General features: G+C 70.6%; 46 protein-coding genes (1 of these 46 running past the window's edge). 28 read left to right on the forward strand and 18 right to left on the reverse strand.

Annotated elements, in window-relative coordinates; translation table 11 throughout:
- From BM041_RS17865 to BM041_RS17890, 6 genes are all read left to right on the forward strand, one after another.
- A protein-coding gene (locus BM041_RS17865) for a hydantoinase B/oxoprolinase family protein (RefSeq protein ID WP_092961252.1) crosses the window boundary here: on the forward strand, positions 1-116 show its 3' portion. The gene continues 1,444 nt to the left of window position 1, outside the view; the window shows 116 of its 1,560 coding nt (coding positions 1,445-1,560); its start codon lies off the left edge, out of view; its stop codon occupies positions 114-116.
- Positions 117-157: 41 nt separating this feature from the next.
- Positions 158-1,123 carry a Bug family tripartite tricarboxylate transporter substrate binding protein gene (locus BM041_RS17870; RefSeq protein WP_092961253.1) on the forward strand — a complete coding sequence of 322 codons (966 nt, stop codon included), beginning with the start codon at positions 158-160 and terminating at the stop codon, positions 1,121-1,123.
- Positions 1,120-1,839 (forward strand): class II aldolase/adducin family protein, encoded by a 720-nt coding sequence (locus tag BM041_RS17875; protein ID WP_175534004.1) that lies wholly within the window; start codon positions 1,120-1,122, stop codon positions 1,837-1,839. The genes BM041_RS17870 and BM041_RS17875 overlap by 4 nt, the downstream gene beginning before the upstream one ends.
- Complete coding sequence (locus BM041_RS17880; RefSeq protein WP_175534005.1) at positions 1,836-2,792, forward strand: Bug family tripartite tricarboxylate transporter substrate binding protein; 957 nt, start codon at positions 1,836-1,838, stop codon at positions 2,790-2,792. Before BM041_RS17875 ends, BM041_RS17880 begins: the two co-directional genes overlap by 4 nt.
- A gap of 127 nt (positions 2,793-2,919) precedes the next feature.
- Complete coding sequence (locus BM041_RS17885; protein ID WP_092961256.1) at positions 2,920-3,252, forward strand: cupin domain-containing protein; 333 nt, start codon at positions 2,920-2,922, stop codon at positions 3,250-3,252.
- Entirely contained in the window at positions 3,245-4,297 is a 1,053-nt protein-coding gene (locus BM041_RS17890; protein ID WP_092961257.1) for a dihydroorotate dehydrogenase, read from the forward strand. Before BM041_RS17885 ends, BM041_RS17890 begins: the two co-directional genes overlap by 8 nt.
- On the opposite strand, the gene BM041_RS17895 is transcribed toward BM041_RS17890, so the two are convergent.
- Both BM041_RS17895 and BM041_RS17900 read right to left on the reverse strand, forming a co-directional pair.
- Complete coding sequence (locus tag BM041_RS17895) at positions 4,261-5,070, reverse strand: IclR family transcriptional regulator (RefSeq protein WP_092961258.1); 810 nt, start codon at positions 5,068-5,070, stop codon at positions 4,261-4,263. The genes BM041_RS17890 and BM041_RS17895 overlap by 37 nt on opposite strands.
- Positions 5,071-5,113: 43 nt before the next feature.
- The gene (locus BM041_RS17900; protein WP_092961259.1) at positions 5,114-6,262 is read right to left on the reverse strand and encodes an aminotransferase class V-fold PLP-dependent enzyme; all 1,149 of its coding nucleotides are present in this window, start codon (positions 6,260-6,262) and stop codon (positions 5,114-5,116) included.
- Between the two features lie 62 nt (positions 6,263-6,324).
- On the opposite strand from BM041_RS17900, the gene kynA reads away from it, so the two are divergent.
- The 4 genes from kynA to BM041_RS17920 all read left to right on the forward strand — a co-directional run bounded on the left by kynA (position 6,325) and on the right by BM041_RS17920 (position 11,503).
- Positions 6,325-7,149 carry a tryptophan 2,3-dioxygenase gene (kynA, locus tag BM041_RS17905; protein WP_092961260.1) on the forward strand — a complete coding sequence of 275 codons (825 nt, stop codon included), beginning with the start codon at positions 6,325-6,327 and terminating at the stop codon, positions 7,147-7,149.
- A 302-nt stretch (positions 7,150-7,451) separates the two neighbouring features.
- Positions 7,452-8,333 carry an agmatinase gene (speB, locus tag BM041_RS17910; RefSeq protein WP_092961261.1) on the forward strand — a complete coding sequence of 294 codons (882 nt, stop codon included), beginning with the start codon at positions 7,452-7,454 and terminating at the stop codon, positions 8,331-8,333.
- Between the two features lie 510 nt (positions 8,334-8,843).
- Positions 8,844-10,058: a type III PLP-dependent enzyme gene (locus BM041_RS17915; RefSeq protein WP_092961262.1), complete on the forward strand. Its 1,215-nt coding sequence runs from the start codon at positions 8,844-8,846 to the stop codon at positions 10,056-10,058.
- A gap of 29 nt (positions 10,059-10,087) precedes the next feature.
- Positions 10,088-11,503 (forward strand): homospermidine synthase, encoded by a 1,416-nt coding sequence (locus BM041_RS17920; RefSeq protein ID WP_092961263.1) that lies wholly within the window; start codon positions 10,088-10,090, stop codon positions 11,501-11,503.
- Positions 11,504-11,525: 22 nt separating this feature from the next.
- On the opposite strand, the gene BM041_RS17925 is transcribed toward BM041_RS17920, so the two are convergent.
- On the reverse strand, positions 11,526-12,635 hold the full coding sequence (locus tag BM041_RS17925; RefSeq protein WP_245762152.1) for an SAM-dependent methyltransferase: 1,110 nt from the start codon (positions 12,633-12,635) through the stop codon (positions 11,526-11,528).
- Positions 12,636-12,779: 144 nt separating this feature from the next.
- On the opposite strand from BM041_RS17925, the gene BM041_RS17930 reads away from it, so the two are divergent.
- From BM041_RS17930 to BM041_RS17940, 3 genes are all read left to right on the forward strand, one after another.
- Entirely contained in the window at positions 12,780-14,405 is a 1,626-nt protein-coding gene (locus tag BM041_RS17930; RefSeq protein WP_245762153.1) for an ABC transporter substrate-binding protein, read from the forward strand.
- A complete protein-coding gene (locus BM041_RS17935; RefSeq protein WP_092961265.1) occupies positions 14,402-15,280 on the forward strand; it encodes an alpha/beta hydrolase in 879 nt (292 codons plus the stop codon). Before BM041_RS17930 ends, BM041_RS17935 begins: the two co-directional genes overlap by 4 nt.
- Positions 15,281-15,375: 95 nt before the next feature.
- On the forward strand, positions 15,376-16,125 hold the full coding sequence (locus BM041_RS17940; RefSeq protein WP_092961266.1) for a FadR/GntR family transcriptional regulator: 750 nt from the start codon (positions 15,376-15,378) through the stop codon (positions 16,123-16,125).
- Positions 16,126-16,157: 32 nt separating this feature from the next.
- Here BM041_RS17940 and BM041_RS17945 read toward each other — a convergent pair whose 3' ends face one another.
- Positions 16,158-16,925: a glucose 1-dehydrogenase gene (locus tag BM041_RS17945; RefSeq protein WP_092961267.1), complete on the reverse strand. Its 768-nt coding sequence runs from the start codon at positions 16,923-16,925 to the stop codon at positions 16,158-16,160.
- Positions 16,926-16,971: 46 nt separating this feature from the next.
- On the opposite strand from BM041_RS17945, the gene BM041_RS17950 reads away from it, so the two are divergent.
- Positions 16,972-17,919, forward strand: a complete 948-nt coding sequence (locus tag BM041_RS17950; RefSeq protein ID WP_092961268.1) for a 2-hydroxyacid dehydrogenase — start codon at positions 16,972-16,974, stop codon at positions 17,917-17,919.
- Positions 17,920-17,939: 20 nt separating this feature from the next.
- Here the strand turns inward: BM041_RS17950 and BM041_RS17955 are convergent, their stop codons facing one another.
- Complete coding sequence (locus BM041_RS17955; protein WP_175534006.1) at positions 17,940-18,374, reverse strand: OsmC family protein; 435 nt, start codon at positions 18,372-18,374, stop codon at positions 17,940-17,942.
- Between the two features lie 140 nt (positions 18,375-18,514).
- Here BM041_RS17955 and BM041_RS17960 point away from each other — a divergent pair, with 140 nt between their 5' ends.
- Together BM041_RS17960 and BM041_RS17965 are read left to right on the forward strand one after the other, a co-directional pair.
- A complete protein-coding gene (locus tag BM041_RS17960) occupies positions 18,515-19,189 on the forward strand; it encodes an RraA family protein (protein WP_092961269.1) in 675 nt (224 codons plus the stop codon).
- Positions 19,190-19,244: 55 nt separating this feature from the next.
- The gene (locus BM041_RS17965; RefSeq protein ID WP_092961270.1) at positions 19,245-20,468 is read left to right on the forward strand and encodes a Coenzyme F420 hydrogenase/dehydrogenase, beta subunit C-terminal domain; all 1,224 of its coding nucleotides are present in this window, start codon (positions 19,245-19,247) and stop codon (positions 20,466-20,468) included.
- A 233-nt stretch (positions 20,469-20,701) separates the two neighbouring features.
- Here the strand turns inward: BM041_RS17965 and BM041_RS17970 are convergent, their stop codons facing one another.
- The 3 genes from BM041_RS17970 to BM041_RS17980 are packed head-to-tail and all read right to left on the reverse strand — an operon-like array spanning position 20,702 to position 21,651.
- A complete protein-coding gene (locus BM041_RS17970; protein ID WP_092961271.1) occupies positions 20,702-20,983 on the reverse strand; it encodes a hypothetical protein in 282 nt (93 codons plus the stop codon).
- Positions 20,984-21,043: 60 nt separating this feature from the next.
- Positions 21,044-21,334: a hypothetical protein gene (locus BM041_RS17975; RefSeq protein ID WP_217648755.1), complete on the reverse strand. Its 291-nt coding sequence runs from the start codon at positions 21,332-21,334 to the stop codon at positions 21,044-21,046.
- A 2-nt stretch (positions 21,335-21,336) separates the two neighbouring features.
- The gene (locus BM041_RS17980) at positions 21,337-21,651 is read right to left on the reverse strand and encodes a plasmid stabilization protein (RefSeq protein WP_092961272.1); all 315 of its coding nucleotides are present in this window, start codon (positions 21,649-21,651) and stop codon (positions 21,337-21,339) included.
- Positions 21,652-21,800: 149 nt separating this feature from the next.
- On the opposite strand from BM041_RS17980, the gene BM041_RS17985 reads away from it, so the two are divergent.
- On the forward strand, positions 21,801-22,574 hold the full coding sequence (locus BM041_RS17985; RefSeq protein ID WP_092961273.1) for an SDR family oxidoreductase: 774 nt from the start codon (positions 21,801-21,803) through the stop codon (positions 22,572-22,574).
- Positions 22,575-22,770: 196 nt separating this feature from the next.
- Here the strand turns inward: BM041_RS17985 and BM041_RS17990 are convergent, their stop codons facing one another.
- The gene (locus BM041_RS17990) at positions 22,771-24,225 is read right to left on the reverse strand and encodes an aldo/keto reductase (protein WP_092961274.1); all 1,455 of its coding nucleotides are present in this window, start codon (positions 24,223-24,225) and stop codon (positions 22,771-22,773) included.
- Between the two features lie 93 nt (positions 24,226-24,318).
- A complete protein-coding gene (locus BM041_RS17995; RefSeq protein WP_092961275.1) occupies positions 24,319-25,608 on the reverse strand; it encodes an ABC transporter substrate-binding protein in 1,290 nt (429 codons plus the stop codon).
- Positions 25,609-25,740: 132 nt separating this feature from the next.
- Here BM041_RS17995 and BM041_RS18000 point away from each other — a divergent pair, with 132 nt between their 5' ends.
- Complete coding sequence (locus tag BM041_RS18000; protein ID WP_092961276.1) at positions 25,741-25,998, forward strand: hypothetical protein; 258 nt, start codon at positions 25,741-25,743, stop codon at positions 25,996-25,998.
- On the opposite strand, the gene BM041_RS18005 is transcribed toward BM041_RS18000, so the two are convergent.
- The 3 genes from BM041_RS18005 to BM041_RS18015 are packed head-to-tail and all read right to left on the reverse strand — an operon-like array spanning position 25,982 to position 27,748.
- On the reverse strand, positions 25,982-26,386 hold the full coding sequence (locus BM041_RS18005; RefSeq protein WP_092961277.1) for a DUF4440 domain-containing protein: 405 nt from the start codon (positions 26,384-26,386) through the stop codon (positions 25,982-25,984). The genes BM041_RS18000 and BM041_RS18005 overlap by 17 nt on opposite strands.
- Positions 26,367-27,404, reverse strand: coding sequence for an aldo/keto reductase (locus BM041_RS18010; RefSeq protein ID WP_092961278.1), 1,038 nt, complete (start codon positions 27,402-27,404; stop codon positions 26,367-26,369). Before BM041_RS18010 ends, BM041_RS18005 begins: the two co-directional genes overlap by 20 nt.
- Complete coding sequence (locus tag BM041_RS18015) at positions 27,401-27,748, reverse strand: TIGR04076 family protein (protein ID WP_092961279.1); 348 nt, start codon at positions 27,746-27,748, stop codon at positions 27,401-27,403. The genes BM041_RS18010 and BM041_RS18015 overlap by 4 nt, the downstream gene beginning before the upstream one ends.
- A 121-nt stretch (positions 27,749-27,869) precedes the next feature.
- On the opposite strand from BM041_RS18015, the gene BM041_RS18020 reads away from it, so the two are divergent.
- The 4 genes from BM041_RS18020 to BM041_RS18035 are packed head-to-tail and all read left to right on the forward strand — an operon-like array spanning position 27,870 to position 31,273.
- Positions 27,870-28,628, forward strand: a complete 759-nt coding sequence (locus BM041_RS18020; protein ID WP_092961280.1) for an ABC transporter ATP-binding protein — start codon at positions 27,870-27,872, stop codon at positions 28,626-28,628.
- A 28-nt stretch (positions 28,629-28,656) separates the two neighbouring features.
- Positions 28,657-29,376, forward strand: coding sequence for an ABC transporter ATP-binding protein (locus BM041_RS18025; RefSeq protein ID WP_092961454.1), 720 nt, complete (start codon positions 28,657-28,659; stop codon positions 29,374-29,376).
- A 2-nt stretch (positions 29,377-29,378) separates the two neighbouring features.
- Positions 29,379-30,302, forward strand: a complete 924-nt coding sequence (locus tag BM041_RS18030) for a branched-chain amino acid ABC transporter permease (RefSeq protein ID WP_092961281.1) — start codon at positions 29,379-29,381, stop codon at positions 30,300-30,302.
- The gene (locus BM041_RS18035) at positions 30,302-31,273 is read left to right on the forward strand and encodes a branched-chain amino acid ABC transporter permease (RefSeq protein WP_092961282.1); all 972 of its coding nucleotides are present in this window, start codon (positions 30,302-30,304) and stop codon (positions 31,271-31,273) included. Before BM041_RS18030 ends, BM041_RS18035 begins: the two co-directional genes overlap by 1 nt.
- Here BM041_RS18035 and BM041_RS18040 read toward each other — a convergent pair.
- A complete protein-coding gene (locus BM041_RS18040; protein WP_092961283.1) occupies positions 31,254-31,700 on the reverse strand; it encodes a hypothetical protein in 447 nt (148 codons plus the stop codon). The two genes, BM041_RS18035 and BM041_RS18040, sit on opposite strands and share 20 nt — an antisense overlap.
- A 2-nt stretch (positions 31,701-31,702) precedes the next feature.
- Positions 31,703-32,389, reverse strand: a complete 687-nt coding sequence (locus BM041_RS18045; protein ID WP_092961284.1) for a Sua5/YciO/YrdC/YwlC family protein — start codon at positions 32,387-32,389, stop codon at positions 31,703-31,705.
- Between the two features lie 132 nt (positions 32,390-32,521).
- On the opposite strand from BM041_RS18045, the gene BM041_RS18050 reads away from it, so the two are divergent.
- The 5 genes from BM041_RS18050 to BM041_RS18070 are packed head-to-tail and all read left to right on the forward strand — an operon-like array spanning position 32,522 to position 37,423.
- Positions 32,522-33,361, forward strand: coding sequence for a BKACE family enzyme (locus BM041_RS18050; RefSeq protein ID WP_092961285.1), 840 nt, complete (start codon positions 32,522-32,524; stop codon positions 33,359-33,361).
- Entirely contained in the window at positions 33,358-34,098 is a 741-nt protein-coding gene (gene pcaH / locus BM041_RS18055) for a protocatechuate 3,4-dioxygenase subunit beta (RefSeq protein WP_092961286.1), read from the forward strand. Before BM041_RS18050 ends, pcaH begins: the two co-directional genes overlap by 4 nt.
- A gap of 4 nt (positions 34,099-34,102) precedes the next feature.
- Entirely contained in the window at positions 34,103-34,711 is a 609-nt protein-coding gene (pcaG, locus tag BM041_RS18060; protein ID WP_092961287.1) for a protocatechuate 3,4-dioxygenase subunit alpha, read from the forward strand.
- Positions 34,712-34,768: 57 nt separating this feature from the next.
- Positions 34,769-35,833 carry a D-2-hydroxyacid dehydrogenase gene (locus BM041_RS18065; RefSeq protein WP_217648756.1) on the forward strand — a complete coding sequence of 355 codons (1,065 nt, stop codon included), beginning with the start codon at positions 34,769-34,771 and terminating at the stop codon, positions 35,831-35,833.
- 30 nt (positions 35,834-35,863) lie between these two features.
- Positions 35,864-37,423, forward strand: coding sequence for an ABC transporter substrate-binding protein (locus tag BM041_RS18070; protein WP_092961288.1), 1,560 nt, complete (start codon positions 35,864-35,866; stop codon positions 37,421-37,423).
- On the opposite strand, the gene BM041_RS18075 is transcribed toward BM041_RS18070, so the two are convergent.
- Both BM041_RS18075 and BM041_RS18080 read right to left on the reverse strand, forming a co-directional pair.
- Complete coding sequence (locus BM041_RS18075; protein WP_092961289.1) at positions 37,415-38,527, reverse strand: MFS transporter; 1,113 nt, start codon at positions 38,525-38,527, stop codon at positions 37,415-37,417. The genes BM041_RS18070 and BM041_RS18075 overlap by 9 nt on opposite strands.
- Positions 38,528-38,577: 50 nt before the next feature.
- A complete protein-coding gene (locus tag BM041_RS18080; protein WP_092961290.1) occupies positions 38,578-39,612 on the reverse strand; it encodes an alpha/beta fold hydrolase in 1,035 nt (344 codons plus the stop codon).
- A gap of 127 nt (positions 39,613-39,739) precedes the next feature.
- On the opposite strand from BM041_RS18080, the gene BM041_RS18085 reads away from it, so the two are divergent.
- The gene (locus tag BM041_RS18085; protein ID WP_175534007.1) at positions 39,740-40,708 is read left to right on the forward strand and encodes a tripartite tricarboxylate transporter substrate-binding protein; all 969 of its coding nucleotides are present in this window, start codon (positions 39,740-39,742) and stop codon (positions 40,706-40,708) included.
- A 49-nt stretch (positions 40,709-40,757) separates the two neighbouring features.
- On the opposite strand, the gene BM041_RS30055 is transcribed toward BM041_RS18085, so the two are convergent.
- Positions 40,758-41,328 (reverse strand): M10 family metallopeptidase C-terminal domain-containing protein (locus BM041_RS30055; RefSeq protein ID WP_175534008.1); only part of this gene is annotated, 571 nt, incomplete at its 5' end.

The raw sequence follows: 41,328 nt of genomic DNA on the forward strand, positions 1-41,328 counted from the left end.
CCGGACGCTTCCTGGTCAACGGCAAGCCGGTGAACGAGGCGCGCAAGATGGCGATGGCGGCCACCGACGAAGTGCTGATGGAAACGCCCGGCGGCGGCGGCTACGGTAAGGCATAACGACTCCCGGCAAACGGGCGTCCTCTGAGGAAACGACAGGAATGATCGCAAGGCGCGCGCTGCTCGGCAGCGCATCGGTGCTGGCGCTGCCCGCTGTGGTGCGGGCGCAGGCGCTGTTCACGCGGCCCGTCCGCTTCGTCCTCGGCTTCGCGGCCGGCGGCGCGGGGGACATCACGGTGCGGATGCTGGTGCCGCATATGCAGGCGGAAATCGGCCAGCCCATCGTGGTGGACAACCGCCCCGGCGCCGGCGGGATCATCAGCGCCGAAGCGGTCGCCCGCGCCGCGCCGGATGGCCACACCATGTACCTGCTGACCACCAGCAACATGGCCGCGCCCGCCTTCTATCGCACCATGCCCTTCGACGTGACACGCGACTTCGCGCCGGTCGGCCGCATGGTCTGGTACGACCACGTCATCGCCGTGAACCCGCAGCTTCCCGTGAACACGCTGGCGGAGCTGATCGCCTATGCGAAGGCGCGGCCGGGGACGCTGAACATCGGCTCCATCGCCGTCGGCAACGCACAGCACCTCGGCGTCGAGCTGTTCCGCGCCATGGCCGGCGCGCCGATGACGACGGTGACCTATCGCTCCTCCCCGGAGCTCATCACGGCGCTCTCCACCGGGGAGATCCAGGTGGCGGGCGAATTGCTGGCGCCGACCCTGCCGCAGGTTCAGGCCGGGCGCGTGAAGCTGCTGGCGGTGACGGCGCCGACGCGCTTCCCGACCCTGCCCGATGTGCTGACCAGCGCGGAAAGCGGCCTGCCCGACTACATCGTCCGGTCCTGGAACGCGATCGTCTTCCCCGCCAATACGCCGCGCCCGCAGATCGAGGCGATGAACCGTGCCATCCGCCGCGCGCTCGGCGTGCCGGAGATCCGCAACCGCCTGATCGAGCTCGGCGGATTGCCCGAGGCGAGCAGCCCGGAGGAACTCGGCGCCATGATCCCGAATGAGGTCGCGGCCTGGGGCCGCATGGCGCAACTCGCGGGGGTGGAGAAGCAGTGAGCGAGGCGGAGCGGCTGCTCAAGCAGGACCTGCTGCACGCCTACCACATCCTCGATGCCGATGGTCAGGCCAGCGGCATCGCGGGGCATCTCACCGCAAGGCTGCCGGGGGCGGATCGCTTCTGGTCGCATCAATGGGGTATCGGCTTCGACGAGGTGCGGGCGGATGGCCTGATCGAGGCCGATTTCGACCTCGACACCACGCGCGGCATCGGGCGGGTGAACCCGACCCTGCATATCCACACGCGCATCTACCGCGCGCGGCCTGACGTGACCTGCATCATCCACACCCATGGCAAGGCCGGCGTGGCGCTGGGCTGCGCGGGGATGACGCTGGAGACCATCACCCAGACCGGCGCCGTCTTCCATGACGACATCGCGCTGTTCGACGAGTTCCACGGCATCGTGCTGGACACCAACGAAGGCGATGCCATCGCCGCGGCGCTGGGGCCGAAGCGCGGGCTGCTGCTGAAGAACCATGGCGCGCTGGTGGTCGGTGCCTCCATCGCGGAAGCCTGCATCGGCATGACGGTGCTGGAATGGGCCGCCGATGTGCAGCTTCGCGCCGCCGCCGCAGGCCCCCTGCAGAAGCTCGACCCCGCCGCTGCCGCGCAATCGAAGAAATTCCTGCTGGATGCGGCCAACCTCGGCCTGCGCTGGGATTTTCTCAAACGAAAAATCGCCCGAAGCCGGCCATTCCTGGGAGAGACGCCATGAAGCGCCTTCTGCTTGCCGCCCTGCTGGCCTGCACCGCGCTGCCCGCCATGGCGCAGCAATTCCCCAACCGGCCCATCCGCTGGATCGTTGGCTTCGCGCCGGGCGGCGTCGGCGATACCACCGCGCGCATCGTCGGCCAGAAGCTCAGCGAGACCCTCGGCCAGCCCGTCGTGATCGAGAACCGGCCCTCCGCCGGCGGGATCGTGGCGAGCGAGACGGTGGCGCGCGCGGCGCCCGATGGCCACACGCTGCTGCTGGTGACGGCGACGGCGGCCACGGCGCCGCATCTGTTCCGGCAACTGCCCTACCACCCCATCGACGATTTCGCCTTCGTGTCGCAGATCGCCAGCTTCCCGCACGCCATCGTCGTCGCCGCCAACTCGCCCTATCGCAACCTGCAGGATCTGGTGGCGGGGGCGCGGGCGAATCCCGGGCGGGTCAATCTCGGCTCCGTCAGCGTCGGCACGGCGCTGCATCTCTCGCTCGAACTGCTGCGCTCCATGGGCAGCATCCCGGCGGAGATCGTGACCTATCGCGCCACCGGCGAATTGCTGAACGCCACCGTCTCCGGCGATGTGCAGGCGGCGATGGAGGTGGCGGCGACGACGCTCGGCCAGATCAGCGGCGGGCGGATGCGGGCGCTGGCGGTGACATCACCGCGGCGCATGTCGATCCTGCCGGATGTGCCGACCGTCGCCGAGTCCGGACTGCCCGACTACAATGTCATCACCTGGAACGGCATGGCCGCGCCGCGCGGCACGCCGCGCCCGATCATCGACCGGCTGAATGCCGAGGTCGCGCGCGCCATGGCGATGCCCGATGTGCGCGACCGCCTGCTGCCGATCGGCGTGGAGCCCGCGCCAGGCACGCCGGAGGCGCTGCATGCGCTGCTCACCGCCGAAACCGCCCTCTGGGGCCGGGTCATCGAAGCCGCGAGAATCGAGAAGCAATAGTTCGATGCCCTCAAGCGCCGGGCGGCCGCATCCGCGGCCTTGGCTTCGCGGCACTGGCCGCGGCGGCCGTCCGGCCGCTCGGCCCGCAAGCGGGCCGCATGTTCCTCCTGATGAGCAAGGTAGCACCATGAACATCCCCAAGATCGACTGGAACAGCATCCCCTGGACGACCGTCCGCCCCGGCGTGGAACGCAAGGGCTTCACGGGCGAAGGCGCCACTGTCGCGCTGCATCGCCTGCATCCCGGGCACGAGCCGAAGCCGCACAACCATCCTAACGAGCAGATCGTCTACATCATGGCCGGCACCATCGATTTCCACATCGAGGGTGAGGTGCATCGCCTCGGCCCGGGGGGCCTGCTGGTGGTGCCGCCGAACGCCATGCATCACGGCGTGGTCGTGGGGGATGAGATGGTGCTGAACCTCGATGTCTTCACGCCGGCCAGGCCGGAATATGCCTGACCTTTCCGTCCGCGTCGGGGGCATCACGCTCAATAACCCCGTCATCATCGGCTCCGGCGACCATACGATGACGGAAGGCGCGCTGGTGGCCGCGCGCGCCACCGGCGCGGGCGCCGTCGTCGCCAAGTCGATCAATGAGAGCGTGGCCGCGAAGCGCCAGCTGGATGGCAGCGACCATGTGCTGCTGGACAGCCGGTGGAACCCCATACCCTGGGATTTCGCGCCGCCGCCGGATGCGATGCTGCTGGGGCGTTCGGGCCTGCACCAGTCGCCCAGCGAGGACTGGATCGACATCGTCGCCGCGCAGGACAGGGAAGCCGCGAAGACGGGGCAATACGTCATCGGCTCCATCATCCTCGCCAACCTCGACACCGCCTGCGACCTGGCGAAGCGCTACGAGGCCGCCGGCATCCGCGTGCTGGAACTGAACATCGGCGCGCCGCATGGCGATGAAGCCGTGCCCGGCGCCATCATCCAGGAACGCGCGGCGAACAGGGTGCGGGAGATCACGGCCAGGCTCCGCGCCGCGATCTCCATCCCGCTCTGGATCAAGCTGACGGGGCAGAGCGAGGATGTCGGCGCCCTCGCCTTGGCCGCCAAGGAAGGCGGCGCGGATGCGACCATCGTCATGGGCCGCTTCATGGCGCTGGTGCCGGATATCGAGACCCGCGCGCCGATGCTCGGCACCGCCGGCGCCATCGGCGGGCCGTGGTCGCTGGCGCTGACCTGCCGCTGGCTGGCGGAGGCGCGGAAGAAGGTAGGCGCCGATTATTCGCTGCTGGGCACGAACGGCGCGCGGGACGGGCTGGACGTGGTGCGCTTCCTGCTCGCCGGCGCACGGGCCGTGGAGATGACCAGCGCGATCATGGCCGGCGGCTTCGATGTCGCGCGCCGCGCGGTGGCGGAGATCGAGGCCTATCTGGTCCGCACGGGCGGTGATGTGGAGGACCTCATCGGCCTCGCCGCCGAACGGCGCGTGGCCTATGGCGTGCAGGCGGACCGGCCGGGCTACTGGCGGGACTTCGTGCCACCCGAAGCCAGGTAGCGGTTCGACCCCAGCCGGGCGCTGACGGCGCTTGCGGCTTCGTGCAGGGCCTCCAGCATCGACGCTGGCGGCGGGTCCTGCACGAATTGCACGGAGCCGACGATGCCGAGGGAGCCGACCAGCACCTCCCCGGCCGCGAACAAGGGCGCGGCGAGGACGTTGATGCCGGTCAGCGCCTCCCCCGGCGCGGTCTCCCACAGCCGGTCGCGGACCAGGGCGATGCGGTCGCGCAGAACAGCGGGGTCCGTGATGCTGTCGGGTGTCAGCTTCTCCAGCGGTCCGGACAGGAGGCGGTCGCGCAGCTCCGCCGCCGCGAAGGCCAGCATGATGCGCCCCTGCGCGGAGCAATGCGCGGCGGGGCGGTTACCGGGCTGCACGGTGATGGAGACCTTGTTCGGGGCCTCCAGCGCATGCACCACCAGCGGGTCGCCGCCCGTCGGCACGGCCAGCAGGACGGATTGCCCCACGGCATCGCGCAGCCGGTGCATGGCGGGCTCCGCCACGCGCTTCAGGTCGAACTGCTCCCCCGCCGCCTGGCCGATCTGGTACATGCGCCAGGTCAGGTGATAGCGCTCCGTCGTCTCCTCCTGCGCCACCAGCCCGGCCTGGCGCAGCGTGACGAGGTGGCGGTGGACGCGGCCCTTGGGCTCCGCCAGGTCGCGCGCCAGGTCGGAGACGCGCATCGGCCCACCGGCCAGGGCCATGGCTTCGAGCACCCGCACCGCCATCAGGACGGAACGGACGGCGGCTGTACCCTCGGTGTCATCGCTCATGCAACGTCATCATGGGCAGCGCCATCCGCGGCGCCAAGCCCTGTCAGGGCAGGTGGCGCAGGCGGTCCAGCAGGCGGTCGATATCGTCCGCGGCGTGATACAGGCCGAAGCCGAAGCGCAGACGCCGGCCGCGACGGTCCGTGACGATGTCGGCGGCGGCCAGGCGGGCCTGCCAGCCCCCGGCGTCATCCAGGTCGAAGGCCAGGAAATTCCCGCGCCGGCGTTCCGTGACGGGCACGGCGAGGTGCCGGGGATGGAGGCCGGTGCCCGCCAGCCCCGCGACGAAGCGTGCCTGGAGGGCATGGGCATGGGCGCTGATGGCGGCGGTGTCGATGCGCTGCGCCGCCAGCCAGTCCATCGCGGCGTTGAGGCGGTAGAGGCCGGACGGGTCGAAGGTGGCGCCCATCATGCGCCAGCCATCGGTGGCATAGGGCACGCTGCCATCGCTGGCCGCCAGCGCCCCGAAGGCGGCGTACCAGCCCGTGGCGCGCGGCCGGGGCAGCCAGCCCGGCGGGCAGTGCATGAAGCAGGCACCCTCCCCGGCCATGGCGTATTTGTAGCCGCCGGCGAGGTAGAAGGCGCGGTCGGCAACCGCCGAGATGTCCACCGGCCTCGCCATGAAGCCGTGATAGCCATCGATCACCAGCACGGCGTCGCCTGCGGCCTGCGCCAGGTCGCGAAAATCCTCCTGCGCGTAGCCGGAGTGGAAGAAGACCTCGCTGGTCCAGACCAGGTCGAAGCCGGCGCGCGCGGCCTCCGCCAGGCGGGGCAGGCAGTCCGGGCCGGGGTCGGAAGCGATGCGGGTGACGTGAACGAGACCCTCCTCCTCCAGCCGCGCAACCTGGCGGGCGAAGGAGTGGAATTCGCCATCGGTGGTCAGGATGCGGGCGGGGCGTTGGGTCGGCAGGCTGGACAGGATGCGGATGACGAATTCATGCGTGTTGGGCGCGAAGACGATGCTGGCGGGGTCGGGCGCGCCGATATGCCGGGCGACATGGCGTTGCGCGTCCTGCCAGACCTGGCCCAGCACGACGCTCCATTTGTCGTCCTGATGCTCGGCCGCCACATCCCAGGCGGCCAACTGCGCATCCCGCGTCGCGTCCGGCCAGGGATGGTGGCTATGCGCCGCCACATGCAGCCGGCCGGGCCGGGCGCCGAGGAAGCGGGAGAAATGGGCGCGCAGGTCCAGCATATTCGGGTTCCCTTCCCGGGATAGTTTAAGCTTAAACTATCGGGGTTCAAGGAGACTCTCCCATGGTCGAAGGCGTCGAGACCGATTTCGCGAAGCGGATGAGCTATGGCGACTACCTCCGGCTCGACCAGCTGCTGACCGCGCAGGCACCGCTGTCAGGCCAGCATGACGAGCTGCTCTTCATCACCATCCACCAGGTGCAGGAGCTGTGGATGAAGCTCCTGAACCATGAGATGGACCTGGCGATCGAGAACATGCGGCGCGATGAGCTGCGGCCCTGCTTCAAGGCGCTGTCCCGCGTCTCCCGCATCCAGGCGCAGTTGATCGGCGCCTGGGACGTGCTCTCCACCATGACGCCGCATGACTACCTGGCCTTCCGCGCCAGCCTCGGCAGTTCATCCGGCTTCCAGTCCTGGCAGTACCGGATGATCGAGTTCCGCATGGGCGCGAAGGACGAGTTCATGCTGCGCCCGCATCGCCACCGCCCCGACATCATCGGCCCGTTGGAGGCGGCGTTCCGCGGCCCCTCCATCTATGACGAGGCGCTTCGACTGCTGGCGCGGCGGGGGCTGCCGGTGCCGGTGTCCGTGCTGGAACGCGACCTGACGAAGCGGCACGAGGCGGATGAGGGCGTCACGGCGGCCTGGGCGGTGGTCTATGAGAATCCGGAGGCGCATTTCGACCTGTATGAACTGGCCGAGGAACTCGTGGATCTCGAGGACGCGTTCCAGACCTGGCGCTTCCGGCACATGAAGACGGTGGAGCGCATCATCGGCCACCGGATGGGCACGGGCGGCTCGGCGGGCGTCTCCTACCTCAAGGGCGTGCTGGAGAAGGGGTTCTTCCCGGAGCTGTGGTCGGTGCGGACCAGGCTGAAGGCGCGGTGAGTGTGACTTTTTAGTCGCTAACCCGTTTAAGCCGTTTATGCCGTTTAGCCGCGTTTAGCACCGTGTTCGCGCGGCGATTTGGGACAAATTCCGGGCGACGAAGGCGCGCCCGGCCCTTCCGGCGATGCGGGGCATGGCGGGGGCGATGGCGGCTTGAACATATCAGGAACAGTGGCCGCCTTCCAGTGATTTCGGGGGCCAGCGGGGCGGGCGCGGCTGGCGGGGTCCCGCTCCTTGTCGAAATCGGGCATGAGGAGGCGGCACGGCCCCTGCCCGGCCGCGCGCCAGCAGGAGCCCGCGCCATGGCCGGAACGCCCACCTTCGCCACCCCGCCCGGCTTCCTCGGCGTGCAGCGGCGCGACCCGGCAGGCGGCATCGCCGTGGCGGGCATCCCGCTGGATATCGGCACCACCAACCGCGCCGGCGCGCGGGATGCGCCGCGGGCGATCCGGGCGGCGTCCCGGATGCTGGTGGATGGCGCGCATCCCGGGTCCTGGGTGGACCCGGCGACGCTGCCGATCGCCGATATCGGGGATTTCGCCATCGCGCTGGGGGATATCCCGGCCAGCCTGGCGCTGATCGAGCAGCAGGCCAGCGTGATCGACCACCTGGTCGCGCTGGGGGGCGAGCATGGCATCACGCTGCCCCTGCTGCGCGCGCTGCGGCAGCGGGTGGGGGCGCCGCTGGCGCTGGTGCATTGCGACGCGCATGTGGACACTTGGCCGGATAATTTCGGCCAGGCCTACGCCCATGGATCGGTCTTCTGGCACGCGATCCGGGAGGGGCTGGTGGACCCCCGCCGCACCATCCAGATCGGCATCCGCAGCCCCGTGCAGCGGGAGGTCTGGGACTGGACCCTGGCGCAGGGCGTCACCATCGTCACCGCCCAGGATTTTTTCGAGCTCGGCCCGCCGGCCGTGGCCGCGAAGGTGCGGGAGGTGGTGGGTGCGGCCCCTGCCTACCTCTCCTTCGACATCGACGTGCTGGACCCCGCCTTCGCGCCCGGCACGGGCACGCCGGAAATCGGCGGGCTCGCGAGCTGGCAGGCGCAGGCGCTGCTGCGGCGCCTCGACGGCGTGGATTTCCGGGGCATGGATGTGGTGGAGGTGCTGCCCGCCCATGATGTGGCGGAGATCACGGCGCTGGCCGCGGCGACGATGGCCTGGGAATACCTGTGCCGCTGAAAAGCTTCCGGCGCCCTGCGCTGAATGCAGGGCGTCATGCGCGAGGGTCTGGGCCGGCGCCAGAATTTTCACTTGCGGTTCAGCGAAGCCGCCGCTATTTATCCGGCCACTGACCGACGCCATCGCACGTGCCGCGAGCCCGCTCCGATTTCAGGACACCGGGCACAGCAACGACGGGACGCGTCCTTTGTTCGACCCGGCCTCACCGCCGGGTAGGTTCGAGGGAACCGCCTGAGTCGCCTGATCGCCGCACGTGAGGCAGTGTCATCCCCGACATGCCATCGCGACTGCGCCTGAGCCGGACCGCGGCGCGACCGACTGCCTGAGGGCAGGACGGCGCGTCGGCGACGGCTCCTCCGCCGCGTCCCGTCCGCGCCGCAAGGCCCGGCGTGCCGGGGCGGAGCCTTGGGCAGCAGGCGGTTCCCTCCTTCCGCCGCCGCGCCTCCCCCATCCGGGATGCTGGCGCGGCGGCGGCCAAATTCACGCGTCGCGCCAAGGAGGGCCACCGCCATGACCGAGTTCCGCTTCCGCGGCGCCGTCGCGCCGCTTCGCCGCCCCGCCCAGCCCGCTTTGCCGCGCACCGTCGATGCCGTGGTCGCGGCCCTGCGGCCGGAGGAGCCGCTGCACTGCCTGCGCCCGGCGCAGGTGGCGGCGACGGCGTCCGCCTTCCTGGCCGCCTTCCCCGGCACGACGATGTATGCGGTGAAGTGCAACCCGGAACCCGGCATGCTGCGCGCGCTATGGGCGGGCGGCGTGCGGCACTTCGACTGCGCCTCGGCCGCGGAGGTGCGGCTGGTGCGCAGCATGTTCCCCGATGCCGCCATCCATTTCATGCACCCTGTGAAGGCGCGTTCCGCGATCCGCGACGCCTATGCCCAGCATGGCGTCCGCGACTTCGTCGTGGACAGCGAGGCGGAGCTGGCCAAGGTGATGCAGGAAACGGGCGGCGCCCGTGACCTCGGCCTCATCATCCGCCTGGCGCTGCCGAAGGGCGAGGCGATGATGGATCTCTCCGGCAAATTCGGGGCGGAGCCCGGCGTGGCGGTGGCGCTGCTGCGTGCGGCGCGGCCGCTCGCGGCCAGGCTCGGCGTGTCCTTCCATGTGGGCAGCCAGTGCCTGGAGCCCGATACCTATCGGCGTGCCATCGCGCTGGCGGCGCAGGTGATCCGCGACTCCGGCGTGGCGGTTGAGGTGCTGGATGTCGGCGGCGGCTTCCCCGTCGCCTATCCGGACATCGTGCCGCCGCCGCTTTCCGCCTTCATGGCGGCGATCCGCATCGGCTTCGCGGAAGCCGCCCTGCCGGGCGTGGAACTGTGGGCGGAGCCCGGCCGCGCGCTGGTGGCCGGCGGGGCTTCCGTGGTGGTGCAGGTGCAGGCGCGGCGGGATGGCGAGCTTTTCGTCAATGACGGCGTCTATGGCGCGCTGTCCGATGCGGGGGTGCCGGGGTTCCGGTTTCCCGTCCGGCTGCTGCGCCAGACCGATGCCGGGACCCTGCCCTTCGCCTTCCAGGGCCCGACCTGCGACAGCGCCGACCGGATGGCAGGGCCCTTCCTGCTGCCGGCCGATGTGCGGGAGGGGGATTGGATCGAGGTCGGGCAGCTCGGCGCCTATGGCGGCTGCCTGCGCACCGCCTTCAACGGCTTCGACCGTGCCGGCATGGTCGATGTCATCGATCCACCCTTGCTTGAAACGCCGGGTTACTCCATGGCCGCGCAAGCGGCGTGAACGAGCCGGCCCGAAGGAGCGACTGAACGATGAAGCATGTGGATTTCGCCGGCCGGCTGGTGATGCTGGGCTTCGGGTCGATCGGCCAGGGCGTCCTGCCGCTGATCCTCCGTCACATCGGCATCACCGCCGACCGCATCACCATCGTGACCGCGGAGGAGCGGGGCCATGAGGTGGCGGCGGAATACGGCGTGCGCTTCATCATCGAGGCGGCGACGCGGGACAACTACCGCGACCTGCTTTCGCCGCTGCTGGGCAAGGGCGACTTCCTGCTGAACCTCAGCGTGGACGTCGCCTCCGTCGCGCTGATGAAACTGTGCCAGGAGCTGGACTGCCTCTACCTCGATACGGTGGTGGAGCCCTGGGCTGGCGGGTACACGGATCCCTCCCTTACCCCCTCCCAGCGTTCCAACTATTCGATGCGGGAGGAGGCGGTGGCGCTGAAGCCCGCCTTCCAGGGCGGGCCGACCTCCGTCACCGCGCATGGCGCGAATCCGGGGCTGGTCAGCCATTTCGTGAAGCAGGCGCTGCTGGACATCGCGCGGGATACGGGGCGCCAGGTCAGCGTGCCGAAGCCCGCGGACCGCACGGGCTGGGCGACGCTGGCGCGCGACCTCGGCGTGAAGGTGATCCATATCGCGGAGCGCGACACGCAGGTCTCGCTGACGCCGAAGAAGCCCGGGGAGTTCGTGAACACCTGGTCGGTGGACGGCTTCGTGGGAGAGGGCAGCCAGCCCGCGGAACTCGGCTGGGGCAGCCATGAGAAGGCGCTGCCGCCGGATGGCCACCGCCACGGCTTCGGCTGCGACGCGGCCATCTACCTGATGCGGCCGGGTGCCAGCACCCGCGTTCGGTCCTGGACGCCGCTGGAGGGGCCGATGCATGGCTTCCTCATCACCCATAACGAAAGCATCTCGATCGCGGACTACTACACGCTGCGGGACCAGGCGGGGGCCGTGACCTACCGGCCGACCTCCCACTACGCCTACCACCCCTGCGACGATGCGGTGCTGTCCATCCACGAACTCGCCGGCAAGAACTGGCAGATGCAGCCGGAGAAGCGGCTGATGACGGATGAGATCGTGCACGGGATGGATGAACTCGGCGTGCTGCTGATGGGCCACGCCAAGGGCGCCTACTGGTACGGGTCGCGGCTGACGATCGAGGAGGCGCGGCGCGTGGTGCCGCACAACAACGCGACCTCGTTGCAGGTGACGGCGGCGGTGCTGGCGGGCGTGATCTGGGCCATCGAGAACCCGCGCGAAGGCGTGGTCGAATCGGATGAGATCGACCATGAGCGCGCGCTGGCGATCTGCGCGCCCTACCTCGGCGATGTGGTCGGCGCCTATTCCGACTGGACGCCGCTGCAGGACCGCGCGGTGCTGTTCCCGGAGGATGTGGACAGCAGCGATCCCTGGCAGTTCAAGAATTTCCGGGTCGTCTGAACCGCGATGCGCGGGGGGTTTCCTACCCCCCCGCGCGCACGATCAGCCCGACGGAGGTCACGGGGAAGCCATCCACCGTCAGCCGCAGATGCGGCGCGGTCGGGAAGGCCAGGGCCGGGTGGGGCTGGAGATCGTAGGGCGGCACGTCGATGAAACGGTCCAGCAGGCCCGTGCCCGCATCGGTATCGAGCGCCAGCAATTCATGGCCATCGGCGGCCAGGCGCCGGGACAGTTCCGCGAAGTGACGCGGCTGGAACAGGACGGTGGGCCAATTGTCCACCGTCTCCCCCTCCGTCTCCAGGTTCATTTCCGTGGTGTGCACGGCGATGCCGCCGGGCTTCAGGCAGCGGACGGAATTGCGGACGAATTCCAGCCCCTGCTCGATGGATCCGACATGTTCGAAGGAACACATCGACCAGCAGAAATCGAACTGGCCATGCAGTTCGGCCGGGATGGCGTTCATGTCCACCGGGCGGAAGCGGCAATTCGCCAGGAAGCGTTCGCGCCGCACCAGGTTCGGGCGCAGCAGCCCCTCCAGCGACGCCGCGTGCTGGTCGGTCTGCGCCCAGTTGTCGGCGCGGCCATCCTCCCCGGCCAGGTCGGTGGCCAGGACCTGGATGTGCCGGCCGGCGAGGTAGGAGGGCGTCAATTCGGTGCCGACGGCGAAGCCCAGCCCCTGGGCGCCGCTGCGCAGCTGCCCGCCTTCCCACAGCGCCTGCAGGACGAAGCCGTATTCCCAGATCTTGCGGCTGTAGAAGGGCACGATCTGCAACTGGCCGCACCAGAAGCGCAGCCAGTCCGATTCGATATCCGCCTGGGTGCAGAGCTTGCTGGTCAGGCCGACCCGCGTGGCGGTGCCGGGCAGCGTGGCGCCGGGGCCGGCCTTGCCCTCGGCGTAGAAACGCTCCGCCAAAGCGAGGCCCATGAGCTTGGTGTTCCAGCGCAGCGCCGCCAGTTCCTTCAGCGCCATCGAAAGCGGGTCCCGCGCCGGGGTGCCATCCGGCGCCAGGCGTGAATGGAGGCCGAGGCGCTTGATCACCTGGTCCGCCACGGCATCCACCAGCGGGGTGGTCGCCCGGTCCAGCGCGCGGGAGGCCCAGGCGGAAGCCTGCCCCTTCGAAGCGTCCTTCATCGTCCTGTTACCACGCTGCCGGTCATCCTGATGTCGCACCCCCGGCATGATCGGCCGGGTGTCGTCACCCCAGGGATAACGGCTTTGCAGCCCCGCGTCTGCGCCGGGTTGCGCCGGGGTCCAGGGGGGCCATGATCCCTTCCCATGGCAGGCGGGAGGGCGGCGATGCGGCATGTGGTGATGGCAGGGCTTTCGGCCCTGTGCCTGGCGGCGGCACCGGCCGCCGCCCAGACGCTGCGCATCGCGATGGCGGCGGAACCGACCTCCGCCGATCCGCAGCACTACGCGGCCGCGCCCAATTCCACCCTGCATGACCATGTCTTCGAAAGCCTGGTGGAACTGGATTCGCGCCTGAAGGCGGGGCCGTCGCTGGCCACCGGCTGGACGCGGCGGGATGACCGTTCCTGGGTCTTCGAGTTGCGGGAGGGGGTGCGCTTCCACAATGGCGCGGGCTTCACGGCGGCGGATGTCCATTTCTCCTTCTGCCGGATCGTGAACAATGAGAGCGAGCTGGCCTCCTCCTTCTCCTCCACCATCCGGCGGATCGCGCGGGTGGAGACGGAGACGCCGCATCGGATCGTGATCACGACGCGGGAGCCGGAGCCGCTGCTGCCGTCGGACCTGTCCAGCGTGCGGATCATCAGCGCGAGCAGCGTGGCGCCGCGGGCCGTGGCCTATGACGGCGCGCAGGGCTGCGGCGCGAAGGAGGGGCCCTGGCCGACGCTGGCGCAGTTCAACGATGGCGGCGCCGCCATCGGCACGGGGCCGTTCAGGCTGCGCAGCTTCGGGCGCGGCGGCGTCACGGAACTCACGCGGAACGAGGATTACTGGGGGCCGCGGCCGCATTGGGCGGAAGTGCGGCTCCAGCCCGTGACGGCGGCGGGGCCGCGGCTGGCGGGGCTGCTGGCCGGCGACCATGACGTGGTGGAGGCGCCGTCGACCGCCGATATCCCGCGGCTGCGCGGCAATGCGGCGATGCGGCTGGCGGTGGCGCCAACCACGCGGCTGATCTTTCTTCAGCTGGACCAGCGGGAGGCCGCGCCCTTCGTGAACGGGGGCGTGGGCCCGAATCCGCTGCGGGATGTGCGGGTTCGGCAGGCGCTGTCGCTCGCCATCGATCGGAATGCGATCGTGCAGCGGGTGATGGACGGGCTGGCGGTGCCGGCTTCGCAGTTCCTGCCGGATGGCATGACCGGCACCATCCCCGGCCTGCCCGTGCTGCCCTTCGACCCCGCCCGCGCCCGCGCGCTGCTGGCGGAGGCCGGCTACCCCAACGGCTTCACCCTGACGCTGCACGCCACCAACAACCGCTATGTGAATGACAGCCGCATCGCCCAGGCGCTCGGCCAGTATTTCACGCGCATCGGCGTGCGGGCGGAGGTGGATGCCATGCCGTCCAACGTGTTCTTCAGCCGCCGGGCCCGGCGCGACTTCTCCCTCCCCATGGGCGGCTGGTCCGCCAGCGCGGAGGAGACGCTGCTGTTCTTCCGCATCTGGGTGGCGAGCCTCGACCGCGACCGCGGCATCGGCACCAGCAACTACAGCGGCTGGTCCGACCCCGCCTTCGATGCGGACGCCATCCCGGCCCTGACCACGATGGACGACGCCGCCCGCGGGCGGCTGCTGCAATCGGCGTCGCGGCGCGCGCTGGACCAGATGCCGGTGCTGCCGATCCATTTCGAAAGCGCGGTCTGGGCCTTCCGGCGCGGTCTGCGCTTCGAGGGCCGGATGGACCAGACGACCCTGGCGCAGGAGATCATGCCGGAATGAAGACCCCCCTCGCCCAGGCGCTGTCCCAACCCGGGCGCGCCGCCATCCCCTGGACGGATGGCGCCTGCGACCTGGCCAGGCCGCTGACGCTGCACACCTACCGCGCGCCCGGCTTCACGCCGGACAGCCCGGTGGTGCTGGTCAGCCACGGGATGCTGCGCAACGGCGACGACTACCGGGATTTCTGGGTGGACGCCGCGGACCGGCACGGGCTGCTGATCATCGCCACCACCTTCGGCAACGCCGCCTGGCCCGGCGCCGGGCCCTACAATAACGGCCTGGTGCTGGATGAGGAGGGCGCCGTGCGGCCGCGCGCTTCCTGGGGCTACGGCATCCCGCTGCGGGTGTTCCAGGCCTTGCAGGCCGCCGGCATCACGCGGCGCCCCCGCGCGCATTTCTTCGGCCATTCCGCCGGCGGCCAGTTCGGGCACCGCCTGATGTCCACCCAGCCGCATGACCTGCTGGAGCAGGCGACCGTCGGCAACCCCGGCTGGTACACGCTGCCCGTGCTGGACAAGCCCTTCCCGGAAGGGATGGGCGGCATCGGGCTTTCGGACCGCGAGGTGGAGGCGCTGCTGCGCTTCCCCATGACCATCCTGGCCGGCGACCGGGATACGGAGGTCGGGCCCTCCCTTCCCGCCAACCCCGAGGCGCTGGCCCAGGGGCCGCACCGATTCGCCCGGGCGCATTTCTACCTGGAGGCCGGGCGGGCGGAGGCGAAGCGGCGCGGCTTCGACTGCGCCTGGAGGCTGGTTCCGGTGGCGGGCATCGGCCATGACGGGCGGGCCATGTCGCGGGTCTGCGCGGCGCTGTGGTTCGAGGGCCGGCTGATCTCCGCCGAGGAAGCAGGCGTGGTCGCGGAGGGGGCGGCCTGACGGCGGGGGCCGAATTGACGGGCCGGACCGGGCGACGTAGCGTTGTCAGGTCATATGATGACTGATCCTTCCTGCCCCGTCCGGGGTGTCCCCGCATGAGTGGCCGCCCCATCGGCATGGCGCCGCTACGTTCCCCCGCGAACCTCACCGGCGCGCTGGTGCACCGCCTGGCGGAGGAGATCCGCAGCGGCCGCCTGGCGCCCGGCGCCCGCCTGCCGACCGAACAGGATCTGATGCGGGAGGCCGGCGTCAGCCGCACCGTGGTGCGGGAAGCCGTGGCCGCGCTGCGGGCGGAGGGCCTGGTCTTCACCCGCCAGGGGGTGGGCGCCTTTGTCAGCGACCGCCCCGGGGAGGGAATCTTCCGCCTGACGCCGAGCGAGGCGGAGGGGTTGCAGCAGGTCATCCAGGTGCTGGAACTGCGCCTGGCGCTGGAGGTGGAGGCCGCGGGCCTGGCCGCTCTGCGGCGGGACGCGACATCCCTCGCCGCGATCCGGGAGGCCGAGGCCGCCTTCGATGCCGCCATGGCATCCGGCAGCGACGGGGCGGAGGCCGATTTCGCGCTCCACCGCGCCATCTTCGCCGCCACCGCCAACCCGCATTTCCTGCGCCTGCTGGAAGTGCTGGGACGGCACGCGATTCCCCGCCGGGCGCTTGGCCTGGTGGAGCGGAGCGATGCGGAGCGCCGGGCCTATCTGGAACAGGTGCGGCGGGAGCATCGCCTGGTGGCGGAGTCCATCGCCGCGGGCGATTCGGCCGCCGCGCGGGATGCGATGCGCGGGCATCTGGAAGCGGCGCGGGAACGCTACCGGCGGCTGGCGGACCAGGTGGGGGCGGGCGCGCCGTAGCGCGCGCCGCCCCCACCTCACGCCAACGGGCCTCACACCACCGCGGTCATGCCGCCATCGACATAGAGCAGGTGGCCGTTCACGAAATCCGAGGCGGCGGAGGAGAGGAACACGGCGGCGCCGACCAGCTCCTCCACCTTGCCCCAGCGGCCGGCGGGCACGCGCTTGCAGAGCCAGTCGGTGAAGGCCTCGTCCTCCACCAGCACCTTCGTGAGCTCGGTCGCGAAATAGCCCGGCGCGATGGCGTTCACCTGCACGCCGCCCTTGGCCCATTCGGCGCAGAGCGATCGCGTCATGGTCCGGACCGCGCCCTTGCTGGCGGCATAGGGCGTGATGGTGGCGCGGCCGAGTTCGGACTGGACGCTGGCGATGTTCACGATCTTGCCGTGGCCGCGCTTCAGCATCCGCCGCGCGCAGGCCTGGGCCATGAAGAACACGGCCTCCACATTCACGGCCTGGACTTCCCGGAAGGTCTCGGGCGTCACCTCCGTCGCGGGGAAGCGGCGGTTGATGCCGGCGTTGTTCACCAGCACCTCGATGGGGCCGACACGGGATTCCAGCTCCTCCACAGCGGCATCCAGGGCATGGGGGTCCGTCACGTCGAAGCCAGCCTCCGTCACGTCGATTCCCTCCGCCGCCAGGGCCCGCGCGGCCTCCCCCAGCGCCTTCGGGTCGCGGCCGTTGAGGATGATGGAGCCGCCGGCCTGGCCCAGGCCGCGGGCGAGCGCGAGGCCGATGCCGCGGCTGGAGCCCGTGATGAGAATCCGCCGCCCCTTGAGGTCGAACAACCCTTGCGTCATCGACGCCTCCTGCCATTGATGGCCGGGGACGTTGCGGGGAAATACGATGTCGGACAAGCCTGGGCTGCTGCTGGTTGGCGAGTTGCCGGAATGGGACGTGGCGGCGCTGGAGGCCGATTTTCACGTCTTCCATTACTGGCGGGCGGCGGACAAGGCGGCGATGCTGGCCGAGGCCCGTGACAGCACCGTCGCCATCGTCACCAAGGGCGAGATCGGCGCGGATGGCGCGCTGATGGATGCGCTCCCCAAGACGAAGATCATCGCCTGCTACGGCGTCGGCGTGGATGCCATCGACCTCGATGCAGCCCGGGCGCGCGGCATTCCCGTGACCAACACGCCCGATGTGCTGACCGAGGAGGTGGCGGATTTCGCCATCCTGCTGATGCTCGGCGCGGCGCGGCGGGTGCGGGATGGCGATGCCTGGGTGCGCAGCGGGGCCTGGGCCGCGCGCGGGCCGATGGCGCTGACCACGCGGGTGTCGGGCAAGCGGCTCGGCATCGTGGGCCTCGGGCGGATCGGCAGCGCCATCGCCAGGCGGGCGGAGGGCTTCGGGATGCCCATCGCCTACAGCGCCCGCACCCGCAAGGATGGCGTCGCCTATGACTGGTACCCGACCCCCGCGGCGATGGCGCCGCATGTCGATGTGCTCTGCGTCGCCGCCGCCGGCGGTGCCGCCACGCGCGGCCTGGTGGATCGCACGGCGATCGAGGCGCTGCCCCCCGGCGTGATCTTCGTGAATGTGTCGCGCGGCACGGTGGTGGATGAGGCCGCGCTGCTGGACGCGCTGCGCCAGGGCAGGATCGGCGCCGCGGGGCTCGACGTGTTCCTGAACGAGCCGAACATCGATCCCGAATTCCTGACCTTCCCCAATGTGCTGCTGCAACCGCACGCCGCCAGCGGCAGCATCGAGACGCGGAAGGACATGGGACGGCTGATGCGGGAGAATGTCGCGGCGGCGATGGCGGGAAGGACGCTGCCCACGCGGATCGCGTGAGCGCGCCCCTCCCCGCGCGCTCAGCCCTCGAACTGCGTCTCCAGCGTGATGTCGGCCTTCAGCAGCCTGGAGACGGGGCAGCCCGCCTTGGCTTCCTCCGCCAGCGCCTTGAAGGTCGCCTCATCCGTGCCGGGGACCCTGGCGCGGAGGCTCAGCGCGACGCGGGTGATGCGAAAGCCCTCGCCCTCCTGCTCCATCGTGACCTTGGCGGTGGTGTCGAGGCTTTCCGCCGCCAGCCCGTCCTTCGCCAGGCGGAAGGCCAGCGCCATGGTGAAGCAGCCGGCATGGGCGGCGCCGATCAGTTCCTCCGGGTTGGTGCCGCTTCCGTCGCCGAAGCGGGCGTTGAAGCCGTAGGGCGCTTCCTTCAGCACGCCGCTGGCGGAGGAGATGTGGCCGGTGCCGTCCTTGCCGCCGCCGGCCCAATGGGCGGATGCGCTGCGCATGATGCTGGCCATGGGGGATGCTCCTGTCGTGGTTCCAGGGGCCTCATCGCGCGGGGGCGGCGGAAGGCGGCATGACAAGGCCGCGCGCGGGCACCTTGCCGGGCGGGGACGGCGCCTGTAGGGCGACGGGGTCCCAAGCCTCGGAGAAGTCGATGCCCGCCGGTTTCCGCATCCTGCCCCGCGCCCGCGCCGTGGCGCCCGCCATCGTGGAACGGTTCCGCCCCCTGCCCGTCGCCAATGTCAGCGACAGCATGTCCCGCCTCTTCGCGGCCGGGCCGCGCATCCGGCCGATGCACAAGGGCGGCGTGATGGCCGGGCCGGCCTTCACGGTGAAGACCCGGCCGGGCGACAACCTCATGGTCCACAAGGCGATCGACATCGCCAATCCCGGCGATGTGGTGGTGGTGGATGCGGGCGGCGACCTGACCAATGCGATCATCGGGGAGCTGATGCTGGCGCAGATGGTGAAGCGCGGCCTGGCCGGCATCGTCATCAATGGCGCCATCCGCGATTCGTGCGCCCTCGCCCAGCAGGATTTTCCGGTGTTCGCCGCGGGCGTCACGCATCGCGGGCCCTACAAGGACGGCCCCGGGGAGATCAACGTCCCCATCGCCATCGACGGCATGGTGATCGAGCCCGGCGACATGATCCTGGGCGATGATGACGGCTTCGTCGCCATCGGCTTCGACGATGCGGCGACGGTGCTGGCCGCGACCGAGGCGAAGCAGGCCGCCGAGGAGAAGCAGATGGCGCAGATCGAGGCCGGCACCATCGACCGGTCCTGGGTGGACGCCACCCTCAAGCGCCTGGGCTGCGAGGGCGTATAGGAACCGTCCCGCGCTTCCCCTAGGCTTCGACGGAAGCACCAGGGGAAGCGCAGGGATGGGGTTGCAGACACCCGTGATCGGGCCGGCGGCGCCGCGGGGCCTCTGCACGGATTGCGGCATCTCCCGCACCAGCGACCCCAAGGCCTGCGGCCGCGCCTGCCAGTTCATCAAGCCGGACTATCCCGCCCTGGAAGCCCAGGTGCATGGCCGCGCGCGGGACCCCGCGCGGCCGGATGAGCTGCATTTCGGCCCGCACCGCCGGATGGTCCGCGCGCGGCTCGCGCAGCCGGCGCCGGGCGCGCAATGGACGGGCATCACCACCCGCATCGCGGAACGGCTGCTGGAGACCGGCGCGGTGGACGCCGTGCTGGCCATGGCGCCGGACCCCGCGGACAAGTGGAAACCCATGCCCGTGCTGGTCACGAAGGCCGAGGACATGGCCCGCTGCCGCGGCATGCGGATGGGCTATGCGCCGCTGCTGGCGCTGCTGGAACCCGCCCGCGCCGCCGGGCACAGGCGCCTTGCGATCATCGGCATCCCCTGCCAAGTCTATGCGCTGCGGGCGCTGGAACGCGAACTCGGCTTCGACCGCCTCTTCGTCATCGGTACGCCCTGTTCGGACAACACGACGACCGGGAATTTCCATCGGTTCCTGGCGCTGCTGGACGAGGCGCCGGAGACCATCACCTATCTGGAATTCCGCGCCGACTTCCATGTGGAGCTGCGCTTCGCCGATGGGCGGATTCGAGAAATCCCCTTTCTCCAGCTGCCGATCAGCCAGCTGCCCGGCGACTTCTTCCCGCTGACCTGCCGGACCTGCGTCGACTACACCAATGTCCTGGCCGACATCACCGTCGGCTACATGGGCGGCCAGGGGGAACAGTGGCTGCTGGTGCGGAACGAGCGCGGCGAGGAACTCCTCGCGCTGCTGGGGGATGAGGTCGTGACCAGCACGCCCGGCAGCGCGGGTAAGCGAGGCGGTGCGGTGAAGGGTTTCCTCGCGAATACCGAACGCGCCGCCGGCGGCCTGCCGCTGCGCCGGATGCCGGACTGGCTGCGGCCCATCGTGGGCTGGCTGATGCCGCGCATCGGGCCCCGCGGGCTGGAATTCGCCCGCGCGCGCGTGGAGATGAAGGCGGTGGAGACCATCCTGCACCTGCGGCGCGCCGAACCGCGCCGCATGAAGACGATGATCCCCGCCCATGTCTGGGCGCTGGTCGCGCGCTACGGGGTGAAGCCGCAGCCGGGGGAAGGCCCAACGACGACACCCCCGGCCTGATTTCGGCTCTCTTTCGGGCCGGTTTCGGGACCGCCCCCTGCGCTCTCCGCCATCGTAGGCCCGCCCGATCCCGGGCCCGATGACGGAGAGGAGACGACCATGCCGCGCTGGACCTGGAGCGCCGCCTCGCCTGGGCGACCAGCCAGGTGGAGGCAGCGCGCCGGGCCTTCCCGCACCGCACCGCCGCCGTGCTGGAACGGCTGCGCGTGCCGGAGTTCCGCCGGCGCTGATCGTCAGGCCACGGGGCGGATGATGCCGGGGCTCTCGGGGGAGATGTCGGGCACCTCCACCGGGCCGCCCGGCCCCGGCACTTCACGCGCCGGCGCCGGCGCCGGGACGCCGGGCGGGGGCTGTGCAGGCTGGGCCGGCGGTGCCGCGGGTTCCACCTGCGGCAGTCCGGGAAGCTGGGGGATCGGGGGCGGTGCCTCCGGCGGCGGGGGCGGCTGGGGCTCCAGCGGCGGCAGGCCCGGAAGCTCGCCCGGCCTCGGATCGGCCGGCGGGGTGGGGTCGGACATGACGGGGGCGATCCTGCTGGGGTGGGTCACGCCATCCCAACGCGGAAGTCGCCCCGGCGTTCAGCGGGGCCGGGGGGCAGGATCGCCGCCCGGTGTGCCCGGCGGCGGGATCACCGGCGTCGTGCCGGGCCGGGGCATGGGGACCGGGGCCAGGATGCCGGGGTCCACATGCCCTGGCGGTCGCAGCACGCCGCGCGGGATGCGGGGCTGGACCGGGCGCTCGATCCCGTCATGGGCGCGAGGGCCGTCGGCGCGGGGTTGCGGCTGCGCGGGGCGCTCCGTGCGCGGCGGGGGCTGCGCCGCCGCCGCCAGGGGCAGGACGACCAGCGCGGCCAGCAGGGGCGCGCGCATGGTCAGTGCCGCTTCGCCGCCGCATTGCGCCGCCGGGTTTCGGCGGCCTTGCGGGCGGAGGCGCTGCGCTGTTCCGGCGTGCGGGCGGCGGAAGCGGCGCCGCCCTTCTTCCCGCCCCGCTTCGCCGGGATATTGGTATCCGGCACGCCGCGGCCTGACCCCGAGAGATTGCCGCCGCCTGTCGCCTTGTTGACGGTCGCCCAGGCCCGCGCCTCGGCTTCCTCCTTCGGGACGCCGCGGGCCTCGTAGCCCTCCTCGATATGCGCGGCCATGCGCTTCTGCTTGCCGGTGTATGTCGACTTGTCGCCACGGGGCATGGGACGATTCCTCCTGGCTCCTCTGCCTCAACCCCGCCCCCCGGCCAGGGTTCCGGCCGCGCGCCACCCCGGCTTGCTGGACAGGGCCTGGCGGGCAACCCTGCGGCAAGGCCGCGCCCCTCGCGCGGCAGGGGGATGGGACACCAGGCATGGATCTGCGAATCAAGGACGATCTGGCGCTTGTAGTGGGGGGCAGCGACGGCATCGGCCTGGCCACCGCCAAGGCCCTGGCGGAGGACGGCGCGCGCGTCACCATCGCATCCCGTGACGCGACCGCCCTGGCGGGGGTGGCAACGGGGCTCGGCATGGATCACATCGCCTGCGACGCCACCCAGGCCGAATCGGTGGAGTCGCTGGTCTCCACCTGGGAAAGCCGGCACGACCGGCTGGACATCCTGGTGATGGCCGTGGGCGGCAGCCACCGATCGCCCTTCGAGAAGCTGACGGATGACCAGTGGCGGCAGAACTGGGAGTTCAACATCCTGGCCACGGTGCGCGTGGTGCGCGGCCTGCTGCCGGCGCTGCGCCGCGCCGGGGGCGCCCGCGTGGTGCTGTTCGGCGCCGCCGGCGCCCGCATGCCCTATGCGGAGCAGATCGTCTCCAACGTCCACAAGGCCGGGCATATCGCGCTGGTGAAGACGCTGGCCGCCGAACTCATCCCGGAAGGCATCCGCGTCAACGCCGTCTCCCCCGGCCGCACCATCACCCGGCTGTGGCGCAACCGGGCGGCCACCATGGCCAAGGCGGAAGGCACGACGGAGGAAGCGATCCTGGCCCGCTTCGCGGAAGACATCCCGCTCGGCCGCTTCGGCGCCGCCGAGGAAATCGCCGACGTCGCGGCGTTCCTCGCCTCGCCCCGCAGCAGCTACGTGGTCGGCCAATCCGTCGCGGCCGATGGGGGGATCGGGCGCGGGCTGCTGTGAGGGCGTAGGGCGGTGCCAGTGGCCCGGGGAAGAGGCTCCGCCCCTTCCCCGTACCCCAACCCCGCAAAGGGGCAGCGGCCCCTTTGATCCCCCTTCAATCGATGAAAAGCCTGGGGTCCAGGGGCCCGCTGGCCCCTGGCGGAGTGAGGTCTGGAGAGGGGCCGGAGGCCCTTCTCCAGGAGCCACCAGCGCCCCCCTACCCCACCACCGCTTCCGCCTCGATCTCCACCGCATACGGCCCGACGAGGCGGGCGACTTCGAGCAGGGTGTTCGCCGGGCGCGCGGTGGCGAAGACGCGGCCATGGACGCGGCCGACGGCTTCCCAGTCATTCGCGTCCCGCAGCCAGACCCGGGTCTGGATGACGTCGTCCATGGTGCCGCCCAGGGCCTCGATCGCGGCGGCGATCTTGTCGAGGATGTAGACGGCCTGGCCACCGGCATCGCCGGGGCAGACCACGCTGCCGTCGGTGTGGGTGGCGGTGGTGCCGCTGACGAGGATGCGCGGGCCGACGCGCACGGCGCGGCTGTAGCCGCAGGAGGCTTCCCAGATGCTGCCGCTGTCCACGCGCAGCCGCCCGGGGCGGAATTCCGTGGCGCCGTAGATCTTCGGCAGGCTGTCGAGGTGGTGGCTGAGATCGCCGGAGGCCGTGAGGTAGGGCGGCTTGCGGTATTCGTCGCCGCAATCGCCGGGGATGGGCTGGGTGTCGCCGAAGGCGTGGCGCAGGCGCGCCTGGTCGTCCTCATCCAGCGTGAAGGTGAACAGGCGGAGGTTGTCGGCCCGGTGCTCGGCTTCCGTCAGGCGCGCGCCGAGGATGACGGCGCCGACAGCGGGATGTTGCAGGGACCAGCGGGTGGCGACGTTGCTGAGGGAGACGCCGTGCTTCTTCGCGATGGCGTCCGCTTCGCGCAGCAGGCGCTGGAAGGCGGGCCAGCCGCCCATCGCGCCGATGAAGCGGCGGTACTTCATCTTGGACCAGTCGGTGATGTCGGCTTCCGCGGGTTCGTCGGCGCCGAGCCAGCGTTCGGACAGGAAGCCGCCGCCAAGCGTGCCGTAGGCCAGGATCTTCACGCCATGCGCCAGGCAGAAATCGGACAGCGCGCCGGCGGCGCGGCGGTCGAGCAGGGAGAAGCTGACCTGGTTGGTGGCAATGGGGATGCCGTTCTTCACCGCGACGCGGAGGTGGTCGGTATCGAAATTCGTCACGCCGATATGCTTCAGCGCCCCGTCCGCGCGCATCGCCGCCATTTCCTTGAGGGCGTCGAGCCAGGCGGGATGGCGGAAGGACCACCAGTGGAACTGCATGAGGTCCGGCACGCCGCCGAGGCGTTCGATGCTGCGGCCGACGCCTTCGCGCACCACGTCACGCGTCATCGGGCCGGGCGTCGGGACCCATTTCGTGAAGACGGAGGCATTGCCGCCAAGGGCGCGGAACTTCGCGAAGATCTCCTCCGCGCCGCCGTAATGGTCCGCCATGTCGAAGCTGTCGAAGCCGGCATCGGCGTAGTCGGCCATGGCGGCGGCGGCGGCGGCGTAGTCCAGCGTCCGGCCGTCACGCTCCTGGTCGGCCACCTGCCAGAGGCCGGTGACGATCCGGCTGGCGGGAAGCCCGGGGGCGAGAAGCGTGCGCGGGGGGCGCGGGCGGTGGGGCATGGCGTCGGCTCCGTCCGGGAAGGCGCGGGATGACCCCCACCCAGCCTCCCCCGCAAGCGTGGGGGAGGGTCTGGGTGGGGGTAGGGCGCCAAGTCAGCGCGGCGGGAGTTGCCGCTGCACGGCCTGCACTTCCTCCACCGTCATCTGGCCGACGGTCACGATCTCCCCGTTCTGGATGCGCCACTTGCGGAAGGGGCCGGTGATGTCGCCATTGGCATCGAACTCCACCGGGCCGATGACGCCGATGTAGCGGATGGCCTGGCCGGCGCGGATCAGTTCGAGGCCACGGGCGAAGCCTTCGGGACCGGCATGGACTTCCGTGCCGCCGGGGGCCGTCACCTGGCGGATGGCGTCGCGGATGGCGGCGGCTTCGAAGCGCCCGGCCTTGGCGATGGCCAGGCCGAGGATCGCGGCGGCGTCGAAGGCGCGGTCGGCGGCGGGGGCGCCGGCGCCGAAGCCGCCCGACATCGGCGGATAGGCGCGGGCGAAGTATTCGGTGGACGGCGTGGTGACGGTGCCGGAGGAGGTGCCGAAGGCGTTGTTCAGGAAGCGCGGCCCGACATCGCGGATGAAGTCGGCGCTGTTCATGCCGTCATTCAGCAGGAAGGTGGCGGGGCCGCCCTGCTGGATCCAGGTGCGCGCGATGGTCGTGCCGTCGCCGGGATAGCTCACCAGATAGAGGGCGGGCGGGTCGCCGCGCAGCGCATTGGTCACTTCCGGTGCGTAGCTCGCCTGGCCCTGGTTGTAGGGCGTGGTGGAGATGATGGTGCCGCCGAGCGCGACATAGGCGCGGCGGAACTCGTTCACCATGTTCACGCCGAAATCGTTGTTGACGTGGATGATGGCGAGGCGGCGGAGACCCTGGTCCATGGCGTAGCGCGCGGCCGCCGTGCCCTGCAGCGCGTCTGACGTGATGGTGCGGAAGAACCAGCCGCGGGTCTGGCCCTCCACCGCCATGCGCGTGAGCGTGGGGGAGGAGGAGGCGGGCGAGATCTGCACCACGCCCGCCGGCCCGGTCACGGAGGTGACGATGGGGATGGAGACGGAGGAGATGATGCCGCCGATGATGGCGGGCGTGCGCCGCAAATCCACCAGCTGCCGCGCCTGGTCCACGGCAACGCTGCCCTGGGATTGTGCGTCGCGCAGGTCGAAGCCCAGGCGGCAGCCGGCAATGCCGGTCGCGCCCGCGGCGGCGTTCAACTCGTTGAAGGCGAGTTCGACCGACTTCGCCGCCGCCTGGCCGAAGCGGCCAGCGGGGCCGGTGAGGGAGACGACCATGCCGACATTGTGGGTGCAGGCAGGCGCCTGCGCTGCCGCAGGCAGCGCCCCGAAAGCGGCGGCGGCGACGGCGGCGGCGAGTGCCGCGCGACGGGCAAAGGACATGATCGGAAGGCCCCCCGGCAGATGGATGATTAACACTCGAAATGCCCGAGTCAGGCCGTGTTTGTCCAGGCTCACCGCCCAGGGGCGCGCTGATTAACCCGCCGCGCTATGCAGGGCCATTGGAGAAGCGGCATGGCGAAGCGCCTCGATCCCTCATGGGTCGTGCTGGACAGCATCGAGAACGAGCAGCATGACCGCTGCGTGGACGTCTTCCTCCGCCCCGACGGCAGCTTCGGGTTCGAGGCCTTCCGGCGGGATGCGGAGGATGCCGGCGCCTGGACGCCGGTGAGCTACTTCTCCGGCCTCCGCCACGCCACGCGCGCCGCGGCGCTGGAAGAAGCGGCGCGGCGGATCGCCTGGCTGGGGCAGGTGCTCAGACCGGGGGCGTGACCCAGGTTTCCTGCACGAAGAGCCAGCGCGGCGGCGTCGCCGTCGTGTCGAACAGGGCGGCAGCCCGGCGGGCAGTCTCCTGGGTGCCGAACCACTGCCGCTCGACATAATGCATCAGCGCGCGGCCGGGGGCTTCGTGGATGGTCTCGATCTCCTCCACCGCGATGCGGAAGCCGGGGCCGCGGACGGCGCGGGCGGACTGGAGAAAGCCGAGGATGCCGGCGCGGTCGAAGCGCGCGCCGGAGGGCAGGACCATCTGGAAGCCCGCCGCGAAGGCGGCCTCGAACCGCTCAAAATCCCCCTGCCCCGGCGCGCCGAGCCACGCCTCGAAGACCTGGTGCAGCGCGACGATCTCGGCCGCGCAGGCCTCATTCCTTGTTGAGGTCATACTTCATGATCCTGCCATGCGGGCCGTCGCGGTCCCGTTCCAGCGTGTAGGTATCGCCGCCCGGGCCGGGGCAGCGTGCGAGCAGCGCGTCGATCGCGGCGCGGTCGTCATCATCCAGCGCGAAGCGGAAGATGGCCAAATTGTCCGGCAGGTGTTCGGCGTAGCGGGCGCCGACGATCGCGCCGGCGACATGGGGCTGGTCCAGCACCCAGCGCGTGGCGACGGCGGTGATGGAGACGCCATGCTTGCGGGCGATGCCGTCCAGCAGGCGCAGCAGCGCCTGGAAGGAATCCCAACCGCCGAATTCCTCGATGATCAGGCGATATTTCACGAGACTGCGGTTCGCCAGCTTCTCCTCGGGCGCGGGTTGCCCCAGCCAGCGGGACGACAGAAAGCCGCCGGCGACGGTGCCGTAGCAGAGGAAGCGCAGCCCGCTATCCGCCGCCAGGCCCGCGAGCAGCCCGGCCGGGCGGCGGTCCAGCAGCGAATACTGCACCTGCATGGAGACGAGGGGCACGCCGGCCTCGATCATCGCCGCCGTGCTGGGCGTGTCGAAATTGGTGCCGCCGATGTTGTGGATCTTGCCGCGAAGCTGGAGTTCGCGGAGGTGCAGCGCGGTCTCGACCTGGCCGGGGATGTCGTAGTTCCACCAGTGGAACTGCACCAAATCCAGCCGCTCCGCCTTCAGGCGCAGCAGGGACCGGTCGATGATGCGCTCGACATAGTTGAAATCGACGCGCGGCAGGTCAGACCAGTCCGGCACGAACTTCGTATGGACCTGGAGGCGGGCGCGGTCGCTGGGCGGCAGGGTCGCGCGGAACTCCCCGATCATCGCCTCCACGCCCGTGTAGATGTCGGCGCAGTCGAAGGTGGTGACCCCGGCATCAAGGAAGGCGCGCATGTCGGCGATGGCGCGGGGCTGCTCGATCTCCCCATGGCCGCCGGCCAGCTGCCAGCCGCCGCGCAGCAGGCGCGCGATGGAATAGCCGGGGGAAAGCTCGGTCCGTTCGACGGTCATGGCGTGCTGTCTTTCAGCGGCACCGCGGTGGTGTCGGCATGGCGGAATCGGCGCTTGGCGAGGCGGGTGATGCGCAGGCGGGAGGGGCAGTTGGGGTCGGGGCAGGCCACTTCCGCATCCGTGCTCATCCAATCCGCGGGATGGGTCATGCGCTGCTTCGCCGCCAGCAGGGGCAGGACGGCCGCCAGGGAATAGACGGAAAAGCCCTGGCCGGGGGGCAGGTGCAGCATCTCCCCCCTCAGTTCGAAATGGTCGCCGGGGACGGCGCCGCACCAGAGCTTCGCGCCCGGCGGTGCCACCACTTCCACCCGGAGGTCCCAGAGATCGAATCCGTCCTCGTCCATGCCGCCCTTCCCGGTTGTGGTCGATATCGGGCGGCGCGGCGCGGGGGGCAAGCCGGTTGGGCCTTGACCAGGGCGCGGCGCGCAGGTTGATGCGGGACAAAGGCCGGGAGACTGCCGCGCAATGCTCGTGGCGCAGGGACTGACAAAGGGGTTCGGCGGGCCGCCGGTGGTGGAGGATGTCTCCTTCACCCTGGCGCGGGGCGCCATCACGGGGCTGATCGGGCCGAATGGCGCCGGCAAGACGACGCTGTTCAACCTGCTGGCGGGCAGCCTGCGGCCCGACCGGGGCACGCTGGCGCTGGACGGCACGCGGATCGAGGGTCGCCGGCCGGATGAGGTCTTCGCCCTGGGCATGGCCCGCACCTTCCAGATCCCCCGCCCCTTCCCCGCCATGACGGTGCTGGAGAACGTCATGCTCGCGCCGCCCGGCCAGCAGGGGGAGCGGTTCTGGACCAACTGGCTGCGCCCGGGTGCCGTGGCGGCGGAGGAAAGGCGGGTGCGGGAACGCGCACTGCATTGGCTGGATTTCGTGGGGCTGACGCGCCTGGCGCAGGAGCCGGCGCGGGTGCTGTCGGGCGGCCAGCGCAAGCTGCTGGAACTGGCCCGCGTGCTGGTGGCGGAACCGCGGCTGATCCTGCTGGATGAGCCGGGCGCTGGTGTGGCGCCGCCGCTGCTGGCCACGATCATGGAAAAGATCGTGGCGCTGAACGCACAGGGCACGAGCTTCCTCATCATCGAGCACAACATGGAACTGGTGATGTCGCTGTGTCGCCCGGTGCTGGTGCTGGCGCAGGGAAAGCTGCTGATGGAGGGAGAGCCGGAAGCGGTGCGGGCGGATCGGCGGGTGGTGGAAGCCTATCTTGGCGCGGGCATCGCATGATGCCCGCTCTTTCATGGTGGGTGATCGCATGACGGCCGCGCTGGAATTCTGCGCCGTCGAGGGCGGGTATGAGCCGGGCCTGCCGATCCTGCGGGGCGCGTCGCTGGCGGTGCAGCAGGGGGAAATCGTGGCCCTGCTCGGCCCCAATGGCGCGGGGAAATCCACGCTGGTGAAGGCCGCCGCGGGGCTGGTGCCGATCTGGTCGGGCAGCGTGATGCTCGGCGGGCGCGACATCACGCGGGTGCCGGCGCATCGCATGGTGCGGGAGGGCCTCGGCTTCGTGCCGCAGACCGAGAATGTCTTCGCCAACCTCTCCGTGCTGGAGAATCTGCAACTGGCGGCGGCGCTGGTGCCGAAGGAACGGCGCGGGTCGATCGATGCCATGTTTCATCTGTTTCCGGACCTGGCACGCCAGCGGTCATTGCCCGCCGGCAGGCTCTCGGGCGGGCAGCGGCAGATGGTCGCGGTGGCCCGCGCGCTGGTCGCCTCCCCTTCCGTGCTGATGCTGGACGAGCCCTCCGCGGGCCTGTCGCCGCTGCTGGTCGGCGTCGTGTTCGAAAGGCTGAAGGCGGTGCGGGAGACCGGCGTGACGATCCTGCTGGTGGAGCAGAATGTGAAGGCGGCGCTGGCCATCGCGGACCGGGCGGCGGTGCTGGTGGAGGGGCGGGAGAGGCTGGTCGGCGCCGCTTCCGACCTGGCCGATGATGGCAGGCTCGCGGGGCTCTACCTGGGCGCGGGGGTGCACTGAGCATGCTGCAACTCATCGCCGATGGGCTGGTCGTGGGCTCCGTCATCTCGCTCGGCGCCGTCGGGCTGACGCTGACCTATTCCATTTTGCGCTTCGCCAATTTCGGCCAGGGCGAGTTTCTCACATGGGGCGCCTACCTCGCGGTCTCCGCGCTGTCGCTGACCTTGGCGGTGACGGGCGCGGGGGTGATGGCGCCGATCGAGCCCTTCTCCTTCGGCTGGCAATTGCCGGTGGCGATGGTGGCCTCCGCGGCGCTCACGGCAGCGCTGGCGCTGGCGCTGGACTGGGCGCTGTTCGCCAGGCTGCGGCGCACCGGCAGCGCCATCACGCTGGTGATCGCGAGCTTCGGCGCGGCGCTCGCGCTGCGGAACCTGCTGCAATTCCTCTATGGCACGCTGCCGGAATACTACACGCGGGAGATCCAGATCGCGATCCGGCTGGTGCCGAGGGATACGCTGGGCGGGCTGCGCGTGACGCCGGACCAGATGCTGGTGCTGGGCGTCACCGCCGCCGCCGTCATCGGGCTGCACCTGCTGCTGACGCGCACCACGCTCGGCCGCGCGATGCGCGCCACGGCGCAGAACCCGGCGCTGGCGCGGGTGGCGGGGGTGGATGTGGAGGGGGTGGTGCGGGCCACCTGGGTGATCGGCGCGGGGCTGGCGGCCGTCGCGGGCGTCATGGCGGGGCTGGTCGGGCAGATCCGCCCCGGGCTCGGCTTCGAATTGCTGCTGCCGCTGTTTGCCGCGGCGATCCTGGGGGGCATCGGCAGCGTCTGGGGGGCGGTGGCGGGTGGGTTGATCGTGGGGCTGGCGGAGAGCTTCTCCGTGCCGCTGTTCGGCGCGGAATACCGGCTGGCGACGGCCTTCCTGGTGCTGATCGCGATCCTGCTGCTGCGGCCGCGCGGATTGTTCGGGGAGAAGGCGTGATGGATGCGCTCTCGCTGCTGTCATACCTCGCCTTCTTCAGCGTCTTCGCGGGCATCTTCGCCATCATGGCGCTGGGGCTGAACCTGCAATGGGGGTTCACCGGGCTGTTCAATGTTGGTGTCGCGGGCTTCGTGGCGATCGGGGCCTACACCTCCGCCCTGCTGACGGGGCCGGAGGATGCGGCGCGCTTCGGCGGCTTCGGGCTGCCGATCCTGGTGGGCTGGCTGGGCGCCATGGTCCTGGCGGGCATCGCGGCCTTCATCGTCGGCGTCGCGGCGCTGCGGCTGCGCGAGGACTACCTGGCCATCACCACCTTCGGCATCGCGGTGACGATCCAACTGGTGGCGCTGAACGCGACGGCGGTCACGGGTGGGCCCTTCGGCATCCAATCCATCCCCAAGCCGCTGGCGGGGTGGCTCGGCACCGGGCTGGCCTGGAACCTCGGCTACCTGGCGCTGGTGCTGGCGATGCTCGGCGCGGTCTGGTGGGGGCTGGAGAGGCTGGTGGCGTCCCCCTGGGGGCGGGTGCTGAGGGCGATCCGGGAGGATGAGGCGGCGGCGGCCTCGCTCGGCAAGCGCGCCAGCGCCTTCCGGCTGCAAAGCTTCGTCATGGGCTGCATGGTGATGGGGCTGGGGGGCGCGCTCTACGCGCATTTCGTCGGCTACATCGCGCCGGAGGATTTTCTCCCGATCCTGACGTTCCAGATCTGGGCGATGCTGATCGTCGGCGGGTCGGGCAACAATGCCGGCGCGGTGCTCGGCGCGGTGCTGGTCTGGGCGATCTGGACGGTCAGCGGCGGCGCGCTGCGGGAAATGCTGCCGGTGGCAGAGCAGGCGCGGGGCGCGGCGCTGCAGGTGGTGCTGATCGGCGCGCTGATCGCGGTGATCCTGGTGGTGCGGCCGCGGGGCCTGCTGGGCGAACGCGCGACGGTGTCGCGCCACGCCGCGAAGGTCAGCCCGCCGCCTTCCTGAAGGCGCGCAGGGGAAGATCCTGCCCGACGGCGGCCAGGTCATTCACCAGCATCACGGCGGCCGGGCCTTCCTGGTCCGGCACCCGCGCCGCCATGGCGGCCAGCCACACCACGCGGCCGGGGACCGTCGCGGCGAAGGGGATGGGGGCGGGCTGGTCCATCAGCGATTCCTCCCGCGCCAGGATCGCGCGGTCGTCGCAGGCGCCTGCGATCTCCGCACGGGCCATGGCGGAAAGGGCCATGATCGCGGCGCTGGCATCGCCGGGCGGCAGGGCTTCGTCCAGCAGGTCCAGGCAGGCGTCCAGGAAGGCGCGGAGCGCGGCGTCCGGGTCCCGCGACACCACCGCATCCACCGCATCCAGCAGCGCCAGCGGATCGGCGCCGAGGAAGGCCAGGCGCTGGGCCGTGGCGGAAACCCAGGCACGCATCGTCAGGCCAGGGTCGGGTCGTTCAGCGTGATGGCGAACTGCCGCGCGAGGATGTCCGCGATGACGTCGAAGCAGGACCCCTTCCGCGTGGCCGTCACGGTGCGGATGTCGATCAGCGTGGAGGATTGCCGGTAGAAGTGCCATTTCCGCAGGCCGTAATCGATGACGACATCGGCGATGCCCAGCACCTCCGGCTCGATATCCTCCACCCGGAACTTGGTGCCGGACAGGCTGAGATTGGCGGAGGAGCCGAAGAGCGGCACGCCGTGGCGGAGTGACAGGCGCCCGATTGCTTCCTCGAAGGCGCCGGCGTTCAGCAGCATCAGCACGGTGCCGTCCTTCGTACTGCGGGCCAGCATCTCCGGCGACAGGGCGCGCAGCAGGGGATGGTCCATGCGACCGGGGGCGATGAGGCCTAGCGGCAGGCCGTGATCCTGCACGATGGCATCGACGATGGCCCGCTGGCGGGTGTCGAGCAGGTGGATTTCCCGGTGGATCGCCTGGTCGCCGACCATGGCGTTCAGCTTGGATGGCGCGCGGCGCTTGGTGTCGAAGATCTTCCGCAGTGCGGCGTCACCGCTGCCGATCAGGGAATAGCCGACATCCATGGGCAGGATGGCGATTCCACCCTTCCGGATGGCGTCGAAGGCGCGGCGGGCATCGGCCTCGATGTCGAGCAGGCGGTCCATGGCGTTTCCCCGTTCCAGGGGCGGAAGGCTGCCACGGGCGCGCGGGCGGGCCAACCTTCCGGCTGTTTCATTATGGACTAACCGGTACATACAAGATTAGGATCGGCCACCAGAACGGAGGAAGCGGCGCCCATGAGGCCTGAGCCCTGCATCATCGCGGTTGCCATCACCGGCTCCGTCCCGCGAAAGAAGGACAATCCGGCCCTGCCGGTGACGACCGCGGAACAGATCGAGAGCACCCATGCGGCCTATGAGGCCGGCGCCAGCCTGGTGCATGTCCATGTCCGCAACGCGGATGAGACGCCGTCCTCCGACCCTGAGAAATTCGCGGCCTTCCAGGAGGGCATCCGCAAGCATTGCCCCGACATCATCGTGCAGTTCTCGACCGGCGGCCGCGGGCGGGCGCTGGAGGCGCGGGGCGCGATGCTGCACCTGAAGCCGGACATGGCGTCGCTCGCCACCGGCAGCGTGAATTTTCCGACCATCGTCTATGAGAACCCGCCCGATTTCGTCCGCACCCTCGCGACCACCATGCGCGACCTCGGCGTGCGGCCGGAGATCGAGGTCTTCGACCTGGCGATGCTGTTCAACACGGCAGACCTGGTGGCGGAGGGGCTGATCCTGCCGCGCCCGCATGTGCAGTTCGTGATGGGCGTGAAGCACGCCCTGCCCGCGCGGCGCGACGTGCTGGAATTCGAGGTCGCGAAGCTCAAGGAAGTGCTGCCCGGCGCCACCTGGACCGCCGCCGGCATCGGCCGCCACCAGTTCGAGGTGGCGCGCTGGGCGCTGGAGATGGGCGGCCACACGCGGACGGGGCTGGAGGACAACATCCGGATGGACCGGAACACCCTCGCCCCCTCCAACGCCGCGCTGGTGGCGCATGTCGCGGCCATGGCCGCGGAACAGGGAAGGCCCGTCGCGACCGCAAGGCAGGCGCGCGCGATGCTGGGGCTGAAGGAGATCGTGGCATGACCGCCCTTCGTGAATTCGTCCCGCGCGAGTTTGTACCCAGGGACCGGGACCAGCACCCGCCGGCGGTGACGCCGATCTACAAGACCAGCGTGCTGCGCGGGCCGCACCGGCCGCTGATCTCCCTGCAGAATTCGCTCAGCGAGGTCACGGGCCCGGTCTTCGGGCATGGCGATATCGGGCCGCTCGATAACGACCTGATCCTGAACTACGCGAAGACGGGCCAACCCATTGGCGAGCGGATCATCATGCATGGCCGCGTGCTGGATGGCAGCGGCAGGCCGGTGCCCGGCGTGCTGGTGGAATTCTGGCAGGCCAATGCGGGCGGGCGCTACCGCCACCGCAACGACACCTATGTGGCGCCGGTCGATCCGAATTTCGGGGGATGCGGCCGCACCATCACGGATGCGGAGGGGCGCTACGCCTTCCGCACCGTGAAGCCCGGCCCCTACCCCTATCGCAACCGGGGCAATGACTGGCGGCCGGCGCATATCCATTTCTCCGTCTTCGGCACGGGCTTCGCGCAGCGTCTCATCACGCAGAACTACTTCGAGGGCGATCCGCTGATCGGCCGCGACAGCATCCTCGGCACCATCCCCGATCCCGCCGCGCGGGAACGCCTGGTGGCGAAGCTCGACCTGGAGGCGGCGGTGCCGCTGGATACGCTGGCCTATCGCTGGGACATCGTGCTGCGCGGCAGCCGGTCCACGCTGTTCGAGAACAGGCTGGAAGGGAACTGAGGCGATGTTCACCCCCAACGCCCTCGGCTACCTGGCCGAGACCCCGTCCCAGACCGCCGGCCCCTATGTGCATATCGGGCTCATTCCGAAGCAGGCCGGCTTCGACATTTTTGCCAACAACCTCGGCGAGTCACCAATCGGCGCCACGACTCCCGGCGAGCGCATCCGGATCGAGGGCCGCATCTTCGACGGCACTGGCAGCCCGGTGCGCGACGCGCTGGTGGAGAGCTGGCAGGCGGATGCGGCGGGCCTCCATCACGCAACGCCGACGCCCGATGGCTTCCGCGGCTGGGCGCGGACCGGCACGGATTTCGAGAGCGGGCTCTGGTCGATCGAGACGGTGAAGCCGGGCCGCGTGCCCGGCCGCCACGGCCACAAGCGCATGGCGCCGCACATCTCGCTGTGGATCGTGGCGCGGGGCATCAATATCGGGCTCTCGACGCGGCTCTATTTCGCCGATGAGGAAGCCGCGAATGCCGAGGATCCGGTGCTGCGGATCATCGAGCAGCCCGCACGGCGCCAGACGCTGATCGCGCGGCGGGAGGCAGCGGGGCGCTACGTCCTCGACATCCATCTGCAGGGCGAGAACGAGACGGTGTTCTTCGATATCTGAACCCGGCGGGGGGACGCCTTGCCCCCCTTCGCCTTGCCTCCCCCCTTTGGCCTCCGCATGATCGCCGCCAGCACGGAGCCGGCGATCATGCAGCGCGAGACCATCCTCATCACCTCCCCGCTCGAAGCCGAGCATGTCGCGCGGATCGCCGCCTTCGCGCCGGGCCGCGTGGAGGTGCTCCATGAGCCGGACCTGCTGCCCGCCACGCGCTACCGCAACGACCACAAGGGCCACCCGCTGACGCGGACGGCCGAGCAGCAGGCGCAGTGGGACGCGCTGCTGCCGCGCACGACCATCGCCTTCGACCTTCCCTCCGCTTCGGAACTTGCGATGATGCCGCAACTGCGCTGGATCCAGACCACCAGCACGGGTGTCGGCCAGGCGGTGGCGAAGCTCGGGCTGATCGACAGCCCGATCATCGTGACGACGGCGCGCGGCGTGCACGCGCAGCCGCTGGCGGAATTCGTCTTCATGGCGCTGCTCGCGCATTTCCGGCAGCTCGACTACCTCCGCGCGGAGCAGCGCGCGCATCGCTGGCTGCGCATCTGCGGGCAGGAGATCGCGGGGCGCACCCTGGTGATCCTCGGCGCCGGCGACCTGGCGCGTGGCTCCGCGCGCATCGCCAAGGCGCTCGACATGCATGTCATCGCCATCGCGCGGAACCCCGCGCAATCCCGCGACCATGGCGCGCTGTTCGATGAGGTGCTGCCGGTATCGGCGCTGCACGAGGCGCTGGGCCGCGCCGATGCCGCCGTGCTGACCGTGCCGCATACGCCGGAGACGGAGCGGATGATCGACGCCACCGCCATCGCCGCCATGAAGCCCGGCATCGCGGTGGTGAACATCGCGCGCGGCCAGGTGGTGGACGAAGTGGCGATGATCGAGGCGCTGCGCCGCGGCCATATCGCCTTCGCCGCGCTGGATGTGACGGAGGTGGAGCCCCTGCCCGCGGAAAGCCCGCTCTGGGACATGCCGAATGTCCTGATCAGCCCGCATTCCGCCAGCACGGTGGATGGGGAGAACGGGCGCATCACCGACATCTTCCTGCACAATCTCGGCCTCTGGCTGGAGGGGCGGCCGGAGGCGATGCGGAACCTGCTGGACAAGCCCCGCCTCTACTGATGCCATGGCCCCGCAAGGCGGGAGCGGGGCATGAAGACGATCCTTCACGGTGCGGTGGCCTTGATGCTGGCGGCGATGCCAGCCCTGGCGCAGCGCCTGACCATCGGCGTCAGCGCGGCGCCGACCTCGGTCGATCCGCATTTCCACAACGGAACCTCCACCCAGACGCTCAGCTACAATCTGTTCGACACCCTGTTCCTGCTGACGCCAGAGGTATCGGTGGCGCCGGGGCTCGCCCTGTCCTGGCGCCCGATCGCGGAGACGGTGTGGGAGATCAAGCTGCGGCCGAATGTCCGCTGGACGGATGGCCGGCCCTTCACCGCGGACGACGTCGCCTTCACCGTGCAGCGCGCGCCCAACGTGCCCAACACGACGGGCGGCTATGGCGGCGCGGTGCGCCCCATCACGCGGGTGGAGGTGGTGGATGCGCTGACCATCCGCTTCCACACCAACGGCCCGGCGCCGAACCTGGCGGTGGATATGTCGGGCCTTGCCATCGTGTCCCGCCGCGCCGGAGAGGGTGCGACGACCGAGGACTACAATACCGGCCGCGCCGCCATCGGCACCGGCGCCTATCGCCTGGTGCGCTATTCCACCAATGAACAGACGGAGCTTGTCCGGAACGAGGATTGGTGGGGGCCGAGGCCCGACTGGGACAGCGCCATCATCAAGTACCTGCCCAACGCGGCGGCGCGCACGGCGGCGCTGCTGTCGGGCACGGTCGACCTGATCGACACGCCATCGCCGAACGACCTGCCCCGCCTGCAATCCGACCCGCGCTTCGCCGTCCATTCGCGCCAGGGGATGCGGCTGATCTACCTGGCGCCGAACCAGGCGGCGGAGGTCGCGCCCTTCGTGACGGACCATGAAGGCCGCCCCCTGCCCCGCAACCCGCTGCGCGACCAGCGCGTGCGCCAGGCGCTCTCCATCGCCATCAACCGCGCGGGGCTGGCGGACCGGGTGATGCAGAACACGGCGACACCCAATGGCCAGTGGATGCCGTCCTTCTCCCCGGCCTACAACCCGGATGTGCCGGTCCCGGCCTTCGACCCCGAACGCGCGCGGCGGCTGCTGGCGGAGGCCGGCTATCCCCAGGGTTTCCGGATCACCGTGCATGTCTCCGCCACGTCACGCCCCACGGATTCCATCGCGGCGCAGGCGATCGGGCAGATGTGGACGCGGATCGGCGTGCAGACGCAGGTGGAGGCCGTGCCCTTCGCGGCCTATGCGGCGCGGGCGGCGAACCTGGAATACGCGGTCTCCATGTTCGGCTGGGCCAGCCAGACCCATGCGGGCTATGCGCTGGTCAACCTGTTCAACACCTATAGCCGGGAAAGGCTGACCGGCGCCTTCAACCGGTCCGGCTATTCCAACCCCGCCCTCGATGCGCTGACGGACCGCGCGCTGACCACGCTGGATGACGGGCAGAGGGACGGGATGCTGCGCCAGGCCGTCGCGATGGCGATGGAGGATGTGGGGATCATTCCCCTCTACCAGATGACGAATTTCTGGGCCTCCCGCCGCGGCGTGACCTATGGGGCGACGGGCTACGACTACACCCGCATCACCCAGGCGCGGATTTCAAGATGACCGGCGCCCCGTGATCGCCAGCACCGCGCCGACCATGCCGAAGCCTGCCGCCAGGGGCGCAAAACCGGGAAAACCGAAGGTGGCGATGACGATGCCGCCAAGGCTCGCCGCGCCGAGCCAGCCGAAGGCGGCGCTGGTGACGTTCAGGCCGAGCACGGTGCCGCGCACCTCATCCGGCACATTCGCCAGCGCGGCCATCAGGCTGGGGCGCGCCACCGCGGCGCAGAAGACGAAGACGAAGCCGAGCGCGACGGACCCCGCCAGCCCGCTGGTCCAGAGGAAGAGCGGCACCGCCATGCCGGATGCCGCGACCATCGCCCCCGCATAGGTCACGCGCCGGTCCGGCAGCCGGTCCGCCAACTGCCCGCCCACGATGGTGCCGAGGATGTTGCCCAGCGCGAAGATCGCCAGCGGGATCGCGAGCGTCGCCAGCGGGACGCCATAGGTCGCTTGCAGGAAGGTCGCGAAGAAGACGACCGCCAGGCCGTAGCAGCTTCGCTCCGCCACCCCCATCGCCAGAAGGCGCAGCACGAGGGGCGACATCGCCGCGCGGTAGCTGACACTGGGCTTGCGGCCCCCCGCGGGCACCGCCGCCGGGCGGCCCGTGGTGGCGAAGAGGCCGAGCGCGGCCAGCAGCGTCACCGCCGCGACGCACCAGTTCACGCCGCGCCAGCCGATGAAGGCGCCGAGCCAGGCCGCCAGCGGCACGCCGACCAGCAGCGCCATGGACTGCCCGGCAATGACCCAGCCCAGCGCCCGGCCCCTCTGCCGGTCCGCGACGCGGGAGGAGACTTCCGCCATCAGCGCGCCGGTGGCGGTACCGGCGGAGGCGCCGGCCAGGGTTGCGCAGATCGCCACCCCCATGAAGCCGCTGGAGACCGCGACGCCCATCGTCCCCAGCGCCAGGCCGATCGGCCCCAGCACCAGGAAGGGCCGGCGCCCGAAGCGGTCGGACAGCGCGCCGGCCATCAGCGAGGCGCTGCCCCAGGCGATGGAGGTGAAGGCCATCACATTGGCCGTCAGCGTCAGGCTCGCCCCCAGGTCGCGCGCCATGTCCAGCAGGAAGGGCGCGCGCGTCGTGCCGCTGGCGGAGGCCGCGAACATGGCGAGGCATGCCGCGGCGATCAGCGCCCAGGGGAGGCGCTGCTGGACTGTCAGCGGTACAACCCCTGCGCCGCCAGCCAGTCCTGGATCAGCCCCGCCACCGCATCGCCGTTGCGGTCCATCATGACCATGTGGCTGTTGCCGCGGATGCCGCGGGATGGCAGGTCCACATCCTCCACGCTGCCGCCGGCGTCCCGCACCAGCGCGGAGAAGCGGCGCGCATTGGTGCGGATGACGGACCAGCGCGGGTCGGCATCGACATAATCGCCATAGACCAGCAACTGGGGAATGCCGCGGAGCTTCGCCGCTTCCGCCGCCACGCCCGTGCCGGCGGGTTCCACCAGCACCAGCGCGCGGAACAGGTCCGGCCGCCTTTGCGCGACCTGCCAGGCGAAGGCGCCGCCCTGGCTGTGGGCGATGACGACCGACGGCCCGGTGCGCTCCAGCAGCGCGATATAGGCGGCGATCACATCCTCATCCGTGTCGAGGTAGCGCGGCACCACCTGGCGCATGAAGTTCAGATAGCTGGCCTGGTCGGTCGGGAACTGGTTGCCGGGCAGCACCGTGCCGCGGGCGTGGGAGCCCGCGCCATCGCCGATGCGGAAACGCTCCCACGGGTTGGCGGTGGGCAGGTGCAGCGGGGGCGAATAGATCTCCGGCGACATGGCGGCGCCGCTGCGGCCGCGCTCCACCGCATCCGTCACATAGGTGGTCCAGCCGCGGCGGAGGAAGAAATGCTCCCAGCCCTCCCGCCCATCCGGCGTCGTCTCATAGGTCACGCCGGTCAGGTAGGCGCCGTGCCAGAGCATGAGGGGCGCGCTGCCGCGAGTCGGCGCCGGGACCATGAAGCGGGCATACATCTGGCCCACGACATGCACGCCATTGGGGTCGATGCGCAGCGGCGCGCCGCCGACGGTCGGCAGGTATTCCCGCACCGGGCGGCCGGAGAGTTCCACCAGGCGACCACCGACATGGAAAGAGCCGAAGCGTTCCAGCGTGATCGGACCTGTGGCCTGCGCCTGCGCGAGGCCCGGCGCCAGCATCGCGGCACCGAGTGCCAGCGCGCGCCATCCCGTGATGCTCATGTGGCTTCCTTCCCCTTCAGGTGACGCGCAGCATCCTCCCGGCGGGGCGGCCTGGGAAGCCAGGGGGAGTGGCGCGCGCGCCTCAGCGGCGCAAGACTGCGCCCCAGACCGAGGAGGAAACCGCCCGATGAGGCTCCATCGCCGTGCGCTGATCGCGCTTGCCGCCACCCCTGCCCTGCCGGCGCTGGCGCAGGGAAGCGCCTGGCCGCAGCGGCCTGTCCGCGTCGTCGTCCCCTACCCGCCCGGCGGCAGCAACGATGCGGTGGCGCGGCCGCTGGCGGAGATCATGCAGCGACGGCTGGGCCAGCCCTTCGTCATCGACAACAGGCCAGGCGCCGGCAGCACCATCGGATCGGCGGAGGTCGCCCGCGCGCCGGCGGATGGGCATGTGCTGATGGTCACCTCCTCCACCTTCGCCACCAGCGCGGCGGTGCAGCGCACGCCCTATGACGCCGCCCAGGATTTCGAGATGGTGGCCCTTCTGGCCACCGCGCCGCTGGTCGTGATCGCCGCACCGGGCTTCCCCGCCAATACGCTGGCGGAGGCCGTGGCCTATATCCGCGCCAATCCCGGCAAGGTGGATTACGGATCCTCCGGCCCCGGCAGCATCAACCAGCTGGCGACGGAGCTGTTCGCGCGGGAAGCGGGCGGGTTGCAGATGTCCCACGTGCCCTATCGCGGCATGGGCCCGGCGACGACGGATCTGGTGGCGGGGACCATCCAGCTGATCTTCACGACCATGCCCTCCGCCGCCGGTGTCATCCAGGGCGGGCGGGTGAAGGTGCTGGGCTGGACGTCGGAACAGCGCCCGGCCAACGGGCCGCCCGGGCCGACGCCGCGCGAATCCGGCCTGCCCAATTACGAGGCCGGGATCTGGTGGGGGCTGCTGGCGCGCCGCGGCCTGCCGGCGGAGGTGCGCGCCCTGGTCAATGCGACGGCCAATGAGGCGCTGGCCGACCCGCGCCTGGCGAACTACCTGGCGACCGAGGGTGCCCGCCCCGGGAGCGGCGACGCCGCCTCCGCCGACCGCTTCCTGCAGGCCGACCTGGCGCGCTGGAAAGCGGTGGCGACCGCCGCGAACATCCGCGTGGAGTGATGCCAAGGGGCGCGGCGGGGGGCGCCGCAGCGCGCCCCCCGCGCCCTGGCTACAGGATGAAATCCGTGGCTGTCAGGGCCAGCAGGCCGTTGAAGCGGATCACCATCTCCGCCTCGCCACCCGATCCGTCATCGAAGCCGGCATAGGTATCCGTGCCGTCCTGCCAGGTGCGGGCCTGCGCGACGCCGGTGCCGGTGAAGCCGGCGCTGCCGATCCAGAGGAAGGCCTGGTTGCCCGGCGCGGCACTCGGATCGATGGCGTCGACCTGGACGCGGTCCTGTCCCCGGCTGAAGTCGAGGATGATGTCGGGCGATGCCGCCTGGCTGCTGTCAAGCGCGTTGAAGAAGAAGCGATCCAGGCCCGTGCCGCCGACCAGCGTATCGGCGCCAAGGCCGCCACTCAGCGTGTCATTGCCCACACCGCCATCCAGGACATTCGCGCCGGCATTGCCGGTCAGCGTATTGGCGAGGGCATTGCCCGTGCCATCCAGGTCTCCCGCGCCGGTCAGCCGCAGCTGCTCCACATCCGCGCCCAGCATATAGTCGATGGAGGCGGTGACACGGTCGATGCCGCCATCCGCGGCCTCCTCCACCACATCGCCGATGGCATCGACCACGTAG

This window comes from Falsiroseomonas stagni DSM 19981 (assembly GCF_900114315.1).
GTDB classification, from domain to species: domain Bacteria; phylum Pseudomonadota; class Alphaproteobacteria; order Acetobacterales; family Acetobacteraceae; genus Falsiroseomonas; species Falsiroseomonas stagni.

Coding starts and splice junctions, on each gene's coding strand:
- BM041_RS17870 (WP_092961253.1), top strand. CDS start 158: ATGATCGCAAGGCGCGCGCTGCTCGGCAGCGCATCGGTGCTGGCGCTG.
- BM041_RS17880 (WP_175534005.1), top strand. CDS start 1,836: ATGAAGCGCCTTCTGCTTGCCGCCCTGCTGGCCTGCACCGCGCTGCCC.
- BM041_RS17885 (WP_092961256.1), top strand. CDS start 2,920: ATGAACATCCCCAAGATCGACTGGAACAGCATCCCCTGGACGACCGTC.
- BM041_RS17890 (WP_092961257.1), top strand. CDS start 3,245: ATGCCTGACCTTTCCGTCCGCGTCGGGGGCATCACGCTCAATAACCCC.
- BM041_RS17895 (WP_092961258.1), bottom strand. CDS start 5,070: ATGAGCGATGACACCGAGGGTACAGCCGCCGTCCGTTCCGTCCTGATG.
- BM041_RS17900 (WP_092961259.1), bottom strand. CDS start 6,262: ATGCTGGACCTGCGCGCCCATTTCTCCCGCTTCCTCGGCGCCCGGCCC.
- kynA (WP_092961260.1), top strand. CDS start 6,325: ATGGTCGAAGGCGTCGAGACCGATTTCGCGAAGCGGATGAGCTATGGC.
- speB (WP_092961261.1), top strand. CDS start 7,452: ATGGCCGGAACGCCCACCTTCGCCACCCCGCCCGGCTTCCTCGGCGTG.
- BM041_RS17915 (WP_092961262.1), top strand. CDS start 8,844: ATGACCGAGTTCCGCTTCCGCGGCGCCGTCGCGCCGCTTCGCCGCCCC.
- BM041_RS17920 (WP_092961263.1), top strand. CDS start 10,088: ATGAAGCATGTGGATTTCGCCGGCCGGCTGGTGATGCTGGGCTTCGGG.
- BM041_RS17925 (WP_245762152.1), bottom strand. CDS start 12,635: ATGAAGGACGCTTCGAAGGGGCAGGCTTCCGCCTGGGCCTCCCGCGCG.
- BM041_RS17930 (WP_245762153.1), top strand. CDS start 12,780: ATGGCAGGCGGGAGGGCGGCGATGCGGCATGTGGTGATGGCAGGGCTT.
- BM041_RS17935 (WP_092961265.1), top strand. CDS start 14,402: ATGAAGACCCCCCTCGCCCAGGCGCTGTCCCAACCCGGGCGCGCCGCC.
- BM041_RS17940 (WP_092961266.1), top strand. CDS start 15,376: ATGAGTGGCCGCCCCATCGGCATGGCGCCGCTACGTTCCCCCGCGAAC.
- BM041_RS17945 (WP_092961267.1), bottom strand. CDS start 16,925: ATGACGCAAGGGTTGTTCGACCTCAAGGGGCGGCGGATTCTCATCACG.
- BM041_RS17950 (WP_092961268.1), top strand. CDS start 16,972: ATGTCGGACAAGCCTGGGCTGCTGCTGGTTGGCGAGTTGCCGGAATGG.
- BM041_RS17955 (WP_175534006.1), bottom strand. CDS start 18,374: ATGGCCAGCATCATGCGCAGCGCATCCGCCCATTGGGCCGGCGGCGGC.
- BM041_RS17960 (WP_092961269.1), top strand. CDS start 18,515: ATGCCCGCCGGTTTCCGCATCCTGCCCCGCGCCCGCGCCGTGGCGCCC.
- BM041_RS17965 (WP_092961270.1), top strand. CDS start 19,245: ATGGGGTTGCAGACACCCGTGATCGGGCCGGCGGCGCCGCGGGGCCTC.
- BM041_RS17970 (WP_092961271.1), bottom strand. CDS start 20,983: ATGTCCGACCCCACCCCGCCGGCCGATCCGAGGCCGGGCGAGCTTCCG.
- BM041_RS17975 (WP_217648755.1), bottom strand. CDS start 21,334: ATGCGCGCGCCCCTGCTGGCCGCGCTGGTCGTCCTGCCCCTGGCGGCG.
- BM041_RS17980 (WP_092961272.1), bottom strand. CDS start 21,651: ATGCCCCGTGGCGACAAGTCGACATACACCGGCAAGCAGAAGCGCATG.
- BM041_RS17985 (WP_092961273.1), top strand. CDS start 21,801: ATGGATCTGCGAATCAAGGACGATCTGGCGCTTGTAGTGGGGGGCAGC.
- BM041_RS17990 (WP_092961274.1), bottom strand. CDS start 24,225: ATGCCCCACCGCCCGCGCCCCCCGCGCACGCTTCTCGCCCCCGGGCTT.
- BM041_RS17995 (WP_092961275.1), bottom strand. CDS start 25,608: ATGTCCTTTGCCCGTCGCGCGGCACTCGCCGCCGCCGTCGCCGCCGCC.
- BM041_RS18000 (WP_092961276.1), top strand. CDS start 25,741: ATGGCGAAGCGCCTCGATCCCTCATGGGTCGTGCTGGACAGCATCGAG.
- BM041_RS18005 (WP_092961277.1), bottom strand. CDS start 26,386: ATGACCTCAACAAGGAATGAGGCCTGCGCGGCCGAGATCGTCGCGCTG.
- BM041_RS18010 (WP_092961278.1), bottom strand. CDS start 27,404: ATGACCGTCGAACGGACCGAGCTTTCCCCCGGCTATTCCATCGCGCGC.
- BM041_RS18015 (WP_092961279.1), bottom strand. CDS start 27,748: ATGGACGAGGACGGATTCGATCTCTGGGACCTCCGGGTGGAAGTGGTG.
- BM041_RS18020 (WP_092961280.1), top strand. CDS start 27,870: ATGCTCGTGGCGCAGGGACTGACAAAGGGGTTCGGCGGGCCGCCGGTG.
- BM041_RS18025 (WP_092961454.1), top strand. CDS start 28,657: ATGACGGCCGCGCTGGAATTCTGCGCCGTCGAGGGCGGGTATGAGCCG.
- BM041_RS18030 (WP_092961281.1), top strand. CDS start 29,379: ATGCTGCAACTCATCGCCGATGGGCTGGTCGTGGGCTCCGTCATCTCG.
- BM041_RS18035 (WP_092961282.1), top strand. CDS start 30,302: ATGGATGCGCTCTCGCTGCTGTCATACCTCGCCTTCTTCAGCGTCTTC.
- BM041_RS18040 (WP_092961283.1), bottom strand. CDS start 31,700: ATGCGTGCCTGGGTTTCCGCCACGGCCCAGCGCCTGGCCTTCCTCGGC.
- BM041_RS18045 (WP_092961284.1), bottom strand. CDS start 32,389: ATGGACCGCCTGCTCGACATCGAGGCCGATGCCCGCCGCGCCTTCGAC.
- BM041_RS18050 (WP_092961285.1), top strand. CDS start 32,522: ATGAGGCCTGAGCCCTGCATCATCGCGGTTGCCATCACCGGCTCCGTC.
- pcaH (WP_092961286.1), top strand. CDS start 33,358: ATGACCGCCCTTCGTGAATTCGTCCCGCGCGAGTTTGTACCCAGGGAC.
- pcaG (WP_092961287.1), top strand. CDS start 34,103: ATGTTCACCCCCAACGCCCTCGGCTACCTGGCCGAGACCCCGTCCCAG.
- BM041_RS18065 (WP_217648756.1), top strand. CDS start 34,769: ATGATCGCCGCCAGCACGGAGCCGGCGATCATGCAGCGCGAGACCATC.
- BM041_RS18070 (WP_092961288.1), top strand. CDS start 35,864: ATGAAGACGATCCTTCACGGTGCGGTGGCCTTGATGCTGGCGGCGATG.
- BM041_RS18075 (WP_092961289.1), bottom strand. CDS start 38,527: ATGTTCGCGGCCTCCGCCAGCGGCACGACGCGCGCGCCCTTCCTGCTG.
- BM041_RS18080 (WP_092961290.1), bottom strand. CDS start 39,612: ATGAGCATCACGGGATGGCGCGCGCTGGCACTCGGTGCCGCGATGCTG.
- BM041_RS18085 (WP_175534007.1), top strand. CDS start 39,740: ATGAGGCTCCATCGCCGTGCGCTGATCGCGCTTGCCGCCACCCCTGCC.